We start from the raw sequence: 54,436 nt of genomic DNA, 5'->3' as shown, positions 1-54,436 counted from the left end.
GGGCACGGCGGGGCGGAAGGGGGCGGCCAGGGCCGCCGCGGGCGAGGGCATCCGGACTCCTCGAAGGACGGGCGCGATTCGGAAGCTGTCGGGGCATCGCGCTTGGCCCGCTCTTGGCTTAAGTAGGCGCCGTTTCGCACCGCCAAAGAGGCCAAGATGTCGCCGACCGAGAAAGCCACCCGCACGGAATCCGACACGTTCGGGCCGATCGAAGTCCCGGCGGACCGCTACTGGGGCGCCCAGACCCAGCGCTCGATCCAGAATTTCCGCATCGGCACCGAGCGGATGCCCGCGCCGCTCGTCCACGCCCTCGGCCTCGTCAAGCAGGCCGCGGCCCTGGTCAACCGCGACCTCGGCGTGCTCGATCCGAAGGTCGCCGAGGCGGTCGCGGCGTCGGCCGCCGAGGTGGTCGAGGGCCAGCACGACGGCGAGTTCCCGCTGGTGGTCTGGCAGACCGGCTCGGGCACCCAGTCGAACATGAACGCCAACGAGGTCATCGGCAGCCTCGCCAACGAGCGGCTGGGGGGCAAGCGCGGCGGCAAGTCGCCGGTGCATCCGAACGACCACGTCAACCGCGGCCAGTCCTCGAACGACGTCTTCCCGACCGCGATGCACATCGCGGTGGCGCGTGAGATCAACGACCGGCTGATGCCGGCGCTCCAGCACCTGCACGGCGCCCTCGACGCCAAGGCCAAGGAATTCTCCGAGATCGTCAAGATCGGCCGCACCCACCTGCAGGATGCGACCCCGGTCACGCTCGGCCAGGAATTCTCCGGCTACGCCGCCCAGGTGGCGCTCGGCGGCGCCCGCGTCGGCGCGACGCTGCCGGGCGTGCTGGCGCTGGCCCAGGGCGGCACCGCCGTCGGCACCGGCCTCAACGCGCATCCCGAGTTCGCGGAGAAGTTCGCCGCCAAGGTGGCGGAGCTGACCGGGCTGCCCTTCACCTCGGCCGAGAACAAGTTCGAGGCGCTGGCGACCCACGACGCCCTGGTCTTCACGCAGGGCGCGCTCAACGCGCTGGCGAGCGGCCTGTTCAAGATCGCCAACGACATCCGCCTGATGGGCTCCGGCCCGCGCTCCGGCCTCGGCGAGATCTCGCTGCCGGAGAACGAGCCCGGCTCCTCGATCATGCCCGGCAAGGTCAACCCGACCCAGGCCGAGGCGATGACGATGGTGTGCTGCCAGGTGATCGGCAACGGCACCACCGTGTCGATGGCCGGCAGCCAGGGCCACCTGGAGCTCAACGTCTACAAGCCGGTGATCGCCAACGCGGTGCTGCAATCGGTGCGGCTCATCGCCGACGCGGCGGTGAGCTTCGCCGACAATTGCGTCGTCGGCATCAAGCCGAACCACGACCGCATCGCCGACCTGATGAGCCGCTCGCTGATGCTCGTCACCGCGCTCGCCCCGACCATCGGCTACGACAAGGCCGCCGAGATCGCCAAGACCGCGCACAAGAACGGCACCACGCTGAAGCAGGAGGCGCTCCGCCTCGGCTACGTCACCGAGGCGCAGTTCGACGCGGTGGTGCGCCCGGAGGATATGCTGGCGCCGAGCGCGGAATAACCGCAAGCTGCCACCCGCCCCGCGCAGCTTATCGCCGCGCGGGGCGTTCTACGATCGCGGGGGCGCGGAGGATCGGGTCATGGCCGAGATCATCAACCTGAAGCAGGTGCGCAAGGCCCGCGAGCGGGCCGCCAAGGAGGCCCAGGCGACCGAGAACCGGGTCGTCTTCGGCCGCCCGAAGGCGGCGAAGACCCGCGAGGAGGCCCGCAAGAGCCTGGAAACCGCCCGGCACGAGGGCCACCGGCTGAACACCCCCGATTCCGAGGCGTGAGCCCGGAGGGTGATCTTCTCCTGGACATGAGCCCGGAGGGCGGTCCGCCGCCGGGCCCTCTGCCCGAAGGCGGTCTGCTCAAGCGCTCGCTCGTCATCGCCGGCCACCGCACCAGCGTCTCCCTCGAGGCGGCGTTCTGGGAGGCGTTGCGTCGGCTCGCCCTGGCGCGCGGGCTCTCGGTCCAGGCGCTGGTCGGGCGGATCGACGCGGAGCGGGGCGAGCAGAACCTGTCGTCGGCGATCCGGGTGTTCGTGCTCAGGGCGGTGTGGCCGGGGGAGGTGGTAGATGTCGGCCAAGATGCCGGCTCTCCCTGAAGTTTAAGATTGTTGCTCCAAATCTTAATTAAGAGGCTGGTTCACAACGAAATTCATGATACGGCTCATATGAACCGTTGGCGGCAATGACTTCTATGTACCAAGCTCTGGTATATATCGAATTGGTAGAATTTATATAATTCGGACGCCCGGTGAGAAGATCTATTGGTAATACGGAATCATTTTTGGACGTAGCTAACATGGCGCATTCTTCAGTTATGTATAGCGCCAATGACACTATTCTTGAAAATCGCCCAAATCCAACATGCTATGAAGAAAGTATAGGCACTATGCGAGCACTATCAATTACTATGCATTTTTCATTATAAAAATTATCAATATCATAAATTGTTGGAAATGCAAATTTGTTTCGTTCTGCATCAAAATGTAAAATCCCCTTAGTTGTTTGATTGACAGATACAATAACGCCGATCTGAGCAGAAAAATTTACATTAAATAAAATGCACTTCCCGATATCGACATCATCGACACATGCAGGAAAACCTATGGTTCGAGCATCCATTCTTTGCGGCCCTCTAATTGAATTTTTTGAATCATTTCTCTTTATTGCTGCCTTGTTTTGGAAGCTGCAACATCTCTTTCGTCCCTGCGATCGATGGAACGAACGCTTCGCTGCGCAGGGCGGCAACGACGATCAGGCCGATGATGACGGGCGCCATGATGGCCGTCACTGTCGCAATGAACAACTGCCGCCAGAAGTTGCCGGCCGCCTTGACCTCCCTGACGACAGCACTCTTGAGCGTGTCTTGCCGAGCTTGCTCGAGCTCCTCGGCCATGTAGGCTCGGGCGGCGACATCGAAGAATGAAGCGGCCCTGACGCGCATCTGGTCGAACTGGTAATCGGTGATGTTCCCGATCCAGGTTTCGACCTCGCTGGCCGTCGGCGGTCGCCCATGTGTGACAGTATGATGCGTTACCCACTCGCGTCGCTCATGCGCAAACAGGGCATAGGTAATGAAGTCTTCGGCTCCGGCAGTGGCGCCGTCCCCCGTGAGCTTGTCGAAGACCTCGCGATCGTTGCTCGGCATCGCCTCGGCGTCGTCTACTTGGATTTCGGCGGAAGCTTCCTGGCTCCGTAATGTCCACTCGAGGAGGACTTGAACTCGCCGGTCTGCTCAACGGCCTTGGACAAGGCTTCGTGGACGCGATTGACGCCATCCCGGGTCATGGGCGTCGTCGCCCCGCGCGGCGTGATCGTCACGAAACGGCCGGTTCCCGAACTCCGCTGTCCCCAGCCCTTCTTCGTGTCCATCAATCGACCCCCGGCGCCATGGTCATCGTCTCAGGCTCGCGGACGCTCCGCAAGCGACATCTGCTGACATGCGATCGGTTGACATGGGGTCGGGGCGTCGCTCCTCCAAATCCCGGGATCGCTTCCAACTCTGGTGTGTCGCTCACTCCGGCCACGCGAACGTCGCAAAACCCGGCTTCTCGACCGCCACCGCCCGCCCGCCGGCGAGCACCGTCTCCCCCGCCGCCAGCGCCTCGCCGAGGCGATCGATGCGCAAGCTCGCCAAGCCTCGCGACCCGGCCCCGCCGCCGGTCAGGCCGAGGCTGCGCTCGCCGGCCGTGACCGGCTCGCCGCTCGCCGCCGCCTCGCCGTCGCGATAGATCAGCGGGACCATGCGGGTGCGAGCGGTGCCGCGGTGCTGCATCCGCGACACCACCTCCTGGCCGACGTAGCACCCCTTCTTGAAATCGACGCCGCCGAGCTGGTCCATCAGCGCTTCGTGCGGGAAGGCGTCACCGAGCGCGAAGTCCACCCCGCCCTCGGGCACGCCGAGGCCGATGCGGTGGGCCGCGTAAGTCCCCGCATCGGCCTCCGCTGTGGGCACCTCGCCCTCGGGCGCGTGGAGGCGCCAGCCGAGAGCGGCGAGGCGCCCGTCCCGCAGGGCGGAGGCGGGGGCCTCGCCGCCCCAGCCCGCCGCCACCGCGAGCGGCAGCGCCTGGACCGCGACCTGGGCCCGGAGCTTGTAGAGCGTCAGGCGCTTGACGAGGTCCGGCACCCGGTCGCGGGCAACGTCGAGGTGGAAGCCGTCCGGCGCCCGGCTCACCAGGAAGTCGAACAGGATCTTGCCCTGCGGGCTCAGGAGCGCGCCGAGGCGGGCCTCGCCCTCGGGCAGGGTCTCGACGTTGCAGGTCAACAGACCCTGGAGGAAGCTCGACGCGTCGGCGCCGGTGACGGCCACGACGGCACGGTCCGGCAGGAGGGCAAGCGGCATCGGGGGTCCTTTGCTTGAACCGCGGGCGGGGCTGACATAAGCCGCCTGCGCCCGGCCCTCAATCGGGGCACCGGGCGAACGCGGATCGCGCACGAGGAGAACCCGACGATGAGCCAGAGCTTCGACCTCCTCCTGCGCGGCGGCACCGTGGTCAACCACGACGGCGAGGGGCTGGCCGATATCGGCGTGACGGCCGGGCGCGTCGCCGCGATCGGCGACCTGTCGCGGGCGGATGCCGGCCGCACCCTCGATTGCCGTGGTCTCCACCTCCTGCCCGGCGTGATCGACAGCCAGGTGCATTTCCGCGAGCCGGGCCTCGACCACAAGGAGGACCTGGAGACCGGGTCGCGCGCCGCCGTGATGGGCGGGGTCACCACGGTGTTCGAGATGCCGAACACCGTCCCGCAGACCACGAGCCCGGACGCCCTCGACGACAAGCTGAAGCGCGCGCACCACCGCATGCATTGCGACTTCGCGTTCTGGGTCGGCGGCACGCACGAGAATGCCCGGGACGTCGCCGAGCTGGAGCGGCTGCCGGGTGCGGCCGGGATCAAGGTGTTCATCGGCTCCTCCACCGGCTCGCTCCTTGTCGAGGACGATGCCGGCATCACCGAGATCCTGAAGCGCACCCGCCGCCGCTCGGCCTTCCACGCCGAGGACGAGGCGATGCTGCGCGAGCGCAAGGGCCTGCGGGTGCCGGGCGATCCGTCCTCGCACCCGGTCTGGCGCTCGCCGGAAGCGGCGCTGAAGGCGACCGAGCGGCTGGTGCGCATCGCCCGCGAGACCGGCGCCCGCATCCACATCCTGCACATCTCGACCAAGGAGGAGATGCGCTACCTCAGCCAGCACAAGGACGTGGCGACCTGCGAGCTGACGCCGCACCACCTGACTCTCGACGGGGACGAGGCCTATGCCCGCCTCGGCACGCTGGTACAGATGAACCCGCCGGTGCGCGACGTGAGCCACCGCGACGGGCTGTGGTGGGGCCTGTCGCAGGGCGTCGCCGACGTGCTCGGCTCCGACCACGCGCCGCACACGCTGGAGGAGAAGCGTAAAGCCTATCCGGATTCGCCCTCCGGCATGACCGGCGTGCAGACCCTGGTGCCGGTGATGCTCGACCACGTCGCGGCGGGCCGCCTGTCGCTGCAGCGCTTCGTCGACCTGACCAGCGCCGGCCCGAAGCGCATCTTCGGCATCGCCCGGAAGGGGCGGCTGGCGGTGGGCTACGATGCCGACGTGACGGTGGTGGACCTCAAGCGCCGCGAGACCATCACCAATGCCTGGATCGCCTCGAAATGCGGCTGGACGCCCCATGACGGCCGCGAGGTCACCGGCTGGCCGGTCGGCACGGTGGTGCGGGGCCAGGCGGTGATGTGGGAGGGCGCGCTCGCCGAGCCGTCGCGCGGCGAGGCAGTGCGGTTCGAGGAGGGATTTCCGGCGAGAGGGTGAGGCGCTGCCGCCAACCCTCCCCCCTCTGCGGGGGAAGGTGGCGAGCGGAGCGAGCCGGGAGAGGGGCAGCGCGACGCTGATCCAGGGTTCGCCCGTCATCATGGTCGCGACCTTTCCGGACGCGTCGTCCCCTCTCCCGCCCCACTCCGTGGGGCACCCTCCCCCGCAGAGGGGGAGGGTTGTGCCGCGGCATCGGACGGTTCTTCATCTCTTCCATTCCGCTCCCCACCCTTGGCTCGGGCGCACTTCTCGTATAGGAGCGCCCGGAATTGGAGGTCCGGACGCGTCCGCGTGCCGGCCGTTGCCACGTTGGCGGCCCGATGAGGGCCGGCCCGGAAGCCCGATGCAGACCGTCCTGATCGTCGTCCACCTGATCATCGTCCTCGCCCTGATCGGCGTGGTGCTGCTGCAGCGCTCCGAGGGCGGCCTCGGCCTCGGTGGCGGGGGCGGCACGCAGGGCTTCATGACCGGCCGCGGCCAGGCCAACGCGCTCACCCGCGCCACCGCGATCCTGGCGGCCCTGTTCTTCACCACCAGCATGATCCTGGCCATCATGTCGCACCGGGGCGCCGGCCCGCGCTCGATCTTCGACGGTGCCGGCACCCGCGCTCCGGCGGGTCAGACCGGCACCCCGCCGGCCGGCAACGTCCTCGACCAGCTGCGCCAGCAGCAGGGCGACGCGCCCGCGACCCAAGGTGCCCCGGCCCAAGGCTCCCCGAACCAAGGTTCCGCGCCGGCCGCCCCGGCGGCTCCCGCCGCGCCGGCCGCCCCCGCGGCGCCGCAGTCGCGCTGATCCTGAATTCCCGAGTCCGGCGGCGCACCCGCGCCGCCCCTCTCAACCAAAAAACCTGTGAGTCCGGCCGGCCCCGCCGCCCGGACATGACCCCGTTGAGCTGGCGGCGTTTGGCAACCCGGCCACGCCTGTGTATGGAGCAAGTCCCATGACGCGGTATGTTTTCATCACCGGCGGCGTGGTCTCCTCGCTCGGCAAGGGCCTCGCTTCCGCCGCCCTCGCGGCCCTGCTCCAGGCCCGCGGCTACAAGGTCCGCCTGCGCAAGCTGGACCCCTACCTCAACGTCGATCCGGGCACGATGAGCCCGACGCAGCACGGCGAGGTCTTCGTCACCGACGACGGCGCCGAGACCGATCTCGATCTCGGCCATTACGAGCGCTTCACCGGCGTGCCGGCGACGCGGGCCGACAACATCACGACCGGCCGGATCTACCTCGACATCATCACCAAAGAGCGCCGGGGCGACTATCTCGGCGCCACCATCCAGGTGATCCCGCACGTCACCAACGCCATCAAGGAATTCGTCCTCGACGGCAACGACGCCTACGACTTCGTGCTGGTCGAGATCGGCGGCACCGTCGGCGACATCGAGGGCCTGCCGTTCTTCGAGGCGATCCGCCAGCTCGGCCAGGAGCTGCCGCGGGGCACCTGCGCCTACGTCCACCTGACGCTTCTCCCCTACATCCCGTCGGCGGGCGAACTGAAGACCAAGCCGACCCAGCACTCGGTGGCGGAGCTGCGCTCGATCGGCATCCAGCCCGACATCCTGCTCTGCCGCTGCGACCGGGCGATCCCGCGCGAGGAGCGCCGCAAGCTCGCCCAGTTCTGCAACGTGCGCGAATCGGCGGTGATCGAGGCGCGGGACGTCGGCACGATCTACGAGGTGCCGCTCTCCTACAAGGAGGAGGGTCTGGACCGCGAGGTGCTGGCGCATTTCGGACTCGAGACCAGCCCCGAGCCGAAGCTCGACCGCTGGCACGACATCGTCGGCCGGATCAAGAGCCCGGAGGGCGAGGTCTCGATCGCCATCGTCGGCAAGTACACGGGCCTCAAGGACGCCTACAAGTCGCTGATCGAGGCGCTTAGCCACGGCGGCATCGCCAACCGTGTCAAGGTCAACCTGGAGTGGATCGAGTCCGAGGTGTTCGAGCGCGAGGACCCTGCGCCGTTCCTGGAGGGCCTCAACGGCATCCTGGTGCCGGGCGGCTTCGGCCAGCGCGGGGCGGAAGGAAAGATCCGCGCCGCCCGCTACGCCCGCGAGCGCAAGATCCCGTATTTCGGCATCTGCTTCGGTATGCAGATGGCGGTGGTCGAGGCGGCGCGCTCGCTGGCCGACATTCCCGATGCCAACTCGACCGAGTTCGGCCCGACGCCGGAGCCGGTGGTCGGCCTGCTGACCGAGTGGATGCGCGGCAACGAGCTGGAGCGCCGCATTGCCGAGGGCGACCTCGGCGGCACGATGCGGCTCGGCTCCTACACGGCGGCGCTGGCGCCGGATTCGCAGATCGCCAAGATCTACGGCGGCACCCGCATCGCCGAGCGCCACCGCCACCGCTACGAGGTCAACATGGCCTATCGCGAGCGACTGGAGGCCCGGGGCATGCGCTTCGCCGGCCTGTCGCCGGACGGGCTCCTGCCGGAGACCGTCGAGGTGGTGGGCCATCCGTGGTTCATCGGCGTGCAGTTCCACCCGGAGCTGAAGTCGCGGCCGTTCGAGCCGCACCCGCTGTTCCAGAGCTTCGTGGCAGCCGCGATCGAGCAGAGCCGGCTGGTCTGAGGACCCGATCCGGACGGTGCCGTCCGGACCAACATAGGTTGTCGCCGGGGCGCGAAGACGCGCCCCGCGCTGCCGATCCCTCGCGACATTCATACCGACCCACGGTATAGGAGCCCCGTCGAGGCGGCCCGCCGGCACGAAGCGGGATCCCGCGTGGGAGAGGTGGACCGGTGATGCGTGAGATACCCCTGGCGGCAATCCGGGCCCGCGCCTACGACATCTGGGAGCGCAACCACCGCCCGGACGGGTACGAGATCCAGTTCTGGCTGCTCGCCGAGCGCGAATTGCGGGCCGAGCTGGAGAGCCGCCGCGACGCGGCGGAGGACGCTCGGACCGAGGCGCCCGCCCCGACGCCTGCGACCGCGCCGACCGAGACGGTCGGCGGATAGACGCCCCGGATCAGCGCGCCGCCAGCCGTGCCCCCGCCCGCAGGAAGCGCTGCGGATCGACCGGCTCGCCGTCGATCCGGGTCTCGTAATGCAGGTGCGTGCCGGTCGAGCGGCCGGTAGAGCCGACCCGGCCGACCATCTGGCCCGCCGCCACCGCCTGGCCGGGCGCCACCGTGATCGCCGACAGGTGGGCGTAGCGGGTGACGAGGCCGTGGCCGTGATCGACCTCGACCATGTTGCCGTAGCCGCCCGCGTAATCCGCCTGGGTCACCGTGCCGGCGGCGGTGGCCCGCGCCGGGGCGCCGTACTCGCCGCGCAGGTCGATGCCGGTATGGATGGCGAGGCCGCGGGTGAACGGGTCGGCCCGGTAGCCGAAGGTGCTGGAGAGGCCGTGATCGTTCGCCATCGGCCGCCGCAGCGGCAGCGCGCCGACGATCCTGCGCAAGGTGTCGCGTTCGCCGAGGTCGCGCTGCGCCATGAGCACGGCGCTCTCGAACGGCCCCGCCTCGGCCGGCACCAGCGGGCCGCCGATGCCGCCGCCGCGGATCGCCGCGAAGCGCCGCGCGTCGAGCCCGGTCTCCGCCACCACCTCGCGCAGGCGTGCCGCCTCGCTGCGGCTGCCCGCGGCGAGCCGGTCGATCGCCAGGCTCTGGCGCGCCTCGAGCCCGTCGAGGGCGTGGGCGAGCGTCGCCATCCGGAGGGTGACCCCGGGGGATGGGGCGGGAGCGGGAGACGTCGAGGGCGCGACACTGTCCGCCTCCGTGCGCAGGCCCAGGGCCTCCGGCGTAGGGGGCGGTGGCGGGGCGGGAGCGGGCATCGGGGCGTAGGGCATCGCGGAGGGCACGGCCCTCGCGTCCCGGGCCGGCCAGGCACCGCCCCACCCGCCAGTGTCGTCGCCCGCACCGCCGGCCTGCTCGGCGAGGCCCATCAGCATCGCCTGCCGGCTCTCCAGCGCGACCTGCCGCCCGGCGAGGTCGGCGAGGCGCGTCTCGACCCCGTCCTGCTCCAGGAGCTTCTGCGTCGCCATCCGGTCGAGCCGGGCGCGCAGGGCGCTGACCCGCTCCTCGTAGGCGTATTGCATCGCGCCCTGGCGCTCCATGAACCGGGCCAGCGCCTCGTCGCGAAAGACGATGAACCACGTCGCCGCGCCCGCCCACAGGGACAGGGCGGCGAAGGCCAGCGCCGCGAGCACCAGGGTCCTGCGCCCCACCACCCATACCCGATCGGGACCGCCGTGCGGGAGCGCGGGCGACGCGAGGGGGGTGATGGGGGACGAGGGGCGGAGAGACAGCATCGCAACGGTCCGTAACCTGACCGCGACCGTCGCGGGTTAGGGTTAAGATTGTCTCAAGGATGAGGGTGAAAATGAGCTCTGCGACAGTGTCGCGGGTGCGCTCACGCAACGTCTGCCCGGCGCTACCAAATCAAAATCGGATCATGGCAAAATCGCGGGATCCCCTCTCCTGGCGATGCCGGGCTTGCCCGGTATCGCTCCAAGGTGTGGGAGAGGGGTAGGGGTGAGGGTGGAGACGGTACCGAATAGATCTGAGTCGTTGAGCTGCCAGCACGACGGTCATCGCTTCACACTGAAGCGCGCCACCCTCACCCCCGGCCCGTCTCCCACACCTTGCAGCGATACCGGGCAAGCCCGGCATCGCCTGGAGAGGGGAGTGCCGCTCGACGAGCGAGCGTCGCCGCAACGTGATCGACGAGAGTTTGCGGTGCGCCTCACAACCCCTGCGCCGCCGCCAGCACCGCGTCGGCATGGCCCGGCACCTTCACCTTCTGCCACACCTTGGCGATCGTCCCGTCGCGGTCGATCAGAAAGGTCGTGCGCTCGACGCCCATGTACTTGCGGCCGTACATGCTCTTCTCGACCCAGACGCCGTAGGCCTCGAGCATCGCCTTCGTCTCGTCCGAGGCGAGCGGGAATTCCAGCCCGTACTTCTCGCGGAACTTGTCGTGGCTCTTCATCGGGTCTGGCGAGACGCCGATCACCGCGGTGTCGGCCTCGGCGAAGGCCGCGCGGAGCCCGTTGAAGGCCTGCGCCTCCAGGGTGCAGCCGCTGGTATCGTCCTTGGGGTAGAAGTACAGGACGGCCTTGCGCCCCTTGAGGCCGGCGAGGCTCAGGGTCGCGCCGCCGGTCGCCGGCAGGGTGAAATCGGGGGCGGGGTCGCCCGGGTTCAGCGCCATCGTGCCTTCCTTTCGGCCGATTGATGGTGTGCCTCTCAAGGGAGGCGGGCAGGGCGCGAGCCGCGGGCGAGGGACCGGGCGCGCCGCCCGACGGATAAGCGGCAGGACGTTACCCTCCGGTCACCGGAGCGGGCAATCATCGGCGGCCTCGCGGCCCGGCAGCGTGGCCCTCGCGCTCCGGGTCGCAAGGCCTTCAAGTGGCGGCGTCCCGGCAGGGCGCCCGGAGTGGCGACGCACGCGTGACGACAGGCCGAGCGACACCAGGACCAGACCCCGTGACGCAGCCGGGCGGCGACGGCCCGGCCGCCTGCGCCGCGCGGATCAAGGCGGCGCCCCGCTCGCTGCTGCGGACCTGCGTCCGCGGCGTGCTCTTCCTCAAGCTCGCGGCCGTCATCCTGCTGAGCGTCGGCCTCGGCCTCGCCTACCTGCGCCTGTCGAGCGGCCCGGTGAGCTTCGCCTGGCTCGAGCCCCGGGTGGCGGCGGGGATCGCCGAGCGGCTCGGGCCCGGCTGGAGCGTCGACCTGCGCGACAGCGCCATCGAGATCGACCGCGACGGGGCGCTGGCGCTCCGCACCACCGGCCTCGACATCCGCAACCCGGAGGGCGACCTCGTGGTGCGGGCGCCGCTGGCCGTCGTCGCCATCGACCTGTGGTCGCTCCTCGGCCTGTCGGTCCAGGCCCGCTCGGTCGAGTTCCGCGACCTGCAATTGCGGGCGCTCCTGCACCATGACGGCTCGATCGCCTTCGCGGCATCCAACGATCCCGCCGCGGCCAAGCCCCACACCCCGCCGGCGGTGGTGGCGGCCCGCGGCACCGTGTCGCCGGTCTCGGCCACGGTGGCGTCGATCCTGAGCCTGGTGCTCGATCCGGCCGGCGTGATCGGCAGCCTCGACCGGGCCCGCCTGACCAATGCCCGCCTGACGCTGCTCGACGAATCCGGCGCCGAGCGCGTGGTCTTCCCGAAGGTCGACGGGCTGTTCAACCGCGACGCGACGCGGCCGGCCCGGGTGTTCGAGATGCGCATCGTCGGCCCGCACGGGCCCTGGCGCTTCGGCGGCGACGTCGAGCAGGCGCCCGACGGCGGCCGCCACGGCGTGCTCACCCTCGACGACCTGCCGGTCCCCGACCTGCTGTTGCTCACCGGCCAGTCGCGCCTGCCGCTGACCACCGACCTGAAGCTCTCCGGCCGCGCCCAGGTGGCGATGCACGGCGCCCGCCTCGACGGCATGACCCTGCGGCTCGCCACCAGCGAGGGCAACCTCCTGATCGAGGAGAAGGACTTCAACCCGGTGACGATCGAGGCGGTGACGGTCGACGCCGCCTGGGACGAGGCGCGCCGCGCCCTCAGGGTCGACGCCCTCGATTACCGCGGCGCCGGCAACCGGGTGCGCCTCGCCGGCGAGTGGGTGGCGGGGCCGGACGGCGCCGGGCCGGGCTGGACGGCCGCCCTGTCGGGCACCGATGCGACCTTGCGCGGCGCGACCGCCGGCGACGCCCCGGTCAAGATCGCCAAGGTCGATGCCCGCCTCACGGGCCGCGACGACGGCGTGCAGATCGACGCCCTCACCGTGTCGGGCGACGCCGTGCGCGGCACGGTCAGCGGCACGGTCGGCACCCGGGCCGACGAAGGCGGCCTCACCCTGCGCATCACCGCCGACCGCACCGACGGGCGCGCGGCCCTGCGGCTGTGGCCCGAGAACGTCGCGCCGCCGATCCGCACCTACCTCGTCGACAACCTGCGCACCGGCCGGCTCGACAGCCTCGACGTCCTGGTCGACATGACCATGGCCGAGTTCGCCGCCGCCACCCGAGGCGAGCCGATGCCCGATTCATCGGTGCGGATCGCCTTCGCGGTGAGCGAGGGCGGCCTCACCATCTCCAACGACGCGCCGCCGCTCTCCCGCGCCAAGGTGTCCGGGCTCGTCACCGGGCGCAACACCACCATCCGCGGGGCCACGGCCGAGATCCGGATGACGGACGGCCGCGCGCTCGGCCTCCAGGACGGCTCCTTCGTCATCAAGGACGCGGTGCCGCACGACGTGACCGCCCAGATCGGCCTGCGCCTCACGGGCGGGGCCGACGCCCTCGCGTCGCTCCTGCAGACCAAGCTCTTCCGCTCGCTGTCGGGCACCGAGCTCGACCCCGCCACCCTGCGCGGCCAGGCCGACCTGCGCATCGACTTCCCCCTCTCCCTCGAGGCGGTGCCCGATATCGGCGATCTGCCGGTGACCCTGAGCGGGAGCCTCACCGACGTCGCGGCCGAGCGCATCGTCGGCAAGGAGAAGCTCGAGAACGGCCGCTTCGCGGTTGCCTACGACCGCAACGGCTTCAGCCTGAAGGGCGACGGGCGGCTCGCCGGCGCTCCCCTCACCGTCGACCTGCACCAGCCGAAGGCCGGGGCGCCGGGCGAGGCGGTGGTGACGCTCGCCCTCGACGACGCGGCGCGCGCCCGAAAGGGCCTGCCGACGGCGCCCCAGCTCGCCGGGCCCGTCAATGCCCGCTTCGTCGTGCCGATCGGCCGGCCGGGCAGGAATCCGGTCCGGGTCGAGGCCGATCTGGCCCGCGCCAGCATCGACGGGCTCCTGCCGGGCTGGACCAAGCCGGCCGGCAAGCCGGGTCGCCTGACGCTCGCCCTCACCGAGACCGGCCAGGGCAGCGACCTGCGCGACATCGCGCTCGATTCCGGGTCGGTGCAGCTGCGCGGCAGCGCCGTGCTCAACGCCGAGGGCGGTTTCGAGCGGGCCGACCTCAGCAGCCTCAAGCTCTCGCCGGGCGACGACATCCGCGCCCAGGTCGAGCGCGCCGGCAACGGCTACCGGATCAGCGCCAAAGGCGGCGTCGCCGATGCGCGGCCGTTCCTGCGCGCGCTGACCGCGCCGCCGCGCAAAGGGGGCAAGGACGGCTCTGCCCGCGACGTCGAGGCCGATCTCAGCTTCGCGATCCTGACCGGCTTCAACGAGGAGGCGCTGACCAATGCCAGCCTCAAGCTGTCCCTGCGCGGCGACGACCTGCGCCAGGCCCGGATCCAGGGCCGCCTGCGCTCGGCCGGGGTGAGCCTCGAAGTGGCCAAGGCCGACCGCGGCAGCCCGCCGGTGCTCAATGCCGAGACCAGCGACGCCGGCGCGGCCCTGCGCTTCCTCGACATCTACAAGCGCATGCAGGGCGGGTTCCTGTCGCTGCAGATGGGCCTGAACGACGGGCCGCAATCGGGCCTGGTGCAGATCCGCTCCTTCGCCCTGCGCAACGAGCCGGCGCTCGGCCGGATCATGGCCCAGGGCGAGAGCGAGGACCGGCGCAGCGACGCCAACGACGTCGGCTTCGACCGCCTGCGCGCCGCCTTCCAGCGCACCGGCACCCGCGTCGCCTTCGCGGAGGCCGCGATCTCCGGCCCGGCGATGGGCTTCACCCTGGGCGGCTGGATCGACACGGCCAAGGACCGCACCGACGTCTCCGGCACCTTCGTGCCGCTCTACGGCCTCAACAACGTGGTCTCGCAGGTGCCGATCTTCGGCCCGCTCCTGGGCGGCGGCCACAACGAGGGCCTGTTCGGCATCAACTTCCGCGTCGCCGGCGCGATGAGCGCCCCCAGCATCAGCGTCAACCCGCTCTCGGCGATCGCCCCGGGCTTCCTGCGCAAGCTCTTCGGCGCCGGCGGCGGCGACCCCAACGCCCCGCAATCCGGTCGCACGGAACGCTGACCCGGAGCGCCGGACGGCCCCGCGAGCGCGGCATTTCGGGGTGGACAGCGCCGGAGCGACCCCGTATGAGGATGACCACCGCGGGCGTAGTTCAGTGGTAGAACGTCAGCTTCCCAAGCTGAATGTCGTCGGTTCGATCCCGATCGCCCGCTCCATCAACTTTTTGGAACTGAACACCTTTTCTCGGGCTGTGCGGCCCCGGTGTTCCCCATGTTCCCCACGGTGTTCCTCGCCGTTCCCCTGCTTCGTTCAAAGTCTGTTCCGCGCCTTTCGGCCGATCCTTTGATCATCAGGCCGGTAAGCGTCGCGCCGAGCATCAGCCACGACCGATTGGCCTTCCGACCGATCATCACGGTGGGGTGGGCGGGGGATCACCTGCACGGAGCCGGCGAGATAGGACACCTCCACGACGGTGTCGCTCTCCGTGATCAGGAGGGGCGCGCTCGTTCGCCATCCCTGATGGTCCTGAAGACGTGTAAGCTCGTCCGACCCACCATTGAGGTCGGAGAGCGCCATGAACGCGATCACGCGACGTCGCTTCGCCGCCTGCAGCGCGGGCCTGATCTCGGCCGCAGGTCTGCCACGCATGGCCGTGAGCGCGACCGCGCAAACCGTTTCCCTGAGCGACGGCACCGTCGTGCCGGCCCTGGGGCAGGGATCGGCGCGTCTTGGCCAGGGACGGCGTCCCCTCGCCGATGAGGAACAGGCGATGAGCACCGGCCTCTCGCTCGGCATGACGCTCATCGACACTGCCGAGATCTACGGCGACGGACGCGCGGAACAACTGATCGGGCGCGTGATCAAGGACCGGCGCGATCGCGTCTTCCTCGTCTCGAAAGTGTGGCCCACGCATGCGACCCGGGCGGGCATCCAGGGCGCCTGCGCCGCCAGCCTCGCCCGTCTCGGTACCGACTATCTCGACTTGTACCTGCTGCACTGGCCCGACCGCGTGAAGGATCTGGCAGAAGTCGTCGGCGCCTTCGAGCAATTGCGGGCCGGCGGTCAGATCCGGCGGTGGGGTGTCTCGAACTTCGGCGTTGCCGATCTGGATCGGCTGTACCGCATCCCTGCCGGCGAACGATGCGCGATCAACCAGGTGCCCTACAGCTTGGCCGACCGGACGGTCGAGCGCGAGGTGCTGCCGTGGTGCGTGCAGCACCGCATGCCGCTCATGGCCTATTCACCGCTCGGCGGCGAAGGCTCGAGTGTCTTGCGGAGCCCGATTGTCCAGCGCATCGCCGCGTCGCGGGGTGCAAGTCCGGCGGCCGTGGCTCTGACGTGGGCGATGCGTTCCGGAAGCGTCATCACCATTCCCGAGTCCGGCTCGGTCGCCCATGTCCGCGAGAACGCAGCGGCTCTGACCTTGACGCTGGACCCGGACGACGTGCGGCAATTGGAGCAGGCCTTCCCGGCCTAGCGCATCGTCGGAATCCCACGTCTAAATAGTAATTCGTTATTCGAAACGGCATCGGCGGACAGATTTCGCGAGCAGGTTTCATCCTCTAGAGCATTTTCCGACGAAGTGGACACCGGTTCGTCGAAGAAAAAGCGGCAAAATCAAAGATCTAGAGAGCTTCGCGATTGCAACGCGATCGTGAAGTGCGCTAGAACATCGCGATGCCGGTGAGCAACTGATGCCGATTGGCATCCACGCGCGATCTGCCTTGTGCCCCTGCCGTCATGACCGTGATCGCCATCGAACATCGCATCCCGGGGTCTCTCGTGCTCTTCGGCGGGGTCGGCGTTGTCGGGTGCGCCTTCGCGGGGCGCCCCAACGTGGTCGCCGATGCGGCCGGCGTGCTGCGGACAGGCAACACGGCCGTCATGCGGATCGGCATCGATGCGCTGGGCACGACGCGAGCCGTCATGCGGCAAACCCCGGCTTCGGCCCTCGCGGGGCCGGCCTTCCGGCCGGGGCCGTGTCGCTACCGGGCCGCCCGGACCGTGTCCCGCACCTACCGCAGGGTCGGCGATTCACCGGGCTTCAACTGGGGGTCGCCGCCATCGGGACCCCCGAGGGAGACGTGATCGTTCAGGCGTCCGAGATGGTCGAAGACGTGCTCGAAGGCTTTCGTGACGGCCTGCTCGAAAGAGCCGTCGCGCTTGCCCGCTGCGTCCCTGAGGGCACTGAGCAAGGCGCGGTGCTTTTCGGTATCTTCGGACATGATCATCCTACCGGCCAGCCTGCGCGCCGGCCCGGCAAGCCAATCTCCATGAACAAGTCCGGTTCCTGCGCAGCGCCATCGATGTCGAATCGCATCCGGTCGGCTTTCCGCGCCGCCGCCGAGGTCGGCGTCGGCCTGTGGGCGGCTTGCAACCGGCTGCGCTTGCCCGGCGCGCGCAACCCCTTCGTGGTCGGAATCCACGAACCGATGCGCGAGGAACTGACGCTGCAGGACCTGCCCGTCACCGGGACGATCCCGCCCGGCCTCGACGGCCTCTACCTCAAGATGGGGGCCAATCCCGCCCGTCCGGCGAGGCGGGGCCACGACTGGTTCCTCGGCGACGGCATGGTGCACGGTCTCGCGATCGGGGGCGGCCGAGCCTTGTGGTACCGCAACCGCTGGATCGGCTCGCGCCACGCCGCCGCGGCGCTCGGACGGCCGGCCGCCCCCGGACCGCGGCGGGGCGGCAACGATACTGTCAACACCAACGTCGTCGAGATCGGCGGCCGGGTCTTCGCGGTCGTCGAGGCCGGCAGCACTCCCGTCGAGCTCTCGCGAACCCTGGACGACCAGCGCTACAACCCGTTCGACGGGACGCTCGCCGGGTCCTTCACCGGGCATCCGCACCGCGACCCGCTGACCGGCGAGACCCACGCGATCGCCTATGACGGCCGCGTCTGGAACCGCGTCCGCCACGTCGTCCTCTCGCCGGCCGGGCAGGTCGTGCGGGACATGGCCGTGGCGGTCGAGCACGGCCCCTGCATCCACGACTGCGCGATCACGGCGCGCTTCGCGATCGTGCTCGACCTGCCGGTCACGTTCTCGTTCGCGGCGTTGCTCGCCGGCTACCGCTTCCCGTTCCGCTGGAATCCCCGCCACCGGGCCCGGGTCGGCCTGCTGCCCAGGCGGGGCGACGGCGCCGACATCCTGTGGTGCGCGGTCGAGCCCTGCTTCGTGTTCCACGCCGCCAACGCCTACGACGAGGCCGACGGTCGGGTGATCCTCGACGTCGTCGCCTACGACACGGTGTTCACCGCGGCTGGGGGCGGGTTCGACGGCCCGGGCCGGCTCGAACGCTGGACGATCGACCCCGCGACCCGGCACGTCGCGCGGCGGGTGCTAGACCCGGCGGCGCAGGAATTCCCCCGCATCGACGAGCGGCGCCTCGGGCAGCGCCACCGCGTCCTCTACACGGTGAGCGTCCCGGCCGACGGCAACACGCAGCTCGCCGGGGCGACGCAGCTCTACCGGCACGACCTGGAGACGGGCGAGCGCCTGGTGCACGAGTTCGGGGCCGACCGGATCCCGGGCGAGTTCGTCTTTGTGCCGGCGAACCCTGAGGCCGGTGAGGACGAGGGCTGGCTCGTCGGGCTCGTCATCGACACCGCGCGGGACACGACGGATTGCGTCATCCTCGACGCGCGAACCTTCGAGGCACCGCCCGTCGCCACGATCCGCCTCGGGCACCGGATCCCGCCGGGCTTCCACGGCAACTGGTTCCCCGCCCGCGCTCCGGGCGAGAGGGCGGGGGCCGCCGCCCCGTGACGCCCGCGCGGGGCCGGCCCGGGTTCCTCAGGCCGCCGGAATCCGGCCGATCACCGCCGTCATCGGGTCGCCGGGACTGTCCTCGGGCCGCAGCGCCCATCCCTCGATGCGGGTGAAGCCGGCGCGTTCGAGATACAGGCCGACGAGCTGGACCTGGCCCGCGACATCGAGACCATGCCAGATCGCCACCGCCTTGGTCGGGAAGCAGCGGTTCGAGAACGAGACCACCACCGGGGCGCCGGGGCGCAGCACGCGGGCGACCTCGGACAGGACGGCCACGGGCCGCTGCAGGTACTGCACCGAGACGCAGATCAGGGCGGCGTCGAGGCTCGCCGCGTCGAGGGGCAGGTGCGGCGCGGCGTTGAGATCCTGTACGAATCGCCGGGTCAGCCGCGGGTTGGCGGCGAGTTCCGCGGCGTTCAGGCCGTGGCCGACGACGCTGGCATAGGCGATCTCGTCCGGCAGGTGGCTGACCCAGCTCGACATCAGGTCGAGGACGTCGCCGCCCGCCGGGACGACCTCCCGGTACAGGTCGGTCACCGCCGCGATCGCGGCTGCGTCGATATGGGTCACGAAGCGGGGGTGTTCGTAGAACAGCGGATCGGGCGTTCGGTCGCGCTTCGCGAAGGCTTCCGGCGGCAGGTCGGGAAGATCCTGGTCCGGTCGATTTTGGGCCATCGTCGGGTACGCCTCCGGGCCGGTCGGCGCGCCGGCCGCGAGGGGCGGCGCATGACTTGCGGGTCGAGGCGAGGGTAGGGGGCGCCCGGCGAACGCCCAGTGCGGGCGTCGACGTTGCCGCATTCGCACGATGACGCAGACGGGACCCGTCCCGGAGCTGGGCTGGGGACCCGACGCCGGCAGGAGCCGGCCCATGCATGCCGGGCGGTCCCGCTCGGATGCGGGTTTTCGGGTGCGGGAGACCGCCGAGGCGCGGGCGTGGCTCCCTGCGCACTCGGCCACGGCCGGGCCGGCGTGGAGAACGCACACCCTCCGGTTTCAACCCCGCCAAAAAAGCTATAGAGACAAAAGAAGTAGGCCGAGAAGCGCCGAGGAGCGCGGGTGCCGTGGCGGGGAGTGCGTTGGGTTCCGAGACCACCATCGTCGTCGCGGACGACCACCCGCTCTTTCGCGGTGCGCTGCGCGGCGCCGTGACGGCGATCATGCCCGGCGCCCGGATCATCGAGGCGAGCGGGCTCGAGCCGTTGACGGCGATCCTCGACCGGGAGCCCGAGATCGACCTCGTGCTGCTCGACCTCACGATGCCGGGGGTGCAGGGCTTCTCCGGCCTGATCTACCTGCGGGCGCAGCACCCGGCGATCCCCGTGGTGATCGTCTCGGCCAACGAGGACCCGGTGGTGATCCGCCGCGCCCTCGATTTCGGCGCCGCCGGCTTCATCCCGAAATCCCTCGAGGTCGACCGCATCGGCGAGGCGATCGGGCGGGTGCTGGCCGGCGGCAACTGGTCGCCGCCGGACATCGAATTGTCGGCCTCCGAGGACAAGGAGACGGCCGACCTCATGCGCCGCCTCGCCACCCTGACGCCGCAGCAGGTGCGGGTGCTGATGATGCTGTCCGAGGGCCTGCTCAACAAGCAGATCGCCTACGAGCTCGGCGTCTCGGAGGCGACCGTGAAGGCCCATGTCTCGGCGATCCTGCAGAAGCTCGGCGTCGAGAGCCGGACCCAGGCGGTGATCGTCTCCTCGCGCATCGGCGCGACGCTCAAGCCCCCGGCCGGGGTCGAGTAAGCTCTTACGAAGCCCGCAAGGTCCGCTCCTCGCGCGGCTCCCGGCCGAGGCCGCGCGGCACGTCGTAGGCGGTGCCGCGGAGCCCGAACACCGCCCTCGTGGTGTCGGCGGTCTCCGGCGTCCAGCGGGCGAGGAACGGCACAAGGGGATTGCCGTCGTAGATCATCGGCAGCGCCAGGGGCTCGGTCTCCCAGCCGAGCGTCGCCAGGTGGGTGATCATGATCGGGTGGGCCTGGATCAGGTAGCCGTCGAGGCCGAGCCGCCCGGTCAGCTCGGCCACCGCGACGAACTGGCGCCCGGCGACCGGGTCCTTCGCGGTGGCGGAGGCCCGCCGCCAGGGTGCGGCGCCGCAGCGGGTCCACTCGAAGATCCGCGGGCCGCACGGGGCGGTCGCGCCCTGGAGGAGCTGCGGGTAGACGTGGCTCTGGAGATGCGGCCGGGTCGTCGGCAGCAGGCGCGAATATGACACGACCTCGCCGCCGTCGATCCCCGCGACGTGGATGCAGTCCGGCCCGTCGAACTGGTCCCGCTCGCGTCCGTCGGGCTTGCGGCACGCCTCCCACCGCATCGTCTCGACGAACAGGCGGTGACGGAAGCAGTAGATCCGGTCGAGCAGTTCTGCGCTGGCGCGATAGTTGTCGCGATCGATGATCGTGATCAAGATCGGGGCTCCTTGCTGTGGAGCCACTCATGATCTTTGATACTGGAATGAGATAGACCGTAAATTTACGGGATGTTCGCCAGGTCGGGCTGAAGACCTGGTCGGGGCCGGGATCTCGCGCGGCGGACGGGTCTTCACCCCGTCGCGCCGCTAAACGATCGATCCCCGGCACACCTCCACCGCGCGCTGCGGCGTGAACGGGATCCCGGACGTTGCCCGGCCGGTCCTGCCGGCGGTCGCCCGCCCGCGGCACGCGACGTCGCGCGTCCGGCAAGGTGTCGCCCCGCCCGGGCGGGTGGGCGTGGCCGGCACGGCCGGGCCGAGGCGGCGCGAGGCGAGGTGGGCGTAGATGCCCAGGAGGTGCAGCCCGGCCCCGGCCTCCTCCGACAGGTCCATCCGCGGCGCGCCGAACGAGGCGACGCTCTCGGTGCCGTCGACGTCGTGGATCGGCACGCAGAAGCCGTCGCCGAGGCCGAAGGTGCGCGCCTCGTCCATGATCCGCCGGGCCAGGACCGCGCCGTGCTCGATCGCGACCTCCGACCACAGGAACGGCGCGGTGGTGCGCCGCACATGCGCCACCACCGGATCGTGCCGGACGTAATCCCGCGCGACGTAGCGCTCCGCCCATTCCGCCGGCCAGTGCATCAGCAGCAGCCGGTCGGGCAGGGTCTCGCCGGTTGTCTGCGGCAGGCCCGCGATGGCGAAGTGCTCGTAGCCGAAGATCCCGCCGGCGCGGGTCAGGATCGCCACGACCTCGGCCGTGCTGTGTGCCGCCTTCATCGCCTGGACCAGGTCCAGCGTGACCTGCCCGATCACCGTCATGTTGCCGCGTAGTCCATTCCGACACAGGTCAAGCAACGACCCGCGGGATCGCGGGCGAGCCTCCTCGTCTATCAGGAAATGTTGCGGGCGGCGACGATCGGGATTGCCGAGACCGTGTCGGATCGTCGCCGCGGGACGGCGGCCGGTCAGGCCGCCCGCTTCTTGAGCACGCCCACCAGCACGGCCGTGATGACGGTGCCGGCCACGAGAGCCACCACGGCGCCGAGCACCGGGGTGATGGCGTTCGGGATCGGCAGCACGAACAGGCCGCCATGGGGGACGCGGAGCGCCACCCCGAGGGTCATCGACAGGGCGCCCGCCACTGCCGAGCCGGCCACCAGGGCCGGGATCACCCGCAAGGGGTCGGCGGCCGCGAAGGGGATCGCCCCCTCGGTGATGAAGGCCGCGCCCAGCACCGCCGCGGCGCTGCCGGCCTCGCGCTCGGCTTCGCTGAAGCGGCCGGGAAAGAGCCGGGTGGCCAGCGCGATGCCGAGCGGCGGAGTCATGCCGGCGAGCATCACGGCGGCCATCGGGGCGTAGATGCCCGACGAGATCAGCGCGGCGGAGGAGGCGTAGGCCGCCTTGTTGATTGGCCCGCCCATGTCGACCGCCATCATGGCGCCGAGGATCAGGCCGAGCAGCAGCGCGCTCGCGCCCTGCATGCCCTTGAGCCAGCCGGTGAGCGCGGCGAGCAACGCCGCCACCGGAACGCCGACGACGTAGACCATCAGGAGGCCGGTCACGAGCGTGCCGAGGAGCGGCAGGATCAGGACGGGCTTGAGGCCCTCCAGGTTCTTCGGCAGCCGGATCGTGCGGCTCAGGAAGGACACGGTGTAGCCGGCGATGAAGCCCGCCACGATGCCGCCGAGGAAGCCGGCGTTGAGGTTCGCCGCCAGCATGCCGCCGATCATCCCCGGGGCGATGCCCGGCCGGTCGGCGATCGAGTAGGCGATGTAGCCGGCGAGCGCCGGCACGATCAGCGCGAAGGCCGCCTTGGCGCCGATCTCGCCCAGCGCGAAGCCCAAGCTCCCCTTGTTCTCCGGCGACATCGCGTCGATGCCCCCGAAGGCGAAGGCCAGCGCGATCAGCAGGCCGCCCGCCACCACGAAGGGCAGCATGAACGACACGCCGGTCATCAGGTGCTTGTAGGCGCCGGCCTTCGTCTCGGCGGCGGCCGGGCGGGCGGGGCCGGAATCGGCGACTTGCGCTCCTTGGAGTTCGGCGTCCTTCAGGGCGGTGGCGATCAGCCCCTTGCCGTCGCGGATCGCCGCCTTGGTGGTGGTGGCGTAGACCCGCTTGCCGGAGAAGCGCCCGCGATCGACCCCGGTATCGGCGGCGATCAGCACGATGTCGGCCGCCGCGATCTCGTCCGGCGTCAGCGCGTCGCGGGCGCCGACCGAGCCTTGCGTCTCGACCCGCACCGCGTGGCCGAGCGCCTGCGCGGCGGCCTGGATGCCTTCCGCCGCCATGAAGGTGTGGGCGATGCCAGTCGGGCAGGAGGTGATGGCGACGATGCGCTTGGGCCCGCTCGTCTCCGGCGCAGCGCCCGGCCTCGCGCCGGGGCTTCTGCCCGCGAGCGCCCGGTCGATCACCCCGTCGACGTCGGTGAGCACGTCCTCGATCGCCGCCTTGGCGCGGCTCAGAGCGCTGAACCGGCCCTCGCCGAGATCGCCGGTGCCGACGAGGAGCACCGCGTCGGCGCCCTGGATCGCGCCCTCGCTCAAGGGGGCGCCGGTCGCGCCGCGGCCGCGCAGTTCGAGGTCGAGGCGCTGGTTGCGCCGTCCCGCCGCCCTGCGCAGGGCCTCGGCCGCCAGCACCGCGTGGGTGCTGAGATCGCCGCCGCCGACGACGGCCACCAAGTGGGTCATGGGGTGTTCCTCCTGAAGTCTTGTGGTTGATCCGGCTTCGAGTGTTGAAACCCTCTCCGTCATTCCGGGGCCGCGAAGCGGAGCCCGGAATCCAGACACACAGCTGGAAAAGGATAAGACGGACCGTTGCTCGCCTTATTCTGTACCACTAGCGGTTCTGGATCCCGGGCTCTCGCCTTTGGCGAGCCCCGGGATGACCCGGAGGGGTGGAACGGGGTCGGGTAGACCGACGATTCTGGTGGCTCAGCTTTGCTCTGCGGGGAGCGCGCGAACCGCGATATCCCTCGCGATCGCCTCGACCGCCTCGCGCCCCGGCAGGTTGGCCCCCGCCCGGGTCAGCTTGCCGGCGGCGAAAGCCAGCGCCAGGCGGGCGGTGTCGGCGAGGCTCAGATCGGCGCACAGGCCCGCCACCAGCCCGGCCACCAGGGCGTCGCCGGCCCCGACGGTGCTCGCCACCGCCATGGCCGGCGGGAGCGCGTGCAGCGCCTCGGCGTCGCGCACGAACACCGCGCCGTCCGCGCCCAGCGACACCACGACGAGCGGGATTCCGCGCGCCACCAGGCCGCGCGCCGCCGCGACCACGTCGGCGAAAGCGGGGAGGGGGCGGCTGGCCCATTCCTCCAGCTCGTGCCGGTTGGGCTTGACCGCGTCGGGCAGCACCTCGGCGGCGAGGGCGGCGGCGAGCGCCGGGCCGGAGGCGTCGAGCAGCACCCGGGCGCCCCGGGCCTTCAGCTCCGCCGTCAGCGCGGCGTAGAGGCCGGGCTCCGCGCCCGCCGGCAGGCTGCCGGCCAGCACCGCGATCGTGTCCGGGCCGGCGGCCTCGGCGAGGAGCGCCCGCACCGCCCGCAGGGTCGCGGGTTCGAGAGCGAGGCCCGGCAGGTTGACGTCGGTGGTGCCGGCGGAATCGACGAGCTTCAGGTTGGTGCGGGTCTCGCCCGGCATCCAGACGAAGCGGTCCTCGATGCCCTTGGCGACGAACAGGGCCTCGAAGGCGGCGGCGTTGCCGGAGCCGAGCACCCCGGCGGCGGCGACCGGCACGCCCCAGTCGGCGAGGCAGCTCGCCACGTTGATGCCCTTGCCGCCGGCATCGTCGCGGACCGCGCGAGCGCGGTGGACCTCGCCCGGCGCCAGCCGGTCGAGGGTGACGGTGCGGTCGATCGCCGGGTTGAGGGTGAGGGTGAGGATGCGGGTCACCGGTGCGTCTCCGAACGGTCGAGGGCCCGCACCGACGCGGCGTCGGGTTGCGCGCAGGCCTCGTCGGCGAGCGCCTTCAGCTCGGACAGCGAGGCGGCGCGCAGGCGCGCCTTCACCGCCGGCAGGTCGCGCGGGGTCATCGAGAGCTCGTGGACGCCGAGGCCCGCGAGGAGCCCCGCCCCGAACGGGTCGCCGGCGATGCCGCCGCAGACCCCGACATAGCGCCCGTGCCGGCTCGCGCCCTCGCAGGTCATCCGCACCAGGCGCAGGACCGCCGGGTGGAGCGAATCGGCCTCCGGCGCCAGCTCGGTGTTCTGGCGGTCGATGGCGAGCGCGTATTGCGTCAGGTCGTTGGTGCCTATCGAGAAGAAGTCGCAGTGAGCGGCCAGTGCGTCGGCCTGGATCGCCGCCGCCGGCACCTCGATCATGATGCCGAGCGGCACGTCCGGCGCGCCGATCTCGGCCCGGATCCGCTCGCAGGCCTCGCGCAGGGCCAGGACCTCGGGGACCGAGGTGATCATCGGGAACATGATCGAGAGGGGTGCGTCCTTGCCGGTCGGGGCGCCGGCCGGCACGCAATCCTTCGCGGCACGGTAGAGGGCGCGCAGCTGCGGCTCCATCAGGTCGGGCCGGCGCAGGAGCAGCCGGGCGCCGCGCACGCCGAGGAAGGGGTTCTCCTCCTTCGGCAAGGCGAGGTGGGGCACCTGCTTGTCGCCGCCGATGTCGAGGGCGCGCACGATCAGCGGGCGGCCGGCGAGCGCCTCCAGCATCGCCCGGTAGGTGGCGTACTGGTCGTCCTCGTCCGGGGTGTCGCCGCGCTCCAGGAACAGGAACTCGGTGCGCATCAGGCCGACGCCCTCGGCGCCCTGCGACAGGGCGAAGGGGACCTGGTCGGGCGTGTTGACGTTGGCGCCGATGGCGAGGGCGTGCCCGTCGCGGGTGCGGGCCGGCAGGCCGCGCTCGCGGGCCTCTTCCTCCTGCGTGGCGCGCAGGGACTCGCGCCAGGCCTGCGCCGAGGCGAGGTCGCGCTCGCTGGGGTCGACGTAGAGCCGCCCGGTGGTGCCGTCGAGGATCGCGCGCCGGCCCGCGGCTTGGCTGAGCAGGCCGGGACCCGCCGCGACCACCGAGGGGATGCCCAGCGTCCGGGCGAGGATCGCAGTATGGGAGGTCGGGCCCCCCTGCGCCGTCGCGAGCCCGAGCACCCGGGTGGGATCGAGCCCGGCGGTGTCGGAGGGGGCGAGGTCGGGGCTGAGCAGGATGCAGGGCTCGTCCGGCAGGGCGTGGCCGGACCGGAGCGCGGGGTCGATCTGGGCCAGCACCCTCCGGCCGACGTCGCGCAAATCCGCCGCGCGGGCGGCGAGGACCGGGTTGCCCAGAGCCGAGAGCTGGCCGGCCATCCGCTCCACCGCCTGGTTCCACGCGAAGGCGACGCCGTGGCCCTCGACCATCAGCTGGCAGGCCAGCGTGATCAGGTCGGTGTCGGCGATGAGGTCGGCTTGCGCCTTGAAGATCCCCGCATCGGCCTTGCCGAGGCGCCGGCCGGTATCGTCGGCGAGGGCCTTGAGCTGGGCCGTGGTCGATTCGAGCGCCGCGTGCAGCCGGTCGCCGCCGCGGGTCAGCGGCTCGGGCTCGTCCGGCACCGCGACCTCGGTGGGGCCGAGCACGTGGATCGGCCCGATGGCGAGGCCCGGGCTCGCGCCGATGCCGGGGATCACCTGGCAGGCGTCAGTCGGGTTCCAGCCCGCGACCGGAGCGGCGGCCCTGGCGGCGGCCTCCGCCGCGCGGGCGGCCGCCGCCTTCTCGCCGGCCGACAGGCCGGTGACCACGGCCTTGAGCCGGGCCAGCGCCGCCGGCGCGTCGTCGCCCTCGGCGGAGATCACCGCCTCGTCGCCGGCGCGCAGGCCGAGCTGGAGCAGCGAGATCAGGTTCTTGGCATCCGCCACCTCGGCGCCGTGGCGGACCTGGATCCGGGCGGGACTGGTGCGGGCCGCCTCGACCCAGGACGAGGCCGGGCGGGCATGCAGGCCGGTGGGGTAGTCGACGGTCCAGGCGAAGCTCTGGGCGAGGTCGGCGGCCGGGCCGGCGCTGCCGGGGGCGGCGGCGTCCTCGGCGAGCGCCGCGGCGATTTCGGCGGCGTCGGTCGTGGTGCGCAGGCGCTCGAGCCGGGCCTCGTCCTGGATCAGCCGGGTGAGGCGGCGCAGGACCGTGATGTGGGTGTCGGACTGGGCGGCGATCGCCACCACCAGGTGGGCGTCCTGCCCGTCGTGCCAGGCGACGCCGCCGGGCACCTGGAGCACGGCGAGGCCGCTCTCGCGCACCAGAGCGCGATCGTCGACCATGCCGTGCGGGATCACGACGCCGTGGCCGAGATAGGTGTTGGCCACCTCTTCCCGGCGCAGCATGCTGGCCTCGTAGGCCGGGTCGATGCAGCCGGCGGCGACGAGGAGCTGGGCCGCCTCGCGGATGGCAGCCTCCTTGGTCGCGGGCGCGGCGGCAGTGCGGATCAGGACGCGCGGCGTCAGCGGCGGTGTCGGCGCGAGCATGGCTTCCTCCCGGAAAGCGTTCGGGTTTTCCTTGGTGCCTATGAAAACGTTTTCAGTCGTCGCGTCAAGCGGCAATCTGCGGCTCGCCCGCGTCACGGTCAGTGTCAGGACTTGCACAGGGCGCGTCCGGCTGTCACAACAGGTGTAACGAGGCTGAAAACGTTTTCGAGGCGATGACCGTCGGCATCCGTGACGTCGCCCGCGCGGCGGGCGTTTCCACCGCGACCGTGTCGCGGGCGCTGGGCAAGGGCCCGGTCAGCGACGCCCTGCGCGAGCAGGTCGAGGCGGCGGTGCGGGCGACCGGCTACCGCCCGAACCTGTCGGCCCGCCGCCTGCGCTCGCAATCGGCCCAGACCATCGGGCTCATCGTCGCCGACATCCGCAACCCGTTCTTCACCGCGGTCAGCCGGGCGGTCGAGGACGCGGCCTACCAGGCCGGGATGCGGCTGATCCTGTGCAACACCGGCGAGGATGCCGAGCGCGAGGCCCTGTACCTGCGCCTGATGCAGGAGGAGCGGGTCACCGGCGTCGTCTTCGCGCCGACCCGCCGCACCGCCGAGCGGCTGCGGCCGGAGGACTTTTCCTTCCCCCTGGTGCTGATCGACCGCACCGGACCGCCCGGCGGCCATGACGGGGTGGTGCTCGACAACGTGGCGGCGGGCGCGGCCCTGGTCGACCACCTGGTGGAGCAGGGCTATTCCCGCATCGCCGGCCTGTTCGGTTCCACCAGCTCGACCGCGGAGGAGCGCCGCGACGGCTATCTCGCGGCGATGCGCCGGCACGGGCTTGCACCGCAGATGCGCAACGTGCCGCCCGACGCCGAGCCGGCGCAAGGAGAGGTGGCGCGCTGGCTCGCCGAGCCGGCGAGACCCGAGGCGCTGATCGTCTCGAACGGCCTGATCCTGATGGGAGCGGTGCGGGCGGCCCGCGCGGCGGGCGTCGCCTGGCCCGGTGGGATCGCGCTCGCGGGGTTCGACAACGAGCCCTGGACCGAGCTGGTCGAGCCCGGCCTGACGGTGATCGAGCAGCCCGTCGCCGAGATCGGCGCCCAGGCGATCGGACTGCTGTTCGACCGGCTGAAGACCCCCGGCCAGCCGGTGCGCAAGGTGGTGCTCAGCGGGCGGCTGATCGCCCGGGGCTCGACGGCGCGGCGGTGATCGCGGGCGGCCTCAGCCGCCCTGCGCGCCTCCCGGCACCGGCCCCAGGCGCCGCGCCAGCCGCTCGATCCGCTCCGCCGTGCGCTGCACGGTCTCGGCGAGGCGCGCCTCGGAGGCCTCGCGCTCGGCGCTGCCGGCATCGGTGGATTCGCGCAAGGATGCGGTCTCGCGCTCCATCGCCTCCATCCGGCGCTTGGTCTCGGCCAGCTCGTCGGCGAGGGTGAGCGCCGCCATCACGTGCAGGCGCATGTCGCCGATCTCGCCGAAGGCTTTGCGCATGTCGCCGATCCGGGCGTCGAAGCTCGCGGCCAGCCCTTCGAGGTGGCGCTCCTCGCCCTCGCCGCAGGCCATGCGGTAGGTCTTGCCGGCGATGGTGACGGTCACTTGAGGCATGGGGTCACCTTAGAGCATTTTCCGACGAAGTGGATGCCGGTTCGTCGCAGAAAATGCGGCAATATCAGAGACCTAGAGAGCTTCGCGATTGCAGCGCGATCGTGAAGTGCTCTAGGCACGAATGCCCTCATCGAACGCATGAAACGCGGAATCAGGACCGTCAGCCCTCGCCCCGCTCGCCGGTGCGGCCGAGCACGCCCTCGACGGTGCCGATGGCGCGGCCGAGGCGGTGGTCGACGTCCTCGGTCACCGACTGCATCTCGGCGAGGCGGGCGGTGGCGCCGTCGAGCTCCGCCGCGAGCCGGGCCCGGTCGTCGCGCATGATCTCCAGCTCGGTCTCGAGGTCGCTGTGGCTGCGCTCCGCGTCGAGCCGGCGCGCCACCGCGGATTCGAGCAGGGCCACCGAGGCTTCGAGGCGGCGCAGCGCTTCCTCCACCGCTGCGGTCATGCTCACCTCCGAAAAAACGCCGCGACGAACGCCGACTGAAACCACGGATACTCGGCCGAAATCCTAAAGGTCCGGGGCCCGCGTCGCAATCGCCGTGCCGGCCGGTCCGGCGCGAACGGGAATGCCGCCCGGGTGAGGGCGGGGATAACGGGGAGTGCGGGGACGATCAGGCCGCCGCCGCCACCTCGAGCCGGTTCCGCCCGGCGGCCTTGGCCCGGTAGAGGGCGCGGTCGGCGGCCGAGAGCAGGGCAGGGAGATCACGGCTTTCGGCCCACGCTGCGGCGAGCCCGATGCTGACGGTCGCTGGGATGCCGGGTCCGGCGCGGTCGAGCGCCGCCTCGGCGAAGCGGCGGGCGACGCCCTCGCCGACCTGCCGCGCCGCGGCGACGTCGAGCCCCGGCAGCAGGGCGGCGAATTCCTCGCCGCCGAGCCGGGCGACGAGCGCGTCCGGCCCGGCGGCCCGGCGGGCGGTGTCGGCGAAGAGCCGCAGCACCGCGTCGCCGGCGGCGTGGCCGTGGCGGTCGTTGATCGCCTTGAAGTGGTCGAGGTCGAAGGCCAGCAGCGCGGCGGGGCGCGCGGCGAGGAGCCGCTCCCCGTCCTCGAAGAAGCCGTGGCGGTTCTGTAGGCCGGTGAGGTGGTCGGTGCGGGAGGCCGCGACGGCCTGCGCCTGCGCTTCCTCGCGCACCAGCGCGATCAGCCCCATCGGCATCGCGACGGAGTAGAGCACGCCCTCGTACATCGTCACCTTGCCGAAGATCGGCAGCAGCGCCTCGCCGTAGATCGCCACGAGGGCGGGCGTCGCGACCCCCCGCACGAGGTAGAACAGGGCGTGCCCGCCCGCCACCGCGACCGCGACCTGCCGTGCGCGCAAGGTCCGGGCGGTGCGGCTGCGCAGGAGCCGCCAGGCGGTCAGCCCGCAGGCCAGCGCGATCGGCAGCGAGCCGAGATAGTTCCAGAGCATGCCGGGCGCGTGCACCCCGACCGTGGCCCACAGGAGGGCGAGGCCGACCAGCACGGCGAGCGGCAGGCGCAGCCGCGCCCGCCCGTCGAGGAGGGCGACGCCGTGCAGGACCATCAGGTAGCCGGACACGATCAGCAGGTTGGCGAGCGCCGATCCCAGGACGCCCGGCAGGGCGGTCCGGTTGATCGCCACGACGAGGCCGGCCGCGAAGGCCAGGAAGGCGCCGGCCCAGATTCCGAGCTCGCGGGCCCGCCGCGGCTGGGCCTGGCGCTCCCACAGCATCGTCGCGCCGGCGACCAGCACCGTGCCCACGATCAGGCAATAGAGGGTGTGAAGATCGATCTGCATCGTTGTCGTCACCTATGCCTCTCGGCATACAGGTCGGTGAATGCAATCTTCTTTACGGGCACGGCTGTCTCCTGCCCGTTGCGCGAGCATGGTTAAAGGTCTCCCACGCGATGTTCCGCATCCGTATCGGCGGCGTCGACACCGCGAGCGGATGACGATCACGTGCGAGAACGCGGTGTCATCCGATGAAGAATCCGCGCGATGCTGCCGGATCGCGACCGCGAACAGGAGGGTTTTCCCCAAAGCCCCGTCCGGGTTTGACACCTCCCGGCGCCATGATAGGAAGCCGGCGCCCCCGCCGGGCGGTTGTCGCCGGCGGATTGACAGAGTTACGAGCCGCCGTGACGCTTCCCGTGCTCCCCGCCAGTGCCGTCCCCGCCGGGACGGCCGGCGTGTCCGGGACCACGGGCGGCGCAGCGGGCCATTCCGGCGAGCGCCGGCCCTTCTTCCTCAGCGTCGACACGCGCCGCGCCCGCCGCGCCGCCCGGTCCGCTGCGGGGCCTCTCGGCCCCCACACCCTCCGCCACGCCAACCCCACGGGAGAGAACACATGACGGTCAAGGTCGCCATCAACGGCTTCGGACGCATCGGCCGCAACGTACTGCGCGCCATCAAGGAAGCCGGCCGCACCGACATCGAGGTCGTGGCCATCAACGATCTCGGCCCGGTCGAGACCAACGCCCACCTGCTGCGCTTCGATTCGGTCCACGGCAAGTTCCCCGGTACCGTCTCGGTCGAGGGCGACCACATCGTGGTCGACGGCCAGCGCATCCGCGTCACCGCGATCAAGAACCCGGCCGAGCTGCCCCACCGCGAGCTCGGCGTCGACATCGCGATGGAATGCACCGGCATCTTCACCTCGAAGGACAAGGCGAAGCTGCACCTCGACGCCGGCGCCAAGCGCGTCCTCGTCTCGGCCCCCGCCGACGGCGCCGACCTCACGGTCGTCTACGGCGTGAACCACGACAAGCTGACGGCCGACCACCTCGTGGTCTCCAACGCCTCGTGCACCACCAACTGCCTCGCCCCGGTCGCCAAGGTGCTCAACGACGCCGTCGGCATCGAGCGCGGCTTCATGACCACGATCCACTCCTACACCAACGACCAGCCGTCGCTGGACCAGATGCACAAGGACCTCTACCGGGCCCGCGCCGCGGCCCTGTCGATGATCCCGACCACGACCGGCGCCGCCAAGGCCGTCGGCCTGGTGCTGCCGGAGCTGAACGGCCGCCTCGATGGCACCTCGATCCGCGTGCCGACCCCGAACGTCTCGGTCGTCGACTTCAAGTTCAACTCCAAGCGCGCCACTTCGGTCGCCGAGATCAACGAGGCGATCAAGGCCGCCGCCAACGGCCCGCTCAAGGGCGTGCTCGGCTTCACCGAGGCCCCGAACGTCTCGATCGACTTCAACCACGATCCCCACTCGTCGACCTTCCACATCGACCAGACCAAGGTCATGGACGGCACCTTCGTGCGCGTGCTGACCTGGTACGACAACGAGTGGGGCTTCTCGAACCGCATGGCCGACACCGCCATCGCGATGGCGAAGCTGATCTGACGCGGCGGACGCGACGGGCCGGCCCTCACAGGGGCCGACCTTCGTTTTCGGGCGGCCCCGCCGCGGGGCCGCCCGCTCTGCCCTTGAAGGATTCGCCCCCGAGGATCCGCCGATGACCGACGCCGCGCCCTCCACCCGCCCCGCGAACGCCGCCGACACCGCCCTGCTCCAGGGGCCGGTTCCGACCCCGGCGCAGCAGGGGGCGGCCCCCGCCGTTCCGGCACACGTTTCGCCGACGCAGGTTGCGCCGATGCCTGCGACCGCACCGGCGGTCGCGCTGCCCGCCGGCGTCGCCGACCAGCTCGCCCGCATCGAGGACAAGGCCTCGCGGATCGAGGACAAGTACGCCCGCTCCGAGGCTCTGCTCGCCCGCGTCGAGGACCGGGTCGAGGAGGCCGGCGCCCGCATGAACGAGGCCGCCCGCCAGGCCGATCTCGCGGCGCTCCGCAACGAGGTCCGGGCGATCGCTGAGCGCACCCGCCGCCTGCCGGGCGCCGGCGCCCTGATCGTCACGGCCGTCGTCACGGCAGTCCTGACGGTGGCGCTGACCCTGGTCGCGCAGCGCCTCAACCTCCAGGGCCTGATTCCGCTGCGCTGATCCCGACAGCGCTTCTCCCCTCTCCCGACAAGGTGCCCCCGCCGATGACCCGTTTCCGTACCCTCGACGATGCCGGCGACTTGAAGGGCAAGCGCGTCCTCGTCCGCGTCGACTTCAACGTGCCGATGGACCAGGGCCGCGTCACCGACGCCACCCGCATCCTGCGCGTGCTGCCGACCCTCAACGAGCTGTCCGAGGCCGGCGCCAAGGTGGTGCTGCTGGCGCATTTCGGCCGCCCGAAGGGCAAGCCGGTCGCCGCCGAGTCACTGCGCCCGATCGCCGAGGCCACCGCGAAAGAGCTCGGCCGCCCGGTCGCCTTCGCGGAGGATTGCGTCGGCGAGACAGCCGCGTCGGCGATCGCGGTGCTCAAGGACGGCGACGTCCTGATGCTGGAGAACACCCGCTTCCACGCCGGCGAGGAGAAGAACGACGCCGCCTTCGTGAAGGCGCTGGCCGCCAACGGCGACGTCTACGTCAACGAGGCCTTCTCCGCCGCCCACCGGGCGCACGCCTCGACGGAAGGCCTCGCCCACGTGCTGCCGGCCTATGCCGGGCGCCTGATGCAAGCCGAGCTCGACGCGCTGACCAAGGGCCTCGAGGCCCCGGCCCGGCCGGTGGTGGCGATCGTCGGCGGCTCGAAGGTCTCGACCAAGATCGACCTCCTCAAGAACCTCGTCGCCAAGGTCGACGCCCTGGTGATCGGCGGCGGCATGGCCAACACCTTCCTGCACGCCGCCGGCCTCGGCGTCGGCAAGTCGCTGTGCGAGCGCGACCTCGCCGGCACCGCGCAAGCCATCATCGAGGCGGCGCGGGAAAAGAACTGCGCCATCATCCTGCCGGTCGACGGCGTGGTGGCCGAGGAGTTCAAGGCCGGTGCCCCCCACCATACCTACGGGGTCGACGCGATCCCGGAGAACGGCATGATCCTCGACATCGGGGGCCTGTCGGTCGACCGGATTGCCGCAGCGATCGACGACGCCAAGACCCTGGTGTGGAACGGACCCGTGGGCGCCTTCGAGATCGCGCCCTTCGACCAGGGCACGGTGGCGGCCGCCCGTCATGCTGCGGCGCGCACCAAGGCCGGCAAGCTCGTCTCGGTGGCGGGCGGCGGCGACACGGTGGCGGCGCTCAACCATGCCGGCGTGTCGGAGGACTTCACCTACATCTCGACCGCCGGCGGCGCCTTCCTCGAATGGCTCGAGGGCAAGCCGCTGCCGGGCGTCGACGCGCTGCGCCGGAAAGCTTGAGGGTTCCGTTCAGGTCGGCTGGCGTAGGACGCCGGCCGGCCCGTCCGCTATAATGCGGCAACACTGACGATCTCGGAGGATACGGATATGGCGCGCATCACGCTCAGGCAGCTTCTCGACCACGCCGCCGAGCACGGCTACGGGGTGCCGGCCTTCAACATCAACAACATGGAACAGGGCCTCGCCATCATGGCGGCGGCCGACGCCACCGACTCGCCGGTGATCCTGCAGGCGAGCCGCGGCGCCCGCGCCTATGCCAACGACGTCGTGCTGGCCAAGCTGATCGACGGCCTCGTCGAGATCTATCCCCACATCCCGGTCTGCATGCACCTGGATCACGGGAACAACGAGGCGACCTGCGCCACCGCGATCCAGTACGGCTTCACCTCGGTGATGATGGACGGGTCGCTCAAGGCCGACGGCAAGACCCCGGCGGACTACAACTACAACGTCGAGATCACCCGCAAGGTGACCGAGATGGCGCACTGGGCCGGCTGCTCGGTCGAGGGCGAGCTCGGCGTGCTCGGCTCGCTGGAGAGCGGTGAGGGCGAGGCCGAGGACGGCCACGGCGCCGAAGGCGTCCTGTCGCACGACCAGCTCCTGACCGACCCGGCGGAAGCCGAGAAGTTCGTCGCCGCGACCAAGGTCGACGCGCTCGCGGTCGCGATGGGCACCTCGCACGGCGCCTACAAGTTCACCCGCAAGCCCGACGGCGCGGTGCTGGCGATGAACGTGATCGAGGAGATCCACCGCCGCCTGCCCAACACCCACCTGGTGATGCACGGCTCCTCGTCGGTCCCGCAGGACCTGCAGGACATCATCAACCAGTATGGCGGCGAGATGAAGCCGACCTGGGGCGTGCCGGTGGAGGAGATCCAGCGCGGCATCAAGCACGGCGTGCGCAAGATCAACATCGACACCGACAACCGGATGGCGATGACCGGCCAGATCCGCAAGATCCTGCAGGAGAACAAGGCCGAGTTCGACCCGCGCAAGTACCTGAAGCCCGCCATGGACGCGATGACGAAGCTGTGCAAGCAGCGCTTCGAGGAGTTCGGCACGGCCGGCCACGCCGGCAAGATCCGTCCGATCGCCCTGTCCGAGATGGCCAAGCGCTACGCCGCCGGCAAGCTCGACCCGTCCTTCGCCCCGTCGAAGGCCGCCGCCGAGTAACCTCCCGGCGCCGGCGATGCGGCCCGCGCCGCATCGCCGCCCCACTCGCGATGCACCAGGGCGGGCGGCCGAGGGGCCGTCCGCCCCGTGCGTTTCTCGCCCCTGGCTTGTCATCCCCTGGCCTTGTCATCCCTGGCCTGTTCGCCCCGAAGGCTCGACGATCCCGATGGCCGATCCCCAGACCCGCCTGATCCTCCTCACCGCCCCCGAGGCCGGCCCGGACCTCAGGGACCGCCTCGCCCGCGCGGTCGCGGCCGGCGACGTCGCCGCGGTGATCCTGCGCCTGCCCCCGGGCGACGAGCGGGCGCTCGTCAACGCCGTCAAGGCGGTCGCCCCGGCGGTGCAGGAGGCCGGCGCGGCGCTCGTGCTCGCCGGCGGTGGGGGCATCGATCTCGCCACCGTGGCCTCGCGCAGCGGCGCCGACGGCGTTCACGTCCCGGCGGCCGAGGCCGAGGCGGCCCCGGCGGAGGCGGAATCCGAGGGGGACGACGAGGAGGAGGATGCGGGCAAGGGGCCGCTGCACGCCCTGCGCGAGCGCCTGCGGGACGGCCGCATCCTCGGCGTCGGCGGCATCCGCAGCAAGCACGCCGCGATGCAGGCCGGCGAGGCGGGCGCGGACTACATCCTGTTCGGCGACGATCCCGGGCTTCCCATCGACGACCTCGTGGCGCGACTGGCCTGGTGGGTCGAGATCTTCGAGACGCCCTGCATCGCGCTCGCCCGCGATCTCGCGTCCGTGCCCGACCTCGTGGCGACGGGAGCCGAGTTCATCGGCCTCGATTCCGCGCTCTGGGCCGGGGAGGGGGGCGAGGCTGCGGTCGCCGCGGCACAGGCGCACATCCTGAACCGCCCGGCGGGCGGGGAGGGGTGAGGATGCGCCGTTCCCGCCTCGCGACGCTGGCGCTCTTCGGGACGTTGGGATCGGGACTGGCGAGCCTCGCGGCCGGGCCGGCCGCCTCCCGCTCCGTCCCGTCCACGACCGAACCCGCCGTCACCCCGCCGGGTGCTGCCGCGCCCGGCTTCAGCTCCCCCAATGCCTTCGGGACCAAATCTGACCCCTTCGGGGCCAAGCCCAATACGTTCGGGACCTCCAAGTCCACGACCCTGCCGGGCGCCGCCACGCTACCGCCCGTGCCGTCGAACGACCCGAATGCCGACCTCGCCTACGGCGCCTACCAGCGCGGCTTCTACGTCACGGCGTTCCGCGAGGCGACGAAGCGGCTGGAGAAGAACAAGACCGACTTTCCCGCCATGACCCTGCTGGCGGAACTCTACAGCCAGGGCCTCGGCGTGCGCCAGGATCCGGCGCGGGCCGCCGAGTGGTACCGCCTCGCGGCCAATCTCGGCGATCCCCACGCCGCCGCGACCCTCGGCATGATGCAGATCGAGGGCCGGGGCGCGCCGAAGGACCAGGCCGCCGGCCGCGCCCTGCTGGAGAAGGCCGCCGCCCGGGCCGACGCCACCGCGAGCTACAATCTGGCCCTGATCCTGCTCGGCAGCGGCGTGCCCGCCGACCTGACCCGCGCGATCGAGCTCCTGCGCCAGGCTGCCCACCAGGAACTGGCCCCGGCCCAGCACGCCCTCGGCGTGCTCTACCTCCAGGGCCGCGGCGTGGCGAAGGACACCACCAAGGCCGCCGGCTGGTTCCGCCGCGCCGCCGACAACGGCGACCTCGCCGGCGAGGTCGAGTTCTCGATCCTGCTGTTCAACGGCGAGGGCGTGCCGAAGGACGAGACCCGCGCCGCCCGCTACTTCCGTCACGCCGCCTTCCGGGGCAACGCGGTGGCGCAGAACCGCGTCGCCCGCCTCTACGCCAGCGGCCGCGGCGTGCAAAAAAACCTCGTCGAGGCCGCCGCCTGGGACATGGCCGCCCGGGCGCAGGGGCTGACGGATGCATGGCTGACCCAGGCGGTGTCCGGGCTCACGCCCGAGGAGAAAGCACGGGCGGAGCGGCTGGCGGCGGACCGGGCGGGGCCCTGAACGGGATCCCCGAATCGCAATCGGCACTCGACTTGACCAAGCCGCACAGAGCCCGCGCAAGGCTGCGTCACCCGAAAAGTGGTTTCCTCGCCTCGGGTTGATGCTCTAGAGCCAATCACCAGCGAGGCGCCCCGCGCGGATGCGGGTGCGCGCCTCTCCTCACGTTCATCTCGCGCGGGCGTATCGGCCCGCCCTCGAAGGATCGTCCCATGACCCCGACCCGCATTCCGGGAGCCGCCGCCCGATGATCGTCTCCCCCCTGATGACCGTGATGGTCGACGCCGTGCGCAAGGCGGCGCGCGGGCTCAAGCGCGACTTCGGCGAGATCGAGAACCTGCAGGTCTCGCGCAAAGGGCCGGGCGACTTCGTCAGCGCCGCCGACCGCAAGGCCGAGGCCACCTTGCGCGAGGCCCTGATGAAGGCGCGGCCGGGCTACGGCCTCGTGATGGAGGAGAGCGGGATCATCGAGGGCCAGGACAAGACCCATACCTGGCACGTCGATCCCCTCGACGGCACCACCAACTTCCTGCACGGCGTGCCGCATTTCTGCATCTCGGTCGGCCTCGAGCGCGAGGGCACGATCGTCGCCGCGGTGATCTACGAGCCGATCAAGGACGAGCTCTACATCGCCGAGCGCGGCAAGGGCGCATTCCTCAACAACAAGCGCCTGCGGGTCGCCGGCCGGCAGGACCTCGCCGACAGCCTGGCGCTCTATGGCTCGCCCTATCTCGGCCGTGGCAGCCATCCGCGCCTGCTCAAGGAGCTCGCCGCGGTGATGGCGGTGACCGGCGGCGTGCGCCAGACCGGCTCGGCCGCCCTCGACCTCGCCGCCGTGGCCTGCGGCCGGGCGGACATCTACTGGGAACGCGACATCAAGACCTGGGACATGGCGGCCGGCCTGCTCCTGGTGCGCGAGGCCGGCGGCTTCGCCAGCAGCGCCGACGGCGGCGCCGACCCGATGAAGGCCGGCTCGGTCGCCTGCGGCAACGAGGTGTTGCAGCGCGAGCTGGTCGCGATCCTGCGCAAGGTCGGCGGCTGACCGCGCCCGCCCGGACCGGTGCCCGACCGGTCCGGGGCTCCGTCCCGTCCAGAATTCCGAACCCGAAGGCACGCCATGGACCCGCGCACCCTGTCCGCCCTCAAGGACGCGATCCGCTCGATCCCGGACTATCCGAAGCCCGGCATCGTGTTTCGCGACATCACCACCCTGCTCGGCGATGCCCGTGCCTTCCGGCGCGCTGTGGACGAACTGGTGCATCCCTTCGCGGGCGGCCGGATCGACCAGGTCGCCGGCATCGAGGCGCGGGGCTTCATCCTCGGCGGCGCGATCGCCCACCAGCTCTCCTCGGGCTTCGTGCCGATCCGCAAGAAGGGCAAGCTGCCCCACACCACGGTCTCGATCGCCTACGCCCTCGAATACGGCACCGACGAGATGGAGATCCATTCCGACGCGGTGAAGCCCGGCGACCGGGTGATCCTGGTCGACGACCTGATCGCCACCGGCGGCACCGCCACCGCGGCGGTCGAGCTGTTGCGGCGGATCGGCGCCGAGGTGGTGGCGGCCTGCTTCGTCATCGACCTACCGGAACTCGGCGGCGCCGACCGCCTGCGCGCCCTCGACCTGCCGGTGCGCACCCTGATCGAGTTCGAGGGGCACTGAACGCGAGAAAGGCGGGCCTTTCGGCCCGCCCTTCGCACTCCATCCCAGGTGATGCCGCTCAGGCCGCCTTGTTCAGGCTGCCTTGGCCAGGCTCTCGAACAGCCCGCGCCCGTCGGTGCCGCCGACGAGGCCTTCCACGAAATTCTCCGGGTGCGGCATCAGCCCGAGTACGTTGCGGGCCTCGGAATAGATGCCGGCGATCGAATTGAGCGAGCCGTTGCGGTTGGCCTCGACCGTGAGCTGGCCGGCCTCGTCGCAGTAGCGGAACGCCACCCGGCCCTCGCCTTCGATCCGCGCCAGCGTCTCGGGATCGGCGAAATAGTTGCCCTCGCCGTGGGCGACGCAGACGTCGATCACCTGATGTTGTGCATAGGCCCGGGTGAAGGCGGTGTCGGTGCGCTCGACCCGCAGGGTCTGCCGGTGGCAGATGAAGCGGCGGTTGACGTTGCGCATCAGCACGCCCGGCAGCAGGCCGGACTCGCACAGGATCTGGAAGCCGTTGCAGATGCCGAGCACCAGGCCGCCGCGGGCGGCGTGGGCCCGCACCGCGTCCATGGCATGCGCCCGGCCCGCGATGGCGCCGCAGCGCAGGTAGTCGCCGTAGGAGAAGCCGCCGGGCAGGACCGCGAGGTCGGTGCCGGCGGGCAATTCGGTCTCGGTGTGCCAGACCGAGGCCACCTCGGCGCCGGCGAGGCGCAGGGCCCGGGCGACGTCGGCGTCGCGGTTCGAGCCCGGGAAGACGACGATCGCGGCCTTCATCGGGCGATCTCGACGCGGTAGTTCTCGACCACGGTGTTGGCGAGCAGCCGGTCGCAGGCCGCCTTCACGGTGGCCTCGGCGGCCGCCTCGTCGGCGGCCTCGACCTCGACCTCGAAGAACTTGCCCTGGCGCACGCCGGCGATGCCGGTGATCCCGAGCGAGCGCAGCGCCCCCTCGATCGCCTTGCCCTGGGGGTCGAGGACGCCGGTCTTCAGGGTGACGGTGACGCGCGCTTTCATCGGCCAGACCTTCGGCAGCGGAGGGCTTCTTGCCGCTCCCGATAGTGCGGAACGCGCCCTGAGGCAACGCCGCTCGCGGCGGTCGCGCGGGTCGCATTGATCTTTGCTGGCGGGATTCTAATACTGGCTGTGCTGGCGGGTATCGCAACCGGGCGGGGCCGCGTCGCGCGAGGGCGGCGCGGGGTTCAGGGGTGGGTCATGTCGGACGCCGATGACGCGTTCATTCGTCAATCATTCGACCTGATCGACGGCCTGGACGGGCTGTCGGACCCGCTCGACGTGCAGAAATCGATCTTCGATCTCGTCGCCCGCTGTGGTTTCTCCTACTTCGCGATCACCCGGCTGCCGCAGCCGGGCGAGCGGATCGGCCCCAACCTTCTGCTCAGCGTCTGGCCCGAGGGCTGGCTGTCGCATTACGACCGGGTCGGCCATTACCGCCACGACCCGGTGGTGCATCACTGCCTGCGCACCACCGAGCCCTTCGCCTGGAGCGAGGTGCCTCACGCGCCGGACGCCGCCCCCCAGGCCCGCCGGGTGATGGAGGAGGCGCGCGAGCACGGTATGGGCGCGGGCTATTGCGTGCCGGTCCACGATGCCGGCGGGTTCCAGGGCGGCATCTCGCTCGCCGGCGAGCGGGTCGAGATGACGCCGCGGGTGCGCCGCGCCATCCACCTGCTCGGGCTCTACGCCTGGTCGGCCGCCACCCGCACCACGGCCCGTCAGCCCAAGATGTTGGTCGGCCCAAAGCCGTCGGCCGGCTCCAAGCCGCCGGCCGGCCGTCTCCTGAGCGCCCGCGAGCGGGATGTCCTGGCCTTCGCCGCGCAGGGGCGCACCCGCGAGGAGACCGCCGACCTCCTCGGCGTCTCAGTCGAGACCGTATCCACCCACCTGCGCAACGCCCGCAGCAAGATCGGCACCCGCAACACCACCCACACGGTGATCGAGGCCCTGCGCCTGCGCGAGATCGTGCTCTGATCCGCGGATCCTGCCGGGCAGCCCAAGACGTCGCAGCAGCCCAAGACGTCGCATAGGAAGCCCGGAACAGGGAGCCCGCGCGGGCAGCCTCAGCACGGCACGCCTGCGCGACGCCTCGTGACGCGTCGCCAAAGTCGCACCGGCCCTACCGGTTTTCGGGGATACCGGAGCGTGTCCTCCTCTGGCCTTATGGGGCCGGACCGAGGGACGTCAGCGCATGATCCGCCTCCACGTCATCGACCGGGCGAGCCGTGGCGCCTACGCGGACGCGCTGGCGCAGCACCACGCCCTGCGGCGGGCCGCCGCCGAGGAGAGCGGCTGCCGTACCTTGCGCGCCGTCGACGCTGCCGGGCGCGACCGGTTCGACGGCGAGGCCACGCGCTACCTGCTCGCCATCGACGAGGACGGGCAGGTGGCGGCCGGCACGCGGCTGCTGCCCTCCGACGCGCCGACGCTCCTGAGCGAGATCTTTCCGTCTCTCGCCGACATCCGCGGCTTCGAGCGCGGGCCCGGAACCTGGGAATGCACCCGGTTCTTCGCCTCCGCGCGCTTCCGCGAGGACCGGCCGCTGTCGCGGGCGGCGGGGGTGGTGGCGGCGGGCATGATCGAGCACTGCCTCGAGCAGGGCATTCCGCGCCTCAACCTCGTCATCGAGACCTACTGGATCCCCCAGATGGCGGAGATCGGCTGGAATCCGCGGCCCCTCGGCCTCCCTGCCATCTCTGCCGGCGTCTCGCTCTGCGCCGTCACGATCGCGATGACCGAGGAGGCGCTGCGGGCGACCCGGGCCGCCTACGGCGTCGACGCCCCCGTCCTGGCCCGGTCCCGCCCCTCGATCCCGCCGGACCGGGCCCGGCCCGGGCGCGGCCTGACAGCGTGAGGTCGCCAGCGATGCCGCGTCACGACGACACCCGCCTCTCCGCCCCGAACCTGCGCAGCGTGCGGCCGCCGGCCCGCCCGTCCGCTCCCGCCGACCGCTTGGCCGAGCACCTGATCGAGGCCTTCCGGCACGCCGCGGAGTGCGAGGATCCGGTCGCCCTCGACCTGATCCGGCTCGCGCTCTGGCACGTGGGCCGGACCTATCCCCCCACCGACGCGACGGCGTCTGCGGAGGAGCAGTGGTCATGACCCTCGGCGCATCCCCTTCCGCCCGGTCCCGCCCCCGCCGCGGGCCGACCCGTCCCGAGACCCGCTTCGAACCCGATCAGGCACGCACCACGATGGCGACCGCTTTCCCCGCTCCCCTGTCGTCTCCCGGCCTGTCCCAGGCTGCCCGGGCCGAGATCCAGGCCCTGCGCCTCGCCGCCGGCATCCTCGACCTGCAGCGCACCGCGAGCCCGGACATCCGCGACCTGCCCTCCGTGCAGGCGATGATCCGCGCGGCCGCGGCGGTGTTCGACGAGCTCGGCTTCGGCGAGGAGGGCGAGGCCGACCGGACGATCCCGTCCTGAGCGGCGGGGTGCCGGCTCTCTCGCCTCACCGGATGGGACGCTGGAGAACCCCTCCCCCCTCTGCGGGGGAGGGTGCCCCACGGAGTGGGGCGGGAGAGGGGAACCACGGTTCCGGATAGACCTGAAGCGTTCTGAAGAGCGCCACTTGGATCAGCGTCGCGCTCCCCTCTCGGCGGGACTTCGTCCGGCTGCGCTCGCTCCGCTCGCCACCCTCGCCCGCAGAGGGGGAGGGCTCGGCCCTACGCGTTCAGTACGCCACCCGCTTCTCGACGTAGCGGAACTGGATCGCCGTGAGTCCGATCACGATCGCCATCAACACCACCGACTGCGCCGCCGAGCCGCCGAGATCGGCGCCGATGCGGCCGTCCTGGTAGACCTTGTAGACCAGGGTCTGGGTCGCCCGGCCCGGGCCGCCATGGGTGAGCACGTCGATGACGCCGAACGTCTCGCAGAAGGCGTAGACGACGTTCACCACCATCAGGAAGAACGTGGTCGGCGAGAGCAGCGGGAAGACGACGGTCCAGAACCGCCGCGCCGGCCCGGCACCGTCGATCGCCGCCGCCTCGATCACGCTGCGGGGGATCGCCTGGAGCCCGGCGAGGAAGAACAGGAAGTTGTAGGAGACCTGCTTCCACGCCGCCGCCATCACCACCAGGATCATCGCGTGGTTCCCGTCGAGCAGAGGGTTCCACGGGATGCCGATCTGGTTGAGGCCGCGGGCGATCAGCCCGAGGCCGGGCTGGAACAGGAAGCCGAACAGCACGCCGGCCACCGCCGGCGCCACCGCGTAGGGCCAGATCAGGAGGGTCCGGTAGATCCCCGAACCGCGGATCTCCCGGTCCGCCATCGTGGCGAGCAGGAGCGCGAAGCCGAGCGAGAGCCCCGCCACCGCCGCCGCGAAGACCAGCGTGGTGACGAGGGCCTGGTAATAGGCCGGATCCGTGAACAGGGTCCGGTAGTTCTCGAACCAGACGAACTCGGTCGAGAGCCCGAACGCGTCCTGCATCTGGAACGACTGCCAGACCGCCTGCACCGCCGGCCAGTAGAAGAACAGGCCGACGATCAGGAGCTGCGGCGCGATCAGCGCCGCCGGCAGCAGCCGGCCTCCGAAGGTGATGCGCTCGGGACTCATCGATTCAGGATCCGCTCATACGATTTCCGATTGATCGCTTCGCGATGCGGAAATCGGCTTCGCTCAGGCGCCGCGCGGGCTCGTGATACGCTTTCCGGAAGGAAGCTTCCGGAAAGCGTATCACTCTCCGGCGTTCGCCGATATGATCAGCGTCCGGCCTGCTTCTCGAACTGGCGCAGCATCGCGTTGCCGCGGGTCGCCGCCTCGTCGAGGGCCTGCTTCGCGGTCTTCTTGCCGGCGAGCGTCGCCTCGAGCTCCTCGGCCCACATGTCGCGCATCTGCGGCAGGTTGCCGAGACGCAGGCCGCGGGAATTCTCGGTCGGCGGCTTGTTGGTCAGTTCCTTGATCGGCACTTCGAGCGCCGGGTTCTTGGCGTAGAAGCCGTCCGCCTTGGACTTCTCGTAGGCGGCCTTGGTGATCGGCATGTAGCCGGTGGTCTGGTGCAGCTTCGCCTGCCGGTCGGTGTCGGACAGGAAGCTGAAGAACTTCGCCACGCCCTTGTACTCGTCGGGCTTCTTGCCGCCCATCACCCACAGCGAGGCGCCACCGATGATGCTGTTCTGCGGCGCGCCCGGCACGTCGGGATAGTAGGGCATCGGCGCCGAGGCCCAGGCGAATTTCGCCGCGCCCTTGACGTTGCCGTAGGAGCCGGACGACCCGAACATGATCGGGCACTCGCCGGCGGTGAAGCGGCCGAAGCCGCTGTCGTAGCGGCCGGAATAGTCGAAGGACTTGTCCTTCTGCGCCTCGGCCAGGTTGGTCAGGTGCTTGACCTGGAGCGGGCCGTTGATCTCGAGCGTGGTGTCGAGGCCGTCCATGCCGTTGGCCTTGGTGGCCACCGGAACGTTGTGCCAGGCCGAGAGCTGCTCGATGTTGAGCCAGGTGACCCAGGTGGTCGAGAAGCCGCAATTCGGGAAACCGTTCTGCGTCAGCTTCTTGGCCGCGGCAAACAGCTCCGGCCAGGTCTTCGGCGGCTCGGAGAGGCCGATCGCCTTCAGGGCGTCGAGGTTGGCCCACATCACCATCGACGACGAGTTGAACGGGAACGAGAGCATCTCGCCCTTGGTCGTCGAGTAGTAGCCGGTGATCGCCGGCAGGTAGGCATTCGCGTCGAACGGCTCGCCGGCATCCTTCATCAGCTGGTAGACCGGCTTCACCGCGCCCTTGGCCGACATCATCGTGGCGGTGCCGACCTCGAACACCTGCATGATGTGCGGCGCTGTGCCGGCGCGGAAGGCGGCGATGCCGGCATTCAGCGTCTCGCCGTAATTGCCCTTGTAGGTCGGCACCACCTTGTAGTCGCTCTGCGAAGAATTGAACTCCTCGGCGAGGCGGTTGACCGCGTCGTTGTTGGCGCCCGTCATCGCGTGCCACCATTGCAGCTCGGTCACGGCGAGCGCCGGGGTGGCGGCGGCCAGGCCGAGGCCGGCGAGCGCGATGCGGATGGTCGTGGTGGGGGCCATCGGGTGTCCTCTCCTCGTGTGCGGCCCCTCATGCGGGGCCCGCGTGACACTCCGACGACAGGAGCGCCGGGGGGTACGCGGCCCGCACCGTCTCGGCGGCGGGCGCTTGTTAGTAGCTGGCTAAGCACAGCCTTGCCGGGTGGGCAAGGGAGGTCGTGAGCCGCTGTTCAATCTCACTGACAGAATGCAGACCCTCCAGGTCATCCCAGGGCTCGGCGCATCCGAGAACCCGGGATGACAGGGAGGGTATCGCTGCTACGGCCGCGGCCTGTTGCGCAGGGCCTGGATGGTCGTCGTCGGGGTGATCGCCTCGGGATCGATCGGGCAGTGCAGGATCGCCGGCAGGCCGGATGCGATCGCCCGCGCGAGCGCCGCCGGAAAATCTTCCGTTCGCTCTACCCGCTCGCCGTAGCCGCCGAAGGCCTTGGCGTAGGCGGCGAAATCGGGATTGCGCAGGGCGGTGCCGGAGACGCGGCCGGGATATTCCCGCTCCTGATGCATCCGGATCGTGCCGTACATCCCGTTATCGACCAGGATGATGATGACCGGCAGGTCGTACTGGACCGCGGTGGCGAAGTCCTGGCCGTTCATCAGGAAGTCGCCGTCGCCCGACACCGCCACCACGGTGCGTTCCGGCAGGAGCCGCTTGGCGCCGATGGCCGCGGGCACGCCGTAGCCCATCGAGCCCGAGGTGGGCGCAAGCTGGCCGTCATGGGCCCGGAACGGCCAGAAGCGGTGGACCCAGGTGGCGAAGTTGCCGGCCCCGTTGCACAGGATCGCGTCCGCCGGCAGCGTCTCGCGCAGATGCGCCATCACGCCGCCGAACTGCAGGGTGCCGGGCGTGGTGATCCGGGTCGGGTCGCTCCAGGCCAGGTAATCGGCGTGCAGCGCCTCGGTGCCGGCGGCCCAGGGCAGGGCGCGGGGCGGCTGCACCGTCTCGATCGCTGCCGCGAAGGCGGTGGGACTCGCGTTGATCGCGAGCGCCGGGCTGTAGACCCGCCCCAGCTCCTCCGGATCCGGGTGGACGTGGACGAGCGTCTGGCGGGGCCCTGGAATGTCGAGGAGCGTGTAGCCCTGCGACGGGATCTCCGACAGCCGGCCGCCGACGAGGAGCAGAAGGTCGGCCTCCTTGATCCGGGCGAGCAGCTTCGGGTTGACGCCGAGGCCGAGATCGCCGGCATAGCAGCGGTGATCGGCCGGGATCATGCCCTGGCGCCGGAACGAGCAGGCGACGGGGAGCGAGAACAGGTCGGCGAAGCGGGCGAAGCGCCGCACGGCCTGCTCCGACCAGCGGCTGCCGCCGAGGATCGCGAACGGCTTCTCGGCCTTCCCCAGGAAATTCTGGAGCTCGACCATCTGGGCCAGCGCCGGATGGGTCTCGACCGGCCGGAAGGCGGGCGCGTCCGGCACGCTCGCGGTCTCGGTCAGCATGTCCTCGGGCAAAGCGATCACCACCGGGCCGGGCCGGCCGGCGGTGGCGACGTGGAAGGCGCGGGCGATCAGCTCGGGCAGCCGGTCGGCGCTGTCGATCTCGGTCACCCATTTGGCGATGGTGCCGAACACCGCCCGATAGTCGAGCTCCTGGAACGCCTCGCGCTCGCGCGCCGCCCGCTCGATCTGGCCGACGAACAGGATCATCGGGGTCGAATCCTGCCGGGCGATGTGCAGGCCAGGCGCCGCGTTGGTGGCGCCGGGGCCGCGGGTGACGAAGCAGATGCCGGGTTTGCCCGTCAGCTTGCCGTGCGCCTCCGCCATCATCGCGGCGCCGCCCTCCTGCCGGCAGACCGTGAGGCGGATCTGCGCGTCGTGCAGCGCGTCGAGCACTGCGAGGTAGCTCTCGCCCGGCACGCAGAAGATGTCGCCGACGCCGTGGCGGGCGAGCTGGTCCACCAGGATCTGCCCGCCGGTGCGGGGGCGGGGGGCGTCGGTCATGGGGCTGGTCCTCTGTCGTATAATCTTCTTGCGCGCTTTTCAGGCTTACGTCCCGAGGTACTCGGGCGCAGCCAGCCTCGTACCGACGCTGCGCGCAAGACCCGGTTCGGCCTGTGCGTCACGGCTTGAGAATCCGCGCCAGCGCGATCACCGATCCAATGACCGCGAGGATCTGAAAGCCGATCAGTCCCACAACCCATTTGATGGTCTCGGTCTTGGCCGCCTCGATGCGCGCCTCAAGGCGCATTTCAGATTCTCGTGAACTTGCCCTGACGGCATCGACGTCGGCCTTCGCGCTAACCCTCAACGCATCGATGCTCGCCTTGACGGTGTCGAAATCGGCCCTCGTGTTGGCCCGCAGCGCCTCGACGCTCGCCTTGACGGTATCGAAATCGGCCCTTGTGTTGGCCCTCAGCGCTTCGACGCTCGCCTTGACGCCTTCAATATCCGACTTCGTGCCAACCTTCAGCGCGTCGATGCTCGCCTCGACGCTCTTCAGGTCTGCCTTCGTCGGAATGTCGCCCTGGATCGCCTCGACCAGGGCATCAGCCAGACCCTCGGCCTGCTCTGGCGGCATCTTCGCCCGATCTCGCAACGTGCGGGCGAACTTGAGCGTATCGAACGCAATCGCGGTCATATCGCGGTTCAGCTATCTTCCGGGAGGCTCGTACCAACCAACATAGCAGTCTGCGCCGGCCTTGGCTCGCGCCGCCGACGCCGAAGATGCCCCTCACCCACCCCAGGCCGGATCCGCCAGCACGCTCGCTGTATGATCCCCCACCTGCGGCGAGGCGGTCTCCGCCGCCATCGGCACGCCGTCGATGACGATCGGCGAGCGCACGCTCGGGATCGTGCCGCCCTTCGCCCGCGGATCGGGCAGATCGACGCGCAGGCCGCGATGCAGCACCTGCGGATCTGAAAACACCTCGGCGAGGTCGTTGATCGGGCCGGAGGGGACGTTGACGGCGCCGAGCCGTGCCAGCAGATCCGCCTTGGCGTGACGCCGCGTCTCGGCCGCGATGAGCGGGATCAGCACCTCGCGCCGCGTGACCCGGCCGGGATTGGTGGAATAGTCCGGGTCGAGGTGCCACGTGGTGCCGAGCACGGTGCAGAACTTCTGGAACTGCCCGTCATTGCCGCAGGCGACGATGATGTGGCCGTCCGCGGTCGGGAAGACCTGGTAGGGGACGATGCTGGTGTGCTCGTTGCCCATCCGCGGCGGCATCAGTCCCGACACCAAGTAGACCAGGGCCTGGTTGCCGAGCACCGAGACCTGGGTGTCGAGGAGCGCCATGTCGATGTGGCAGCCCTTGCCGGTCGCGTGCCGGCCCTGGATCGCGGCGAGGATCGCGACGGTGCCGTAGACCCCGGTGAACACGTCCGCGAAGGCGACCGCGGTCTTGACCGGCTCGCCCGCCGGCTCGCCGGTGAGCGACATGATCCCGCCGAGGCCCTGGATCATGAAGTCGTAGCCGGCCCGCGGCGCATAGGGGCCGTCCTGGCCGAAGCCGGTGACCGAGCAGGTGATGAGCCGCGGGTTGAGGGCGCTCAACGATTCGTGGTCGAGCCCGTACTTCTTCAGCCCCCCGACCTTGAAGTTCTCGATCACCACGTCGGCATGGGCGGCGAGCTTGCGGACGATCGCCTGGCCCTCGGCGGTCTCGAAATCGGCCGCGACCGAGCGCTTGCCCCGATTCGTCGAGTGGAAATACGAGGCCGAGAGCGTCTCGCCCTCGGCGCCCTCGACGAAGGGCGGGCCCCAGGTGCGGGTGTCGTCGCCGACGACCGGCCGCTCGACCTTGACCACGTCGGCGCCGAGATCCGCCAGGAGCTGGCCGATCCAGGGCCCTGCCAGGATGCGGGCGAGTTCGAGCACCTTGATGCCGGCGAGCGGTTTGTGCACGGAAACGATGCCTCCCGTCATGCGCCTCCCGTTCGCGGGATGGCGCCGTCGGACTTCCTCGACCGGAAATCCCGTCCCGCTTGCATACGACGCGGCCGAGGGAGCGGGAAAGCCCGCCCGCCTCCGATCAGCCCTGCGCCAGCCGCCTTCCGCTGGCGGGATCGAACAGGTGCAGGGCGGCCGGGTCGATCGCGAGGCGCACCGTGTCGCCCTCCTGGGGCGCCGAGCCCGCCGGCACCTGCACGGCCACGTCGGTCCCGGCGAGCGGGCCGTGCAGCAGGCGGGTGGCGCCGAGCTCCTCCACGAAGGCGATCCGGAACGGCAGGCCGTCCTCGGCGATCCGCAGGTCCTCGGGCCGGATGCCGGCCTCGACCGCCGTGCCGGGGGCGATCCCGGTGACGGGGATCACCGCGCCGTCGATCCGCACGCCCCCGGCCACCGCTTCGGCCGTCAGGATGTTCATCGGCGGCGAGCCCATGAAGGTCGCGACGTAGCGGGTGGCCGGACGGCGGTAGATCTCGATCGGCGTGCCGACCTGCTCGATCTGGCCTCCGTTCATCACCACCAACCGGTCGGCCATGGTCATCGCCTCGACCTGGTCGTGGGTGACGTAGACCGTGGTGACGCCGAGCTGGCGCTGGAGGCGGCGGATCTCGACCCGCATCTGCACCCTGAGCTTGGCGTCGAGATTCGACAGCGGCTCGTCGAACAGGAAGACCTGGGGCTTGCGCACGATCGCCCGCCCCATGGCGACGCGCTGGCGCTGGCCGCCCGAGAGCTGGCGCGGGTAGCGCGTCAGCATGGCGTCGAGGCCCAGCAGCCGCGCCGCCTCCTTCACCCGGGTCTCGATCTCCGGCTTCGGGGTACCGCGGTTGCGCAACCCGTAGGCGAGGTTGTCGTAGACGCGCATGTGCGGATAGAGCGCGTAGTTCTGGAACACCATCGCGATGTCGCGGTCCGCGGGCTCGACGTCGTTGACCTTGCGGCCGCCGATGGTGATCGCCCCCGAGGTCACGGTCTCGAGGCCGGCGATCATCCGCAGGACCGTGGATTTGCCGCAGCCCGACGGGCCGACGAGGACGCAGAAGGCGCCGTCCGGCACGTCGAGCGAGACGCCGCGCACCGCGTCGACGCCGCCGGAATAGGTCTTGCGCAAGTTGTCGAGGGCGAGGCCGGCCATCAGGGCGATCCGATCGTGCGGAAAGAGGTCACTTCTCGGTCTCCACCAGGCCGCGCACGAACAATTTCTGCATCGCGAACACCACCACGACCGGCGGCAGCATCGCCAATACGGCGGTCGCCATGACGATCTGCCACTCGGTGAGCTGGTCGGTGATCGAGGTCATCTTGCGCAGGCCGATCACCACCGTCTGCATGTCGTCGCGGGTGGTGACGAGGAGCGGCCAGAGATACTGGTTCCAGCCGTACAGGAACTGGATCACGAACAGGGCCGCCATCGTGGTACGCGAGAGCGGCAGCAGGGTGTCGAGGAAGAACCGCACCGGCCCGGCCCCGTCGATGCGGGAGGCCTCGACGAGCTCGTTCGGCACCGTGAGGAAGAACTGGCGAAACAGCAGCGTCGCGGTCGCCGAGGCGATCAGCGGGAGCGCAAGGCCCGCATAGGTGTCGAGGAGCTGGAGGTCGGCCGCGACCTTGTAGGTCGGGTAGATCCGCACCTCGACCGGCAGCATCAGGGTGACGAAGATCGCCCAGAACGCGGTCTGCCGGAACGGAAACTTGAAGTAGATCAGCGCGTAGGCCGAGAGCAGCGAGATGGAGATCTTCCCCAGCGCGATGGCGAGCGCCATGATCGTGCTGTTCAGGAGCATCAGCCCGACCGGCGCGCCGGCCATGCCGGATTCGGTCAGCGCGCGCCGATAAGTCTCGAAGCCGTGTCCGCCGGGCCAGAGCGGCATCTGGCCGTTGGCGATGGTGGCGGCGTCGTGGGTCGAGCCGATCAGCGCCAGATAGACCGGGAAGACGACGATGCCGACCCCGAGGCAGAGCACGAGGTGCGGGATCAGGTTGCCGAAGCGGCGGTTCTCGACCAACGGGGCCGCTCCCTGGCGGATGGTTTCTTCTCGTTCCGGTGCCGGATCGGCATGACGGGCATGCGACGCTCCTAGCACCGGTCAAGCTCTGACGAAAGCGGGGGTTTTACAGGCCCGCCTGCTGCGCCAGCGCCTTGAGGTCTCCTTGCGGCCGGGCGCCGAGATGGGAGATGACCTCCGCCGCCGCGACCGCGCCGAGGCGGGCGCAATCGGCGTGGTCGAGGCCGCGGGCGAGGCCGGCGAGGAAGCCCGCCGCGAACAGGTCGCCGGCGCCGGTGGTGTCGACCACCTCGCGCACCGGCGAGGCTGGCACGGATCGGGTCTCGTCACCCGACACCACCAGGGCGCCCTCCTCGGAGCGGGTGACGACGCCGAGCAGTCCCGTCTCCTGGCGCAGGGCCGCCAGCGCCGTGTCGGCATCCGAGGTCTGGTACAGGCTCTTCAGCTCGTGGATGTTGGCGAACAGGATGTCGAGGCTGCCGTCGCGGATCAGCCCGAGGAACTCGTCGCGGTAGCGGTCGACGCAGAACGCGTCCGACAAAGTCAGCGCGACCTTGTTGCCGGCGCCGTGGGCGATCTTGGCGGCCTTCCGGAACGCCTCCTTGGCGGCCGGCGGGTCCCACAGGTAGCCCTCGAGGTAGACGTAGGCAGCGCTCTTCACCGTCTCCTCGTCGACATCCGCCGCGGAGAGGCCCTGGCAGGCGCCGAGATAGGTGTTCATGGTGCGCTCGCCGTCCGGCGTCACCAGCACGAAGCAGCGGGCGGTGGCCGGGCCCTCGGTGGCCGGGGCGACGCCGAACGACACGCCCGTCGCCTTGAGGTCGTGGGCGAAGAGGCGGCCGAGCTCGTCGTCGCGCACCTTGCCGATGAAGCCCGCCCGCGCCCCGAGGACGGCCGCGCCGACGGCCGTGTTGGCGCCCGAGCCGCCCGAGATGATCGTGGCCGGACCCATCACCTGAAACAGGTGCTCGGCCCGCGCCTCGTCGATGAGCTGCATCGCGCCCTTGTGCACGCCCTCGCGCACCAGGAAGGCCTCGTCGGTGCGGGCCATCACGTCGACGATGGCGTTGCCGAGGACGAGGAGGTCGAGGGAGGCGGTCATGCAGGGGCCCGTGCGCAAGATGTTGGGCCGCCTGTCGCATTCGCCGCCGGGAGGGTCAAGCCGCGGCCTCAGGGCTCCTCGAACAGCGAGCCTACGGGGAGTTCGAGGCCCGGCGGGTCGAGGACGAGGGTGCCGTCCTGCACGAAGGTGCTCTCGATCCCGTCTCCGGCCCGGCGGTGATGGATTACGGTGCGGCGCTCGGGATCGACCATCAGATAATGGTGGATGCTCGGCACCCGGAAGTAGCCGGTCAGCTTCTCGCTCGCGTCGGTGCGGCGGGTGCTGGGCGACGAGACCTCGACGACGACGATCGGGCTCGTCACCTCGACCGCGTCGGGATCGATCCGGGGACCGCAATAGACCAGGGCGTCCGGCTCGTAGGCGGTGTGGGTGTCGATGCGGACGGTCATGCCGTTCGGCATCGGTCGGCACGGCAGAGCTGCCGCACGGATGGCACACCGGAGTGCGTCATAGACCGTACCTTTGGTTCGCGCGTGCAACACCCGCTCCGGCGCCATCGCGTAGACCTCGCCCTGCACGAGTTCGTAGCGTCCGGGATTGTCCTCGCTCCAGGCCAGGTACTCGTCGACGCTCATGTGGGCCGGCGGGAGCGGCATCATCGTGCTGAACCTGTCCGCGGGCGTTCCTGCTGCCGGCATCCTAGCATGCTGCCCCGGCCCTGCCGCCGGGATCTCCCATCCCGATCCAGCCCTTACACCCGCAGCAGCGCCAGCAGATCCTCCGGCAACTCCCCCCGCCGGGCCCGCTCGGCCAGGCACAGGAGCAGCGCCACGCTCGGCCCGTCGGTGATCGCGCCCGACAGCGCCTCGCCCACCGCCTCGGCGAAGGGCAGGCGGCGCATCCGCAGGCTCTCCTGCGGGTCCGGATGGGCCGGGCCGCGCTTCAGGTTCCAGGCGACGAAGGCCGGCACCCGCTCGCTCGAGATACCCGGCGAGGCGTCGAGGCGCAGCAGCTCGAGCCAGGATTCCGCCTCGTCGCCGGTCTCCTCCGCCAGTTCGCGCCGGGCGGTGGCCAGGGCATCGTCGGCGACCGGGCCGGAGCCGCGGGGCAATTCCCAGGTGAAGCGGTCGAGCACGTAGCGGTACTGGCCGATCAGGCTGACCCGGCCGGCGGGATCGACCGGCAGCACCGCGACGCCGTACACCTTGAAGCGCAGGGCGACGTGGGGGTGCTCGCGGCCGGATTCGTGGCGCAGCTGGTCGAGGTCGAGCCCAAGGTAGCGGTCCTCGTAGCGCCGCTCGCGCGAGAGCGTCACCCAGGGGTTGGTGCGGTCGGTCATCGGGCCCTCGTCATGCGCGGCGCCCGGCCGTCGGGCTCGGCGTCACCGCCATTTTCGGCTCAAGCTAGTCTCGTGCTTATCCCACCCGCGACCTCATCCTGAGGTGCGACTGAAAGGAGCCTCGAAGGAGGGCTCCAGGACTCGCAGAGACTTCTGGAGCCCTCCTTCGAGGCCCACTTCGTGGGCACCTCAGGATGAGGTCGCGAGCGGGAGGTCGAGGGGCCCGCCGATCACAGCGTCTCGAGCAGCCGCTGCATCAGCCGCATCCGCGGGGCGATCGAGGAGATCAGGCCGTATTCCTGCAGCGTGTGCGCCCCGTCGCCGTCGATGCCGAGGCCGTCGAGGGTCGGGATGCCGAGCGCCGCCGTGAAGTTGCCGTCCGAGCCGCCGCCGGTGAGCGGCACCTCGCCGAGGTCGAAGCCGAGCTCATCCCGCGCCAGCGCCCGGGCATGGGCGTAGAGGGCGGCGCCGGCCTCCGACGCGTAGGGCGGCCGGTTCATGCCGCCGGTCACCGTCACGCGAAAATCTTCGGTCGCGGAGAGCCCGAGGATCCGGCTCGCGTAGTCCTCGCCATCGGCCGCCGTGACGACCCGCAGGTCGACGGCGAAGCGGCAATGCTGCGGCACCACGTTCTCGGCGGTGCCGCCGGCGATGATCCCGACCGTCGTGGTGACGCCGCGGGCATAATCGGTCAGCCCCTCGATCTCCAGGATCAGCCGGGCGGCCTCCCGGATCGCGTTGCGGCCGTCGGCGTGGCGGGTGCCGGCATGCGAGGGACGACCCTCGACGTGGACGTCGAAGCGGCCGACCCCCTTGCGCCCGGTCACCACCTTGCCGCCGTCGCGGCCGGGCTCGGTCACCAGCACCGCAGCGCTCGTCCGCCCCAGATCCTCGATCAGCCCGCGGGTCGATTGCGAGCCGGTCTCCTCGTCGCTGGAGAACAGGAAGATAAGGGGGCGCTGCGCCTTACCCCCGCGGGCGGCCGCCGCGAAGGCCTGGAGCGCCAGCCAGGCGCCGCCCTTCATGTCGTAGACGCCGGGGCCGTAGAGCCGGTCGCCCTCGACCCGCACCGGCAGATCGTTGGCGAGCGTGCCGATCGGATGCACGGTGTCGAGGTGGGACAGGACCAGGATGCCGGGCTCGGCCGTCCGCGGGCCGGCCCGCAGGATCAGGTTGTCGCCGAAGCCGTCTCGGCCCGGCACCCGCTCGGCGGTCAGGCTCAGGGAGGCGGCCTCGTCGGCGACGAGGTCCATCATCCGGTTGACGCCGTCCGTCGACTCCGTCGGGCTCTCCACCGCCAGCCAGCGCGAGATGGCCGCGACCGCGCGCTCGGGCGAGACGTCGGCGGGCAGGGGGGAGGGGGTCATCGG

The 54,436-nt window shown here is 70.9% G+C and carries 52 protein-coding genes and 1 tRNA gene; 25 read left to right on the top strand and 28 right to left on the bottom strand.

The window, feature by feature from the left end; genetic code table 11:
* Positions 1-156: 156 nt before the first annotated feature.
* From fumC to ABZT49_RS34210, 3 genes are all read left to right on the top strand, one after another.
* The gene (gene fumC, locus ABZT49_RS34220) at positions 157-1,566 is read left to right on the top strand and encodes a class II fumarate hydratase (protein ID WP_355293067.1); all 1,410 of its coding nucleotides are present in this window, start codon (positions 157-159) and stop codon (positions 1,564-1,566) included.
* A gap of 79 nt (positions 1,567-1,645) precedes the next feature.
* A complete protein-coding gene (locus ABZT49_RS34215) occupies positions 1,646-1,837 on the top strand; it encodes a DUF4169 family protein (protein ID WP_355293065.1) in 192 nt (63 codons plus the stop codon).
* A 26-nt stretch (positions 1,838-1,863) separates the two neighbouring features.
* Positions 1,864-2,151, top strand: a complete 288-nt coding sequence (locus ABZT49_RS34210; RefSeq protein WP_355293075.1) for a ribbon-helix-helix domain-containing protein — start codon at positions 1,864-1,866, stop codon at positions 2,149-2,151.
* Between the two features lie 554 nt (positions 2,152-2,705).
* Here the strand turns inward: ABZT49_RS34210 and ABZT49_RS34205 are convergent.
* The 3 genes from ABZT49_RS34205 to ABZT49_RS34195 form a co-directional block, all read right to left on the bottom strand.
* The gene (locus ABZT49_RS34205) at positions 2,706-3,200 is read right to left on the bottom strand and encodes a hypothetical protein (RefSeq protein WP_355293063.1); all 495 of its coding nucleotides are present in this window, start codon (positions 3,198-3,200) and stop codon (positions 2,706-2,708) included.
* Between the two features lie 14 nt (positions 3,201-3,214).
* Positions 3,215-3,424: a hypothetical protein gene (locus ABZT49_RS34200; RefSeq protein WP_355293061.1), complete on the bottom strand. Its 210-nt coding sequence runs from the start codon at positions 3,422-3,424 to the stop codon at positions 3,215-3,217.
* A gap of 142 nt (positions 3,425-3,566) precedes the next feature.
* On the bottom strand, positions 3,567-4,394 hold the full coding sequence (locus tag ABZT49_RS34195) for a folate-binding protein (protein ID WP_355293059.1): 828 nt from the start codon (positions 4,392-4,394) through the stop codon (positions 3,567-3,569).
* A gap of 108 nt (positions 4,395-4,502) precedes the next feature.
* Here ABZT49_RS34195 and ABZT49_RS34190 point away from each other — a divergent pair, with 108 nt between their 5' ends.
* The 4 genes from ABZT49_RS34190 (at position 4,503) to ABZT49_RS34175 (ending at position 8,802) form a co-directional block, all read left to right on the top strand.
* On the top strand, positions 4,503-5,843 hold the full coding sequence (locus ABZT49_RS34190; protein WP_355293057.1) for a dihydroorotase: 1,341 nt from the start codon (positions 4,503-4,505) through the stop codon (positions 5,841-5,843).
* 343 nt (positions 5,844-6,186) lie between these two features.
* A complete protein-coding gene (gene secG, locus ABZT49_RS34185) occupies positions 6,187-6,636 on the top strand; it encodes a preprotein translocase subunit SecG (RefSeq protein WP_355293055.1) in 450 nt (149 codons plus the stop codon).
* A gap of 148 nt (positions 6,637-6,784) precedes the next feature.
* Positions 6,785-8,413, top strand: coding sequence for a CTP synthase (locus tag ABZT49_RS34180; RefSeq protein WP_355293053.1), 1,629 nt, complete (start codon positions 6,785-6,787; stop codon positions 8,411-8,413).
* A 173-nt stretch (positions 8,414-8,586) separates the two neighbouring features.
* A complete protein-coding gene (locus ABZT49_RS34175) occupies positions 8,587-8,802 on the top strand; it encodes a DUF2934 domain-containing protein (RefSeq protein ID WP_355293051.1) in 216 nt (71 codons plus the stop codon).
* 10 nt (positions 8,803-8,812) lie between these two features.
* Here ABZT49_RS34175 and ABZT49_RS34170 read toward each other — a convergent pair whose 3' ends face one another.
* Together ABZT49_RS34170 and ABZT49_RS34165 are read right to left on the bottom strand one after the other, a co-directional pair.
* Positions 8,813-10,015, bottom strand: coding sequence for a M23 family metallopeptidase (locus ABZT49_RS34170; RefSeq protein ID WP_355293049.1), 1,203 nt, complete (start codon positions 10,013-10,015; stop codon positions 8,813-8,815).
* Positions 10,016-10,530: 515 nt separating this feature from the next.
* Positions 10,531-10,995, bottom strand: coding sequence for a peroxiredoxin (locus ABZT49_RS34165; protein WP_355293047.1), 465 nt, complete (start codon positions 10,993-10,995; stop codon positions 10,531-10,533).
* 275 nt (positions 10,996-11,270) lie between these two features.
* Here ABZT49_RS34165 and ABZT49_RS34160 point away from each other — a divergent pair, with 275 nt between their 5' ends.
* From ABZT49_RS34160 to ABZT49_RS34150, 3 genes are all read left to right on the top strand, one after another.
* Positions 11,271-14,693: a DUF3971 domain-containing protein gene (locus ABZT49_RS34160; RefSeq protein ID WP_407943634.1), complete on the top strand. Its 3,423-nt coding sequence runs from the start codon at positions 11,271-11,273 to the stop codon at positions 14,691-14,693.
* Between the two features lie 80 nt (positions 14,694-14,773).
* Positions 14,774-14,848: transfer RNA gene (locus tag ABZT49_RS34155), tRNA-Gly, on the top strand.
* A 359-nt stretch (positions 14,849-15,207) separates the two neighbouring features.
* Positions 15,208-16,110 carry an aldo/keto reductase gene (locus tag ABZT49_RS34150; RefSeq protein WP_355293046.1) on the top strand — a complete coding sequence of 301 codons (903 nt, stop codon included), beginning with the start codon at positions 15,208-15,210 and terminating at the stop codon, positions 16,108-16,110.
* Between the two features lie 538 nt (positions 16,111-16,648).
* Here the strand turns inward: ABZT49_RS34150 and ABZT49_RS34145 are convergent.
* Complete coding sequence (locus tag ABZT49_RS34145) at positions 16,649-16,858, bottom strand: hypothetical protein (RefSeq protein WP_355293044.1); 210 nt, start codon at positions 16,856-16,858, stop codon at positions 16,649-16,651.
* Positions 16,859-16,939: 81 nt separating this feature from the next.
* On the opposite strand from ABZT49_RS34145, the gene ABZT49_RS34140 reads away from it, so the two are divergent.
* Entirely contained in the window at positions 16,940-18,403 is a 1,464-nt protein-coding gene (locus ABZT49_RS34140; RefSeq protein WP_355293042.1) for a carotenoid oxygenase family protein, read from the top strand.
* A 27-nt stretch (positions 18,404-18,430) separates the two neighbouring features.
* On the opposite strand, the gene ABZT49_RS34135 is transcribed toward ABZT49_RS34140, so the two are convergent.
* The gene (locus ABZT49_RS34135) at positions 18,431-19,081 is read right to left on the bottom strand and encodes a methyltransferase domain-containing protein (RefSeq protein WP_355293041.1); all 651 of its coding nucleotides are present in this window, start codon (positions 19,079-19,081) and stop codon (positions 18,431-18,433) included.
* A gap of 401 nt (positions 19,082-19,482) precedes the next feature.
* On the opposite strand from ABZT49_RS34135, the gene ABZT49_RS34130 reads away from it, so the two are divergent.
* Complete coding sequence (locus tag ABZT49_RS34130; protein WP_355293071.1) at positions 19,483-20,148, top strand: response regulator transcription factor; 666 nt, start codon at positions 19,483-19,485, stop codon at positions 20,146-20,148.
* A gap of 4 nt (positions 20,149-20,152) precedes the next feature.
* Here the strand turns inward: ABZT49_RS34130 and ABZT49_RS34125 are convergent, their stop codons facing one another.
* The 5 genes from ABZT49_RS34125 to ptsP form a co-directional block, all read right to left on the bottom strand.
* Entirely contained in the window at positions 20,153-20,809 is a 657-nt protein-coding gene (locus ABZT49_RS34125; RefSeq protein WP_355293039.1) for an acyl-homoserine-lactone synthase, read from the bottom strand.
* 150 nt (positions 20,810-20,959) lie between these two features.
* Positions 20,960-21,631 (bottom strand): autoinducer binding domain-containing protein, encoded by a 672-nt coding sequence (locus ABZT49_RS34120; RefSeq protein ID WP_355293037.1) that lies wholly within the window; start codon positions 21,629-21,631, stop codon positions 20,960-20,962.
* Between the two features lie 146 nt (positions 21,632-21,777).
* Entirely contained in the window at positions 21,778-23,499 is a 1,722-nt protein-coding gene (locus ABZT49_RS34115) for a fructose-specific PTS transporter subunit EIIC (RefSeq protein ID WP_355293035.1), read from the bottom strand.
* Positions 23,500-23,742: 243 nt separating this feature from the next.
* Positions 23,743-24,693, bottom strand: coding sequence for a 1-phosphofructokinase (pfkB, locus tag ABZT49_RS34110; protein WP_355293033.1), 951 nt, complete (start codon positions 24,691-24,693; stop codon positions 23,743-23,745).
* On the bottom strand, positions 24,690-27,236 hold the full coding sequence (gene ptsP, locus ABZT49_RS34105; protein WP_355293031.1) for a phosphoenolpyruvate--protein phosphotransferase: 2,547 nt from the start codon (positions 27,234-27,236) through the stop codon (positions 24,690-24,692). Before ptsP ends, pfkB begins: the two co-directional genes overlap by 4 nt.
* 173 nt (positions 27,237-27,409) lie before the next feature.
* Between ptsP and ABZT49_RS34100 the strand changes: the two genes are divergently transcribed.
* Positions 27,410-28,393 carry a LacI family DNA-binding transcriptional regulator gene (locus tag ABZT49_RS34100; protein ID WP_355293029.1) on the top strand — a complete coding sequence of 328 codons (984 nt, stop codon included), beginning with the start codon at positions 27,410-27,412 and terminating at the stop codon, positions 28,391-28,393.
* Positions 28,394-28,405: 12 nt separating this feature from the next.
* On the opposite strand, the gene ABZT49_RS34095 is transcribed toward ABZT49_RS34100, so the two are convergent.
* The 3 genes from ABZT49_RS34095 to ABZT49_RS34085 all read right to left on the bottom strand — a co-directional run bounded on the left by ABZT49_RS34095 (position 28,406) and on the right by ABZT49_RS34085 (position 30,543).
* Positions 28,406-28,786: a cell division protein ZapA gene (locus tag ABZT49_RS34095; protein ID WP_109971276.1), complete on the bottom strand. Its 381-nt coding sequence runs from the start codon at positions 28,784-28,786 to the stop codon at positions 28,406-28,408.
* Between the two features lie 160 nt (positions 28,787-28,946).
* On the bottom strand, positions 28,947-29,234 hold the full coding sequence (locus ABZT49_RS34090) for a DUF4164 domain-containing protein (RefSeq protein WP_109971275.1): 288 nt from the start codon (positions 29,232-29,234) through the stop codon (positions 28,947-28,949).
* Between the two features lie 166 nt (positions 29,235-29,400).
* Positions 29,401-30,543 carry a GGDEF domain-containing protein gene (locus ABZT49_RS34085; RefSeq protein WP_355293027.1) on the bottom strand — a complete coding sequence of 381 codons (1,143 nt, stop codon included), beginning with the start codon at positions 30,541-30,543 and terminating at the stop codon, positions 29,401-29,403.
* Between the two features lie 550 nt (positions 30,544-31,093).
* Here ABZT49_RS34085 and gap point away from each other — a divergent pair.
* The 8 genes from gap (at position 31,094) to ABZT49_RS34045 (ending at position 38,759) form a co-directional block, all read left to right on the top strand.
* A complete protein-coding gene (gene gap, locus ABZT49_RS34080) occupies positions 31,094-32,101 on the top strand; it encodes a type I glyceraldehyde-3-phosphate dehydrogenase (RefSeq protein WP_093568149.1) in 1,008 nt (335 codons plus the stop codon).
* Positions 32,102-32,213: 112 nt separating this feature from the next.
* Positions 32,214-32,699 (top strand): hypothetical protein, encoded by a 486-nt coding sequence (locus ABZT49_RS34075; protein WP_355293025.1) that lies wholly within the window; start codon positions 32,214-32,216, stop codon positions 32,697-32,699.
* Between the two features lie 44 nt (positions 32,700-32,743).
* Positions 32,744-33,946, top strand: coding sequence for a phosphoglycerate kinase (locus ABZT49_RS34070; RefSeq protein ID WP_355293023.1), 1,203 nt, complete (start codon positions 32,744-32,746; stop codon positions 33,944-33,946).
* Between the two features lie 87 nt (positions 33,947-34,033).
* Positions 34,034-35,119, top strand: coding sequence for a class II fructose-bisphosphate aldolase (gene fba / locus ABZT49_RS34065; RefSeq protein WP_355293022.1), 1,086 nt, complete (start codon positions 34,034-34,036; stop codon positions 35,117-35,119).
* 166 nt (positions 35,120-35,285) lie between these two features.
* Positions 35,286-35,990 (top strand): thiamine phosphate synthase, encoded by a 705-nt coding sequence (locus ABZT49_RS34060; protein WP_355293020.1) that lies wholly within the window; start codon positions 35,286-35,288, stop codon positions 35,988-35,990.
* A 2-nt stretch (positions 35,991-35,992) separates the two neighbouring features.
* A complete protein-coding gene (locus tag ABZT49_RS34055; protein ID WP_355293018.1) occupies positions 35,993-37,099 on the top strand; it encodes a tetratricopeptide repeat protein in 1,107 nt (368 codons plus the stop codon).
* 244 nt (positions 37,100-37,343) lie between these two features.
* A complete protein-coding gene (locus ABZT49_RS34050) occupies positions 37,344-38,138 on the top strand; it encodes an inositol monophosphatase family protein (RefSeq protein WP_355293016.1) in 795 nt (264 codons plus the stop codon).
* Between the two features lie 75 nt (positions 38,139-38,213).
* The gene (locus ABZT49_RS34045; protein WP_048431909.1) at positions 38,214-38,759 is read left to right on the top strand and encodes an adenine phosphoribosyltransferase; all 546 of its coding nucleotides are present in this window, start codon (positions 38,214-38,216) and stop codon (positions 38,757-38,759) included.
* Positions 38,760-38,831: 72 nt separating this feature from the next.
* Here the strand turns inward: ABZT49_RS34045 and purQ are convergent, their stop codons facing one another.
* The gene (purQ, locus tag ABZT49_RS34040; RefSeq protein ID WP_355293014.1) at positions 38,832-39,518 is read right to left on the bottom strand and encodes a phosphoribosylformylglycinamidine synthase subunit PurQ; all 687 of its coding nucleotides are present in this window, start codon (positions 39,516-39,518) and stop codon (positions 38,832-38,834) included.
* Positions 39,515-39,757: a phosphoribosylformylglycinamidine synthase subunit PurS gene (gene purS, locus ABZT49_RS34035; RefSeq protein ID WP_048449910.1), complete on the bottom strand. Its 243-nt coding sequence runs from the start codon at positions 39,755-39,757 to the stop codon at positions 39,515-39,517. Before purS ends, purQ begins: the two co-directional genes overlap by 4 nt.
* 198 nt (positions 39,758-39,955) lie before the next feature.
* Here purS and ABZT49_RS34030 point away from each other — a divergent pair, with 198 nt between their 5' ends.
* The 4 genes from ABZT49_RS34030 (at position 39,956) to ABZT49_RS34015 (ending at position 42,183) form a co-directional block, all read left to right on the top strand.
* A complete protein-coding gene (locus ABZT49_RS34030) occupies positions 39,956-40,732 on the top strand; it encodes a LuxR family transcriptional regulator (protein ID WP_355293012.1) in 777 nt (258 codons plus the stop codon).
* Between the two features lie 217 nt (positions 40,733-40,949).
* A complete protein-coding gene (locus tag ABZT49_RS34025) occupies positions 40,950-41,612 on the top strand; it encodes an acyl-homoserine-lactone synthase (protein ID WP_355293010.1) in 663 nt (220 codons plus the stop codon).
* A gap of 11 nt (positions 41,613-41,623) precedes the next feature.
* Entirely contained in the window at positions 41,624-41,860 is a 237-nt protein-coding gene (locus ABZT49_RS34020) for a hypothetical protein (RefSeq protein WP_355293008.1), read from the top strand.
* Positions 41,857-42,183, top strand: coding sequence for a hypothetical protein (locus tag ABZT49_RS34015; protein WP_355293007.1), 327 nt, complete (start codon positions 41,857-41,859; stop codon positions 42,181-42,183). Before ABZT49_RS34020 ends, ABZT49_RS34015 begins: the two co-directional genes overlap by 4 nt.
* Positions 42,184-42,430: 247 nt before the next feature.
* Here ABZT49_RS34015 and ugpA read toward each other — a convergent pair whose 3' ends face one another.
* From ugpA to ABZT49_RS33960, 11 genes are all read right to left on the bottom strand, one after another.
* A complete protein-coding gene (ugpA, locus tag ABZT49_RS34010) occupies positions 42,431-43,315 on the bottom strand; it encodes a sn-glycerol-3-phosphate ABC transporter permease UgpA (RefSeq protein ID WP_355293005.1) in 885 nt (294 codons plus the stop codon).
* Between the two features lie 146 nt (positions 43,316-43,461).
* Entirely contained in the window at positions 43,462-44,778 is a 1,317-nt protein-coding gene (gene ugpB, locus ABZT49_RS34005) for a sn-glycerol-3-phosphate ABC transporter substrate-binding protein UgpB (protein WP_355293003.1), read from the bottom strand.
* 255 nt (positions 44,779-45,033) lie between these two features.
* Positions 45,034-46,710: a thiamine pyrophosphate-binding protein gene (locus tag ABZT49_RS34000; RefSeq protein ID WP_355293001.1), complete on the bottom strand. Its 1,677-nt coding sequence runs from the start codon at positions 46,708-46,710 to the stop codon at positions 45,034-45,036.
* A 118-nt stretch (positions 46,711-46,828) separates the two neighbouring features.
* On the bottom strand, positions 46,829-47,347 hold the full coding sequence (locus tag ABZT49_RS33995; RefSeq protein ID WP_355292999.1) for a coiled-coil domain-containing protein: 519 nt from the start codon (positions 47,345-47,347) through the stop codon (positions 46,829-46,831).
* 93 nt (positions 47,348-47,440) lie between these two features.
* Positions 47,441-48,613, bottom strand: a complete 1,173-nt coding sequence (locus tag ABZT49_RS33990; RefSeq protein ID WP_355292997.1) for a CaiB/BaiF CoA-transferase family protein — start codon at positions 48,611-48,613, stop codon at positions 47,441-47,443.
* A 127-nt stretch (positions 48,614-48,740) separates the two neighbouring features.
* The gene (locus ABZT49_RS33985) at positions 48,741-49,793 is read right to left on the bottom strand and encodes a sn-glycerol-3-phosphate import ATP-binding protein UgpC (protein ID WP_355292995.1); all 1,053 of its coding nucleotides are present in this window, start codon (positions 49,791-49,793) and stop codon (positions 48,741-48,743) included.
* 28 nt (positions 49,794-49,821) lie between these two features.
* Positions 49,822-50,664, bottom strand: coding sequence for a sn-glycerol-3-phosphate ABC transporter permease UgpE (gene ugpE / locus ABZT49_RS33980; RefSeq protein WP_355292994.1), 843 nt, complete (start codon positions 50,662-50,664; stop codon positions 49,822-49,824).
* Positions 50,665-50,770: 106 nt separating this feature from the next.
* Positions 50,771-51,766 (bottom strand): adenosine kinase, encoded by a 996-nt coding sequence (locus tag ABZT49_RS33975; protein WP_355292992.1) that lies wholly within the window; start codon positions 51,764-51,766, stop codon positions 50,771-50,773.
* A gap of 68 nt (positions 51,767-51,834) precedes the next feature.
* A complete protein-coding gene (locus ABZT49_RS33970; RefSeq protein ID WP_355292990.1) occupies positions 51,835-52,386 on the bottom strand; it encodes a Uma2 family endonuclease in 552 nt (183 codons plus the stop codon).
* Positions 52,387-52,478: 92 nt separating this feature from the next.
* Positions 52,479-53,066: an NUDIX hydrolase gene (locus ABZT49_RS33965; protein WP_355292988.1), complete on the bottom strand. Its 588-nt coding sequence runs from the start codon at positions 53,064-53,066 to the stop codon at positions 52,479-52,481.
* Positions 53,067-53,296: 230 nt separating this feature from the next.
* Positions 53,297-54,433 (bottom strand): M20 family metallopeptidase, encoded by a 1,137-nt coding sequence (locus ABZT49_RS33960; protein WP_355293069.1) that lies wholly within the window; start codon positions 54,431-54,433, stop codon positions 53,297-53,299.
* Positions 54,434-54,436: the final 3 nt, after the last annotated feature.

It is taken from the genome of Methylobacterium sp. EM32, from assembly GCF_040593685.1.
GTDB lineage: Bacteria > Pseudomonadota > Alphaproteobacteria > Rhizobiales > Beijerinckiaceae > Methylobacterium.
The sequence above is the reverse complement of the archived record's forward strand: the minus strand, read 5'-3'. Positions and strand labels throughout refer to the sequence as shown.

Bases quoted from the DNA above. Each gene is read 5' to 3' on its own strand.
- fumC (WP_355293067.1), top strand. From the start codon at position 157: ATGTCGCCGACCGAGAAAGCCACCCGCACGGAATCCGACACGTTCGGG.
- ABZT49_RS34215 (WP_355293065.1), top strand. From the start codon at position 1,646: ATGGCCGAGATCATCAACCTGAAGCAGGTGCGCAAGGCCCGCGAGCGG.
- ABZT49_RS34210 (WP_355293075.1), top strand. From the start codon at position 1,864: ATGAGCCCGGAGGGCGGTCCGCCGCCGGGCCCTCTGCCCGAAGGCGGT.
- ABZT49_RS34205 (WP_355293063.1), bottom strand. From the start codon at position 3,200: ATGCCGAGCAACGATCGCGAGGTCTTCGACAAGCTCACGGGGGACGGC.
- ABZT49_RS34200 (WP_355293061.1), bottom strand. From the start codon at position 3,424: ATGGACACGAAGAAGGGCTGGGGACAGCGGAGTTCGGGAACCGGCCGT.
- ABZT49_RS34195 (WP_355293059.1), bottom strand. From the start codon at position 4,394: ATGCCGCTTGCCCTCCTGCCGGACCGTGCCGTCGTGGCCGTCACCGGC.
- ABZT49_RS34190 (WP_355293057.1), top strand. From the start codon at position 4,503: ATGAGCCAGAGCTTCGACCTCCTCCTGCGCGGCGGCACCGTGGTCAAC.
- secG (WP_355293055.1), top strand. From the start codon at position 6,187: ATGCAGACCGTCCTGATCGTCGTCCACCTGATCATCGTCCTCGCCCTG.
- ABZT49_RS34180 (WP_355293053.1), top strand. From the start codon at position 6,785: ATGACGCGGTATGTTTTCATCACCGGCGGCGTGGTCTCCTCGCTCGGC.
- ABZT49_RS34175 (WP_355293051.1), top strand. From the start codon at position 8,587: ATGCGTGAGATACCCCTGGCGGCAATCCGGGCCCGCGCCTACGACATC.
- ABZT49_RS34165 (WP_355293047.1), bottom strand. From the start codon at position 10,995: ATGGCGCTGAACCCGGGCGACCCCGCCCCCGATTTCACCCTGCCGGCG.
- ABZT49_RS34150 (WP_355293046.1), top strand. From the start codon at position 15,208: ATGAACGCGATCACGCGACGTCGCTTCGCCGCCTGCAGCGCGGGCCTG.
- ABZT49_RS34145 (WP_355293044.1), bottom strand. From the start codon at position 16,858: ATGTCCGAAGATACCGAAAAGCACCGCGCCTTGCTCAGTGCCCTCAGG.
- ABZT49_RS34140 (WP_355293042.1), top strand. From the start codon at position 16,940: ATGTCGAATCGCATCCGGTCGGCTTTCCGCGCCGCCGCCGAGGTCGGC.
- ABZT49_RS34135 (WP_355293041.1), bottom strand. From the start codon at position 19,081: ATGGCCCAAAATCGACCGGACCAGGATCTTCCCGACCTGCCGCCGGAA.
- ABZT49_RS34120 (WP_355293037.1), bottom strand. From the start codon at position 21,631: ATGACGGTGATCGGGCAGGTCACGCTGGACCTGGTCCAGGCGATGAAG.
- ABZT49_RS34115 (WP_355293035.1), bottom strand. From the start codon at position 23,499: ATGACCCACTTGGTGGCCGTCGTCGGCGGCGGCGATCTCAGCACCCAC.
- ptsP (WP_355293031.1), bottom strand. From the start codon at position 27,236: ATGCTCGCGCCGACACCGCCGCTGACGCCGCGCGTCCTGATCCGCACT.
- ABZT49_RS34100 (WP_355293029.1), top strand. From the start codon at position 27,410: ATGACCGTCGGCATCCGTGACGTCGCCCGCGCGGCGGGCGTTTCCACC.
- ABZT49_RS34095 (WP_109971276.1), bottom strand. From the start codon at position 28,786: ATGCCTCAAGTGACCGTCACCATCGCCGGCAAGACCTACCGCATGGCC.
- ABZT49_RS34090 (WP_109971275.1), bottom strand. From the start codon at position 29,234: ATGACCGCAGCGGTGGAGGAAGCGCTGCGCCGCCTCGAAGCCTCGGTG.
- ABZT49_RS34085 (WP_355293027.1), bottom strand. From the start codon at position 30,543: ATGCAGATCGATCTTCACACCCTCTATTGCCTGATCGTGGGCACGGTG.
- gap (WP_093568149.1), top strand. From the start codon at position 31,094: ATGACGGTCAAGGTCGCCATCAACGGCTTCGGACGCATCGGCCGCAAC.
- ABZT49_RS34075 (WP_355293025.1), top strand. From the start codon at position 32,214: ATGACCGACGCCGCGCCCTCCACCCGCCCCGCGAACGCCGCCGACACC.
- ABZT49_RS34070 (WP_355293023.1), top strand. From the start codon at position 32,744: ATGACCCGTTTCCGTACCCTCGACGATGCCGGCGACTTGAAGGGCAAG.
- fba (WP_355293022.1), top strand. From the start codon at position 34,034: ATGGCGCGCATCACGCTCAGGCAGCTTCTCGACCACGCCGCCGAGCAC.
- ABZT49_RS34060 (WP_355293020.1), top strand. From the start codon at position 35,286: ATGGCCGATCCCCAGACCCGCCTGATCCTCCTCACCGCCCCCGAGGCC.
- ABZT49_RS34055 (WP_355293018.1), top strand. From the start codon at position 35,993: ATGCGCCGTTCCCGCCTCGCGACGCTGGCGCTCTTCGGGACGTTGGGA.
- ABZT49_RS34050 (WP_355293016.1), top strand. From the start codon at position 37,344: ATGATCGTCTCCCCCCTGATGACCGTGATGGTCGACGCCGTGCGCAAG.
- ABZT49_RS34045 (WP_048431909.1), top strand. From the start codon at position 38,214: ATGGACCCGCGCACCCTGTCCGCCCTCAAGGACGCGATCCGCTCGATC.
- purQ (WP_355293014.1), bottom strand. From the start codon at position 39,518: ATGAAGGCCGCGATCGTCGTCTTCCCGGGCTCGAACCGCGACGCCGAC.
- purS (WP_048449910.1), bottom strand. From the start codon at position 39,757: ATGAAAGCGCGCGTCACCGTCACCCTGAAGACCGGCGTCCTCGACCCC.
- ABZT49_RS34030 (WP_355293012.1), top strand. From the start codon at position 39,956: ATGTCGGACGCCGATGACGCGTTCATTCGTCAATCATTCGACCTGATC.
- ABZT49_RS34025 (WP_355293010.1), top strand. From the start codon at position 40,950: ATGATCCGCCTCCACGTCATCGACCGGGCGAGCCGTGGCGCCTACGCG.
- ABZT49_RS34020 (WP_355293008.1), top strand. From the start codon at position 41,624: ATGCCGCGTCACGACGACACCCGCCTCTCCGCCCCGAACCTGCGCAGC.
- ABZT49_RS34015 (WP_355293007.1), top strand. From the start codon at position 41,857: ATGACCCTCGGCGCATCCCCTTCCGCCCGGTCCCGCCCCCGCCGCGGG.
- ugpA (WP_355293005.1), bottom strand. From the start codon at position 43,315: ATGAGTCCCGAGCGCATCACCTTCGGAGGCCGGCTGCTGCCGGCGGCG.
- ugpB (WP_355293003.1), bottom strand. From the start codon at position 44,778: ATGGCCCCCACCACGACCATCCGCATCGCGCTCGCCGGCCTCGGCCTG.
- ABZT49_RS34000 (WP_355293001.1), bottom strand. From the start codon at position 46,710: ATGACCGACGCCCCCCGCCCCCGCACCGGCGGGCAGATCCTGGTGGAC.
- ABZT49_RS33995 (WP_355292999.1), bottom strand. From the start codon at position 47,347: ATGACCGCGATTGCGTTCGATACGCTCAAGTTCGCCCGCACGTTGCGA.
- ABZT49_RS33985 (WP_355292995.1), bottom strand. From the start codon at position 49,793: ATGGCCGGCCTCGCCCTCGACAACTTGCGCAAGACCTATTCCGGCGGC.
- ABZT49_RS33975 (WP_355292992.1), bottom strand. From the start codon at position 51,766: ATGACCGCCTCCCTCGACCTCCTCGTCCTCGGCAACGCCATCGTCGAC.
- ABZT49_RS33970 (WP_355292990.1), bottom strand. From the start codon at position 52,386: ATGATGCCGCTCCCGCCGGCCCACATGAGCGTCGACGAGTACCTGGCC.
- ABZT49_RS33965 (WP_355292988.1), bottom strand. From the start codon at position 53,066: ATGACCGACCGCACCAACCCCTGGGTGACGCTCTCGCGCGAGCGGCGC.
- ABZT49_RS33960 (WP_355293069.1), bottom strand. From the start codon at position 54,433: ATGACCCCCTCCCCCCTGCCCGCCGACGTCTCGCCCGAGCGCGCGGTC.